Raw genomic sequence first — 56,705 nt, 5'->3', positions numbered from 1 at the left:
ACGCTGCTGCCGACGATAATCATCGGATTGCCGCTCGGGCTGGCGATTGCGCGCCGTCCGCGCTGGCAGAATGCCGCATTTAGCGTGCTTAACCTGATTCAAACGGTGCCGTCGGTGGCGCTGTTCGGTTTACTGATTGCGCCGCTGGCGGGATTGGTGGCGCATTTTCCGCTGCTGGCCCGTTGGGGCATCAGCGGCATCGGTATTGCACCGGCCTTGATTGCGCTGGTGCTCTACGCGCTGCTGCCGCTGGTGCGCAGCGTGGTGGCCGGTTTGCAGCAGGTGCCGCAGGAAGTGCGTGAAACCGCGCGCGGCATGGGCATGAGCGCGTGGCAACAGTTCTGGCACGCCGAACTGCCGCTGGCGCTGCCGGTGTGGCTCTCCGGGTTGCGCGTGGTAGTGGTGCAAACCGTGGGCCTGGCGGTTGTCGCGGCGCTGATTGGGGCGGGCGGATTCGGCGCCATTGTTTTTCAGGGATTGCTGAGCAGCGCGCTGGATCTGGTGCTGCTCGGCGTGATTCCGGTGGTGGCGCTGGCGGTGATTTTTGATGCGCTGCTGCGTTTACTGTCGGCACTGCTGGAGAGACGTCATGATTGAATTTCACCAGGTGAGCAAAGTGTTCGCTGGCAAAGAGGCGATACGTAACCTGTCGCTGAAGATTGAGAAGGGCAGTTTTACCGTGCTGATTGGCACCTCCGGTTCGGGCAAATCGACCACGCTGAAGATGATCAACCGGCTGGTGGAGCACGACAGCGGCGAAATCCGTTTTGCTGGCGAAGCCATCGAAAACATGGATGCGCGCGCGTTGCGCCGCCGCATCGGTTATGCCATTCAGTCGATTGGCCTGTTTCCGCACTGGAACGTGGCGAAGAACATCGGCACCGTGCCCTCGCTGCTCGGCTGGCCGCAGGCGAAGATCACTCAACGCGTCGATGAGCTGCTGGCGCTGCTCAATCTCGACAGCCATCTGGCGACGCGCATGCCGCATCAGCTGTCGGGCGGACAGCAGCAGCGCGTCGGCGTGGCGCGTGCGCTGGCGGCCGATCCCGAGTTGCTGCTGATGGATGAACCTTTCGGCGCGCTCGATCCGGTCAACCGTCTGGCGCTGCAACACGAGATGCTGCGCATTCAGAAAATGTCCGGTCGCACCGTGGTGCTGGTGACGCACGACATCGACGAAGCGCTGACGCTGGCCGATCAGCTGGTGCTGATGGACGGCGGCGAAATCGTGCAGCAGGGCAGGCCAATCGATCTGCTGACGCAGCCGGTGAACGACTTTGCCCGCGAGTTCTTTGGTCGCAGCGAGCTCGGCGTGCGTTTGCTGGCGCTGGGACGTGCGGGCAGCGCGGCGCGACGCGGTGAATGGCTGGACGCCGAACCGATTGCCGAATCGCTGACGCTGCGTGAAGCGCTGTCGCAATTTATTGCGCGCCGCACCGATAAATTGCCGGTGATCGATCAGCAGCAACAGCCGCTGGGCGTGCTGCACTTCAGCGATCTGCTGCGCCAGCGGGAGGCGAGCTGATGCGGCTGTTACGCGATCCGCTCTACTGGCTGCTGGCGGCCTTTCTGCTGCTGCTGTGGGGCTTGCCGCACAGCGGTCCGCTGTTTGCTCACTGGTTTCCACAGCTCGAGCGTCCGCTGTATCAGCAGGAGAGTTTCTGGCGGCTGGCGCTGGCGCATCTGGCGTTGGTGGTCAGCGGCAGCCTGCTGGCGTTGCTGGTCGGCGTTGCCTGTGCGGTGTTTGCTACGCGTCACGCCGGGCGCGCCTTTCGTCCGCTGCTGGAAACCGTGGCGGCGGCCGGGCAAACCTTTCCGCCGGTTGCGGTGTTAGCGATTGCGGTGCCAGTGATGGGGTTTGGTGCCACGCCCGCGGTAATGGCGCTGTTTCTCTACGGCTTGCTACCGATTTTGCAGGGCACGCTGGCAGGTTTAGATAGCGTACCGGCCAGCAATCGTGAAATCGCGGTCGGCCTCGGCATGGGGCCGTGGCGACGCTTGTGGCAGATTGAGCTGGCGCTGGCGGCACCGGTGATCATGGCGGGCGTGCGAACCTCGGTGATGATCAACATCGGCACGGCAACTATCGCCTCCACGGTGGGCGCGGAGAGTCTGGGATCGCCGGTGATTATCGGTCTTAGCGGCTTTAACACCGCCTATGTGATTCAGGGCGCGCTGCTGGTGGCGCTGCTGGCGTTGATTTGCGATCGCCTGCTAGAGCGCGTGCAGCGCAAACTTAGTGGGTATGCACAATGAGGCTGTAGCCGACCAGCATCATGCCACCCATGCCGCCAAGCGCCATGATGGCAAACAGGGAACCGATAAGGAGTTTATTCCAGTTCATGAGGAGACCTGAGAAAAGAAATTTAGGGCGGCATGATAACGCGCACACCACGCCAGGCAAAGGCCGTGTGTGCGATTTTACTTATGCGGGATCGTGCAGGTGAATGGCAAAACCCTGCGCCTGCCAGTGTTCAAACTGCTCGACCTGACGACGCGTCGGCTTTTTGCCGGTCCAGATAAACAGGTTTTGTCCGGGGAATAACTCAGGGCGCGGCATGTCCAGAGGCTCCGCCAGCACATCCATGCGCCAGCCTTGCTGCGACAAACGCCAGGCTTCCAGCCAGATGCGGGTACGATCTTCCACCGCCCAACCCAGCATCAAGGCATCTTTACCGGCTTTTTTACGTCCACAGGCCAGACAAAACGCCACATAATCAATTAGCGCGCCATCAAGCAGACTGCACATGGTGCGCGCGGTGTTCTGATCTAAACCAAGACGCTGGCGAACCGGCACGAACACGTGATCGATTAACGCATCCACCGGATGTTCCCGGCCAATATTGGCAATTTTAACGCGCAATTTCGCCGGGCGAACGTGGCGCAGTACGCTCATCAATTCTTCCTGCAGCGCCGACCAACCGTCATCCACATTGACCGTGGCGCCTTCCAGCAACGCTTTCACTTTGCCAACAGGCACGCCGCTCTCTATCCAGCGCTTTATCTCTTCGATACGCTGAACATCTTCATCATCAAACTGCCTATGACCACCTTCGGTACGCTGGGGTTTTAACAGACCGTAACGTCGCTGCCAGGCGCGAAGCGTTACCGGGTTGATTCCACAGCGTTCGGCCACATCCCCGATACTGTATAAGGCCATAAAGTCCTCAAAAATTCTGACCTGCATAACAACACCTTAACCCCCACGACTGGGTTGTACAATGATTTTTTAATTGTACAACTTGACCGCTTTATTTATTTAAGGTCATATCTCATATGTGAGATTTATTTCCCGTATATGAGAGGTGAAGATGTCTGCTTCGGATACCGACGATCGACTGGCGGCGCGACTGGCTGAATTACGCGTACAACGCGGTTGGTCATTAGATGAATTGGCGATGGCGACCGGCATCAGTCGGGCGTCGTTGTCGCGCATTGAACGCGCCGAAACGAGCCCCACAGCCGCTTTGCTTAACCGCCTTTGCGTGGCCTACGGCTTGACCATGTCGCGCCTGCTGAGCGATGTGGAAGAGGAGGCCGCGCTGCTGCTGAAAGCGGCGCAACAGCCGGTATGGCGCGATGACGCCAGCGGCTTCCAGCGCCGCAACGTATCACCGCCCGCCAGCCACTTTAAAGCGGAAGTGGTGGAAGGTGTGCTGCGTCCTGGCGCGCGCATTGATTACGATGCGCCGCCGATTCAGGGACTGGAGCAGCACATCTGGCTGCAATCGGGCGAGCTGACCATCAGCATGGACGATCAGCACTGGACGCTGCAGGCAGGCGACTGTCTGCGCTTTCATCTCACTGGCAAATCCGCGTTTGCCGCCCATGCCGAAGGCGGCGCGCGCTACATTTTGGTGGTATGCAAACCATGATTGATATCGAACCTCTTAGCGCCACCCAGGCGCAGCCGCTGCTGGCGGCATTGTGTGATGTGCTACAGGGCTGCGTCGCCGATGGCGCCAGCGTAGGCTTTATTGATGCGGACGATCGCGCGGCCATTGAGCGCTTCTGGCAGGACAAAATTTACAGCCTGGCGAGCGGCGACAATCAGTTGCTGGTGGCGTATCAGCAGGGCGTGATTGTGGCGACGGTGATGGTGGGATTCAGCGCAATGCCGAACGGTCGCCATCGGGCGGAGATCAGTAAGCTGCTGGTGCATCCCCGCGCCAGACGTCAGGGCATCGCGCGCCGCCTGATGCAGCAGGCGGAACAGCTGGCGGCACAGCAGGGAAAAACCCTGCTGGTGCTGGACACGCGCAGCGGCGACGTGGCAACGGATCTCTATTTGTCGATGGATTGGCAGATTGCTGGTTCAATTCCGCTGTATGCCGAGTCAACCGAAGGTGTGCTGGATGCGACTACGGTGATGTATAAGGTGTTGGGGTGATTGTGATTGTGATTGTGATTGTGCTCGCTGTCCCCCTCCTCGGTCCTCCCCCATAAATGGGGGAGGAAGATGCTGCCATATGTCAGTGATGAAGCTGCATGTGGCAGCGTCTCCTTCCCCCGCTTGCGGGGGAAGGCCGGGATGGGGGACAGCGAGCACGGACCGGGGAAAGCGAGCACAAACCTGGACGGACAGCGAGCACAGACCGGGGATAGCGAGCACAATCCCAAAATGCACCAACTCAGTGCGGTCCTTCCGCCTCGCCAATCCCGAGTGCCTGCATAAACAGCCGGATAATCGGGTTTATTTTGCGGCCCTTCTTCATCATCAAACAAAACGGGTTTTCACGGCGAGTCGAATCATCACCCAACTCACACAGCTGCCCACGCGCAATAAACGCGGCGGCATAATGTTCCGGTAAATAACCAATAAAATGGCCGGTTAAAATCAGCATGGCGACAGATTCAACCTGAACCGCCTGCACGCCGCTGTCCTGTAAGGGAATGATGCGACGATCGTCGCGCGGCGTCACATATAAATGATTAATAATTTTCTGCTCACGTAATATGTCCAGCGATATATTTTTATCGCACGATCCCGAATATAAAGGATGTGACATAGAGCAATATAATTTTGAATATTCCTTATAAAGCGGGAAGTAATCAAAATCACTTTTCATTTCATAAACCGGTGCAATACCACAATGAAAACGGCCTTCACTGATGCCGCGCTCAATATCATCTAATTGCGCAGTTTGCAGTCGAATTTGTACCTTTGGCGCTTTCTGGTGCAGCTGTTGCACCGCCGCGGTGACCGGTGATTGCGGGTCGGAGATGGTGTTATCCACCACGCAAATGGCAATGTCACCCAGCAGTTCATTGCGACTGTTGTGCAGCCGCTCGCGAAACAGATTCAGCGAGACGAACAGTTCCAGCGTGGCTTGGTAGACGTTGATGCCGTACTGCGTTAACTCAAAACCTTCGCGTCCGCGGCTGCATAACGTCATGCCGAGACGAATTTCCAGATCGGAAACCTGTTTACTGATCGCCGCCAGACCAATATTCAATTCGTGGCTGGCAGCGGTTAATCCGCCCGCTTCTACCACGCATTTAAATACCCGCAGTAATTTTAAATCGATATTACTCAGTGCCAGAACCGCATTATCGCTGCGATTATTTGCATTGTTTCCGGACTGGGAAACTTTACTTTCCATTTTTGCTATTCAACTCCGGAATAATTGCGGTGAAAGTACAGTGAACCTGAAATAGGCCCTATTTACCAGTGTAGCCATAAAATAAGTTTTTATTATTTCAACTGGCTCATCCATATCTTTTTCATATCGCTGATGATTATCTGTAAGGGGAAATAGCATGTCTGATAATGCCGAACTGTTATGGGGCGCGCGTTTTAAAGCGGCACCGGCGGCGAGTTTAACCGCGCTGTCTCGTAGCCCGGATTATTACTTTGCATTGGCACCTTACGATCTGGCGGGCTGCCGGGCGCATGCCCGTGAACTGGCGCGCGGCGAGTTGCTGAGCGCCGAAGAGCTCAGCACCATGCTGGCGGCCATTGACGCGTTAGACGCCGATTATCGCGCCGGTCAGCTGCATCCGATTGCCGCCGACGAAGATGTGCACACCTTTATCGAACGCGCGCTGACCGAGCGTTTAGGTCCGCTGGGCGGCAAGCTGCGCGCCGGGCGTTCGCGTAACGATCAAACCGTTAACGACCTGCGTCTTTACCTGCGCGACAACGGTCGCAAGGTGGTGAGCGCGCTGCTGGCCTTGCAGCAGGCGCTGGTCGAGCAGGCGGCACAGCACACCGAAAGCGTCGCGCCCGGTTTCACGCATCTGCAGCAGGCGCAGCCGATTGTTTTTGGTCATCAACTGTTGGCTCACGCGCAATCCTTTGCCCGCGATATTGAACGTATGCAGGATTGGGATCGCCGCAGCGCACGCTGTCCGCTCGGTGCCGCTGCGATGGCCGGTTCCGCTATTGCGCGCCAGCCGGAGCAGGCCGCCGCCGATCTTTCCTATCTCGCGCCGTGCGAAAACTCCATTGATGCCGTTGCCAGCCGCGACTATGCCGCTGAATTCCTGTTTGTCACCAGCATGATCGGCATCAACCTGTCACGCCTGTGCGAAGAAGTGTGCATGTGGGCATCGCGCCAGTTCCGCTGGGTGGAGCTGCATGACAGCTACGCCACCGGCAGCTCCATCATGCCGCAGAAGAAAAACCCGGACATCGCCGAACTGACGCGCGGCCGCGCTGGCCGACTGGTCGGCAATCTGATGGCGCTGCTCACCACCATGAAAGCGATGCCGCTCTCCTACAACCGCGATCTCAGCGACGACAAACGCAACGTGATTGATGCGGTGGATACGCTGCTGCTGGTGCTACCGGCGATGGCAGGCATGATGGCGACGCTGAAATTCAACACCGACGTGATGCGCGAGCAGGCACCGGACGGCTTCACGCTGGCGACCGAAGTGGCCGACTGGCTGGCGATGCGCGGTGTGCCGTTCCGCGAAGCGCATGAGATCACCGGCCAGCTGGTGCAATTGTGCGAGCGCGAAAACTGCGGTCTGTCGGATCTCAGCGATGCGCAACTGCAGGCGGTGGATGTCCGCTTAACGCCGGAGGTGCGCAGTGCGCTGACGCTGGAAGCCGCGCTGGCGGCTCGTAGCGGCTACGGCGGTACCGCACCGGCACGCGTACGTGAGCAGCTGGCACGTCTGCAAACCCTGATGCAGGACCAGCAGCGCTGGACCGACGATTACGCTGGCCCACGCGCCTGAGGAGAACTTATGTCGCAATCAACGCCGATTGAGCCGGGTTTGAACAACAGCCGCGAGCAGACGCATTACGATCTCGATCGTTACCAAGTGGTGCCGCGCCGTTACTACGGCCGTATCACCGCGTCGGCGGTGATTCTGCTGCTGCTGGCGCTGCTGGTAAACGCCTTTGCGCACGGCAATATCGAATGGTCGTTTGTCGGCCAGTTCTTTACCGCCCAGGCGATTCTTAACGGCGTGGTTAACACGCTGATCATGTCGGTGCTGGCGATGGGGCTCGGCGTACTGTTTGGCGTCATCACCGCCATCATGTACATGTCGCCGAATCCGGTGCTGCACTACATCGCCGTGGGCTACGCGTGGATTTTTCGCGGCACGCCGCTGATTCTGCAGCTGCTGCTGTGGTTTAACCTCGCGCTGGTGTTTCCCACCATCAGCATTCCCGGCGTGTTCAGCGTGCAAACCGTCACCATCATGACGCCGTTCCTCGCCGCGCTGCTCGGTTTGAGCATCAATCAGGGCGCGTACACCTCGGAAGTGGTGCGCGCGGGCCTGCTGTCGGTGGATACCGGGCAATACGAAGCGGCGAAAGCCATCGGCATGCCGCGTCTGCAGGCGCTGCAGCGCATCATTCTGCCGCAGGCGATGCGCGTGATTCTGCCGCCGGTCGGCAACGAATTTATCAGCATGATCAAAACCACCAGCCTCGCCAGCATGATTCAGTACTCCGAACTGCTCTACAACACGCAAACCATCTACTTCGCCAACGCGCGCGTCATGGAACTACTGTTCGTGGCAGGCATTTGGTACCTGATTGTGGTCACGGTGTTGTCGTTTGGACAGAGCCGACTGGAACGTTATTTCTCACGCGGCCATCGTCAGCGTCAGTAATCAGGAGCCCAACATGAGAAACATCGTGCGCGCCGTTAAGGTGAACAAATATTTCGACCAGTTCCACGCCCTGAAGGATGTCAGCCTCGAAGTGAACTACGGCGAGGTGATGTGCATCCTCGGCCCATCCGGTTCCGGCAAAAGCACCTTTTTGCGCTGCATTAACCAGCTGGAAAAGGTCGATAAAGGCGGGATTTGGGTTGACAACGAGCTGGCGGGCTATCGCATCGCCGGTAACAAACTGCATGCGCTAAGCGACAAACAGATTGCGCGCCAGCGCCTGCAAACCGGCATGGTATTCCAGCGTTTTAACCTGTTCCCACACAAAACCGCGCTGGAGAACATCATCGAAGGGCCGTGTCGCGTGCTGCTGCGCCCAAGGCGCGAAGCCAGCGAAGAGGCGATGGCGCTGCTCGATCGCGTTGGTCTGGCGCACAAAGCGCACGACTATCCGCAGTCGCTCTCCGGCGGCCAGCAGCAGCGCGTGGCGATTGCTCGTGCGCTGGCGATGAAACCCAAACTGATGCTGTTTGACGAACCCACCTCGGCGCTGGATCCGGAGATGGTGGGCGAAGTGCTGGCGGTGATGCGTCAGCTGGCAAAAGAGGGCACCACCATGCTGGTGGTCACCCACGAAATGGGCTTTGCCCGTGAGGTGGCCAATCAGGTGGTGTTTATGGACGAGGGACGGATTATCGAGCAGGGCGCACCGGAAGACATTCTGCTGAACCCGCAAAATCCACGGATGAAAAACTTTATTAACGCGATTCTTCTTTAAACATTACCGGGGTGAATATGAAAAAGCTGTTATTGAGTGCCATCAGTGCCGCCGTATTGCTGCAATCCTCTGCCTGGGCAGACATCGCCGTACCCGCGGCGATCAAAGAGAAAGGGCTGACGGTAGCGATCATGCCGAACTATCCGCCAATGGATTTTAAAGATCCGGCGACCAACCAGCTGACCGGCGTGGATTACGACCTCGGCCAGGCGATTGGTGAAAAACTCGGCGTGAAGATCAACTGGCAGGAGATCGCCTTCGAACAGATGGTGAACGCGGTGGTGACCAGGCGCGTCGATCTGGTGATGTCCGGCATGACGGACACCAAAGAGCGTCAGCAGGTGGTGAACTTTATCGACTACTTCAAAACCGGCCCGCAGTTCTACACCCAATCCGCGCGCAGCGACATCAACAGCGCGATGGATCTGTGCGGTAAGAAAGTCGGTACCAGCCGTCGCACCACCTTCCCGCAGGAGATTGCCAACTGGTCAAAAGCGCACTGTGAAGCGGCCGGTAAGCCGGCGATCATTGTGGTAGGTGCTGAAGGCACCGCCGATGCGCGCACCCAGCTGCGTCAGAACCGTCTGGATGGCGTGGTGCAGGGCAGTGAAACGCTGCCGTACATCATGGATCTGGAAAAGGGCAAATATAAGGCGCTGGATAAAGCCTTCTCCTTCCAGTACACCGGCATGGCGATTGGTAAAGATGCGGGCGAGCTGACCACCGCGATTCAGGCGGCTATCGACGCGATGATTGCCGATGGCACTTACCAGAAAATCCTCGGCAAATGGGGTCTGGCAGACAACGGCGTGGCGAAGGCGACCGTCAACCAGGGCTAAGGAGCGCGCAGATGCAACAACCGGGCGCAGTGCGCTGGCCGCAGGGTAAACGCGGCTGTATGGCGCTGGCGTTTGACCTCGACGGTCCCACCGGCGATGCCATGTTGAATGGCAGCCTGTGGTCAACGCCAGAGTATTTTACCTTTGGGGCTTACGGGCCGTACCGCGCGCTCGGGCGTCTGCTTGACCTGCTGCGCGCCTTCCACCTTCCCGCCACCTTTTTTGTGCCGGCTTGGGTGGTGGAGCAGTGGCCGCAGCAGTGTCAGGCAATTATCGAACAGGGCCACGAAGTGGCCTATCACGGCTATCGCCACGAATCCTTTTGGGCGATTTCACCGGATGAACAGCGCGCAGTCATGGCGAAATCCGCTGAAGTCTTTCACCAACATCTGGGCATCACCGCCTGCGGTTTTCGTACGCCGTCGGGCGACTGGCATGCGGAAACGCCACAAATCCTGCGCGATGCGGGCGTGATCTACTCCAGCAGCATGCGCGGCGACGATCGCCCCTACAGCATTCCGGTGGCGGGCCATACGCCGCTGGTGGAGATCCCCGGTAAGTGGGAGATGGATGATTACGCCTCGCTGGCCTACACGCGCCAGCCCGACTTCCCTAAAGGTGGCGACCGCATCGCCAGCTATGCGCACACGCGTGATAACTGGCAGCGCGAGTTCGATGGCGCGATGGATGAAGGCTTGTGCCTCACCACGCTGTTTCACCCGAAAATCTCCGGCCAGCCGGGACGCTTGCTGCTGCTGGAACAGCTGTTTGCACATATGACGGCGCGCGATGACGTTTGGTTTGCGCGCTGCGACGCGGTGGCGCAGTGGTATTTGCAGGAGCAACAGCATGACTGAACCTTCACGCTGGCCGCTGGGTTTCCAGTCGGCGGCGATCCTCACCATCGATTTCAACGATATTCACGGCATTCTCACTCAGGCTCCGGCAGTAGCGGGGCGCGATAAAACGCTGTCGGTGTGGCGCTACGGCACACTGCGCGGCGTCGATCGCCTGCTGGCGCTGCTGGCAGAAAAGCAGCTCAAAGCCAGCTGGTGTATGCCCTCAATTGTCGCCGAACAGCAGCCGGAACTGGTGCAGCGCATCGTGACCGGCGGCCATGAAATCGCCTGCAGTGGCGATATCCACGAAGATTTCTCGCTGCTGACGCTGGAGCAGCAGATCGCCAGCGTGACGCGCGGCTGCGACAAACTGGCGCAGATAACCGGACGCAAAATCACGGGGTTCCGCACGCCCGCCGGGCAGTGGAAACCGGGACTGGCGCAGGCGTTGATCGCACGCGGTATTCAATGGTCCTCCAGCTGGCGCGGCGACGATTTGCCGTACTTCCATCCCGGTACGCGCCTGGTGGAATTACCGATGCACTACACGCTGGAAGATGAGCCGTACTTCGCCTTCAACCTCAGCCCGGCTATTCCGCCGGGACAATCGCGCATCGCGCCGTATGGCGAAACTCTGGCGAATATGACGCAGGATTTCCACGGCTTTCACCGCTTTGGCCTGTGCTACTTGCTGCGACTGCATCCGGAAATCATCGGCACCGCCGGACGCATTGGTTTGCTGCGGGCGCTGCTCGACATGCTGCAACAGCACAATGTGTGGATCGCCACCGCTGAGCAGGCGGCGGCACACTGGCAGACGCAGCCGGATAACGATGTCTGCCATCCGGCGGAGGTGTTTACCCGCATCACTGGAGGTGCGCATGGCGAACTCGCTTGATCAACTGGCGGCCTTTATCGCCGGGACGCGTTTTGCACAACTGCCTGAACCGCTGGTGGAGCAGGCGAAACGCCATCTGCTCGATACGCTCGGTGCTTCGCTGGCGGGCTGCGACAGCCCGATCTGGCGCGAGTGTCTGGCGCTGGTGCAGGCCGAAGGTGGACGCGAACAGGCGCAGATTTGGGGCTGCGCGCAGCAGGCCAGTCCGCGTCAGGCGGCGTGGCTGAACGGCGTGGCGGGGCACATGTATGAACTCGACGATACCGGCGGCTGCGATCACTCCGGTGCGGTGGTGATCCCGGCGCTGCTGGCGGCTTTGCCGCTGGCGACACAGCCGGTGGACGGGCAAGCGCTGCTGGTGGCGATGGTGATCGGCTATGACGTTGGCCGCCGCGTGTTAGAAGCCTGCGGCGGTTACTCGGCGCACAACGGCGCAGGCTGGCACTCTACCGCCAGCTGCGGCGTGTTTGGTGCGGCGGCGGCGGTCTGTTCGCTGCTGCAGCTGGATCGCGCGCAGTGTGCGTCTGCGCTGGGCATTGCCGCCAGCTTCAGCGGCGGTTTGTGGGGCTTTATTCACGACGGATCGCACACCAAAAAACTGCATGCCGCGCGCGCAGCAGAAGGCGGCGTGCAGGCCGCGCTGCTGGCACAACGCGGTATCAGCGGCCCTTCAGCGGTGTTTGAACCACGCTGGGGCGGCTTCCTGCAAACCTTAGCGGCGGAAACCCAGCAGCCGCAGGCCTTGACGGCCGATCTCGGCGAGGTGTGGAAACTGGCGCGCTGCTCAATCAAACCCTACGCTTCGTGCCGTGGCACCCACGCGGCGATTGATGCGCTGGGAATCCTGCTGCAACAGCATGATGTGCGGGTAGAGCAGATCGCGCGCATCGTGGTGGGCGTTAATCCGTTCCTGCTGGAGATGTGCGGCGGACGCGAGTTACACAGCCTGGCGGCGGCGCAGATGAGCCTGCCGTATGCGCTGGCGGCGCGCGCACTGTACGGCTCGGCGGAGCTGGCCAGTTATGACGACGCCAAACGCCTGCATCCCGATGTGGAAGCGTTGCTGGCACGTATTGAGCTGGTGATCGATGAGCAGCAGAGCCGCGACGACGAGCCGTGGGTGCGGCTGGAAACCGGGCAGGGCGCGCAGTGGCAGCAGCATGTGCCGGTGCCGTCAGGCGCGCCAACCAATCCGCTCACGCTGGAGGCCTTGCTGGCGAAATACCGCAGTTTGGCCGCGCGCGTATTGCCGCTGGAGCAGGTCGAACAGCTCGAGGCGGTGTGTCTGGAGCTGGATGAAGTGGCGGATGTGCGGGAAGTGGTGGGGTTGTTGGGGATTGGGTGATTTTTTCCTTTTGGTGTGTGCTCGCTGTCCCCCATCCCGGCCTTCCCCCATTAATGGGGGAAGGAGACGCTGCCACATGCAGCTTCAGAACGAATATGTGGCAGCATCTTCCTCCCCCATTTATGGGGGAGGACCGAGGAGGGGGACAGCGAGCACATTCAAACCACAGCGAGCACATTCAAACCACAGCGAGCACATCCAAACCACAGCGAGCACATTCAAACCACAGCGAGCACAAACTAAACCCTGCCTGCTAACCCCTCAATCCGCGCTATCGCTGCCAGCAAGCGCGCTTCGGTCACTGCTTCGGCCATGTTCTCCATATCCGGCGCATGCACTGATTCGCGCACAATCAGCGCCAGCTCACTCTCATCCAGCTCGGCAATCTCGCTCAGCGTCAGCGGCACGCCGCAATCGCGCGCCAGGCGCATCTCATCCAGCACTTCCTCATCGGTGCGGTTCTCCAGCGCCAGCAAACAGAGATTGCCAAAGCCGACCAGCAAGCCGTGCCCAAACTCGCGGGTTTTATCGCAGAAGGTAAAGCCTTCATAAATCGCATGCGAAGCCGCCGCGTGTGCGCCGTAGCTCATCAGCGAGGTTAATCCTGCCCAGGTGAAGATCGCATCCAGCACCTGATCGAGCGACGCGCTGCTCTCACCACGCAGCACTGCGGCATAGGCTGCTGGTCCATGTTCACCAATCACGTCATAACAGATCTGGCTGTGCGCCAGTGACGAGAGCGCATTGCCCTCGCGTGCCGGATGACGTGCGCTGACCGCGCGGAACTCGTACCACTTCGCCAGCGTATCGCCCAGCCCGGCGGCCAGCCAGCGGGCGGGCGCTTTAGCCAGCAGCTCGCTGTCAATGATCACCGCCGCCGGTGCCTGCGGCAGCGGGAAAATGTCGAAGAAATTGCCGTTATCGTCATAGCGAATACTCAGCGGCGTCACCGCGGAACAGGTGGCGGCGATGGTTGGCAGCGTGATCACCGGCACGCCAATCTGTGCGCCTACCGCTTTCACCGTATCCAGCGATTTACCGCCGCCCACGCCAATCAGCACCTCGGCGTGCAGTTCGCTGGCCATCGCCGCCAGACGATTGATCTGATTGATCGAGGTTTCGCCGCCAAACCACTCCTGCGCCAGCAGCGTGACGTTGGCCGCCAGCAGCTGCGCGCGAACCTGCGCTTCTACTGCCTGCAACGCCTGATGGCCGCCAATCAGCAGCGCACGCTGTCCCAGTCCGGCGCAGATCGCGCCTAATTGGTTGATCACGCCCGCACCGCGCAGCACGCGCGCCGGGAAAACCAGATTCTGTTGTGTCATCACTTGTTCTCTGTGTAACGGACGCCGGGCAACACGCACAGCATCTCATAAAGGATATTGGCCGCCAGCTGCGAGGTCATACCGCTGATGTCGTACGGCGGCGAGACTTCCACCAGATCGCCGCCCACCAGATTGAGTCCACGACAGCCGCGCACGATCTCCAGCCCTTGCATCGAGGTCAAACCGCCCACTTCCGGCGTGCCGGTGCCGGGTGCCCACGCGGGATCGAAACTGTCGATGTCGTAAGAGAGATACACCGGGCCGTCGCCGATACGCGCGCGCACCTCGGCCATCAGCGGCGTCATGGAGCGATACCAGCACTGTTCGGCGGGCACCAGATGGAAGCCCTGATCGACGCCCCACTGAAAATCATCGGCGGCGTAACCTTGCGCACGTTGCCCGATTTGCACCACGCGCTGGCAGTCGAGCAGGCCCTCTTCCACCGCGCGGCGGAACGTGGTGCCATGCGCGATCTTCTCGCCAAACATCTCGTCGTTGGTGTCGGTGTGGGCATCAATGTGAATCAGCCCCATCGGCCCATGCTTCTTCACCAGCGCGCGCAAAATCGGCAGCGTCAGCGTGTGATCGCCGCCCAGCGTTAACGGGATAATCGGCCAGTTATTCAGCTCGGTATAATAGTTTTCAATGATATCGACTGATTTCAGCAGGCTGTAAGTGTTGATCGGCACATCACCGAGATCGCCGACGCGCAGCGAATCAAAGGGCGCGGCGCCGGTGGCCATGTTGTAGGGTCGGATCATGACTGAATCGGCGCGGATGGCGCGTGGGCCATAGCGCGTACCGCTGCGCTGCGAGGTGCCGATATCCAGCGGAATGCCGACGAACGCCACATCCAAATCGGCTGGTGATTCAGCGGCGGGTAAACGCATCATGGTGCCGCGTCCGGCGAAACGGGGCATTTCGTTACCGCCTTGCGGCTGGGGGAAATCGGTCATCACGCACTCCTTTAGTCAGGTGAAACCCATCATTACCCAGCCCGCGCGCCGGAAAAATCCTTGACAGCCGATAATCACTTCAGAGATTACTTAACTTTAGTCAGCAATCTCTGAAGGAAAATCGGTGCAGACGCTTCCCAATCTTAAACTGCTGCAGGTGTTCGCCAGCGTGGTGGAAAATCAGGGCTATTCTCGCGCGCAGCAGGCGCTGAACATGACCACGCCGGCCATCAGCGCCTACATGAGCGAGCTCGAGAGCCAGCTCGGTTTTATCCTCTGTCAGCGCGGGCGCGGCGGCTTTACCCTGACCAGCAAAGGCGAGCAGTTTTATCGCTACTGTCAGGAGATGCTGGCGACGCTGGCGGGTTGGCAGGAGCAGGTTGAGACGCTGAAAAGCGCGCAGGGCGGCACTTTCTCGCTTGGCGTGGTGGACGCCACCGTCACCGATAGCACGCTGGATCTGCCTGCCGCTATCGCCCGCTTTAACCAGCGCTTTCCGGCGGTGTTCTTTAATCTGAGCGTGCGCGATCCCAATGAGTTGCAGCAGCAGTTGCTGGAGGATCGGCTCGATTTGGCGATTGGGCACTTTCCGCTGCGCGCCAGCAATCTGGTGACCATTCCGCTTTACGAAGAACAGCATTGGCTCTATTGCAGCCCGCAACATCCGCTCGCTGAGGGCCATCCGGATGTGCGCACCGTGCAGCAAACCGGCATGGTGACGCGGCGTTACTGGAATCAGCAGGAGCTGAACAAGCGCGGCTTCCGCCAGAGCAACGCTTCAGTGGAGAGCATCGAAGCGCAGCTGACGCTGATTCTCTCTGGCCGCTTCATTGGCTATTTGCCCGAACACTACGCGCGCAGCGGGGAACTGCAGGGCACGTTGCGTCGCCTGCTGCCGCACCATTTCCACTTCCGCGCGCCTTTCTCTTTTGCGTTCCGCCGTGGGCGCGCGCGTGAAACCTTAATCCGCGCGATGCGTGAAATTCTGAATCCAGCGCGAAAAAATAGCAGCGAAAGCTGACGCTGCGCCAATACTGTGTAAAAATACAGGCCAATTCAGCAAACAGTAACGAAAATGGCCCTGACAGCAGCGATAAAAAGCCAGATTGCGCAATGGTATAAGGCGCTGCAGCAGCAGGTTCCTGACTTTATCCCGCGCGCGCCGCAGCGCCAGATGATTGCCGAAGTGGCGAAAAGTCTGGCCGGTGACGAAGGTCGTCATCTGGCGATTGAAGCGCCCACCGGCGTCGGCAAAACCCTTTCTTATTTGATTCCCGGCATTGCGGTGAGCCGCGCCGAGGAGAAGCGGCTGGTGATCAGCACCGCCAACGTGGCGTTGCAGGACCAGATCTTCAGCAAGGATCTGCCGCTGCTGAAGAAAATCATCCCCGATCTCACTTTTACTGCCGCCTTTGGCCGTGGACGCTATGTTTGTCCGCGCAACCTTGCGGCGCTGGCGGCGACCGAAGATCAGCAGGGCGATTTGCTGCTCTATCTGGATGAAGAGGCGGTCACCGGCTCGAAAGAGGAGCAGAAATTCTGCGCCAAGCTAGAGAAGCAGCTCAGTAGCTACCGCTGGGATGGCTTGCGCGATCACACCGATGTCAACATCGAGGACAGCTTGTGGCAACGCCTCTCCACCGACAAAGCCAACTGCCTCGGGCATCACTGTCGCTGGTATCGCGAATGCCCGTTCTTTGTCGCGCGTCGCGAAATTGAGCAGGCGGATGTGGTGGTCGCCAACCATGCGTTGGTGATGGCGGCGATGGAGAATGAATCGGTGCTGCCACCGGCGAAAAACCTGATGCTGGTGCTGGACGAAGGCCATCATCTGCCGGAAGTGGCGCGCGATGCGCTGGAGATGAGCGCGGAGATCACGCCCGGCTGGAGCAGTTTGCAGCTCGATCTGTTTGTGCGGCTGGTGGAAACCATCATGGCGCAGTTCCGCCCAAAATCGCCGCCGCCGCTCTCCAATCCGGAGCGCCTGAAAGGTCACTGCGATGAAATGCGCGAGCTGCTGCAGATCCTGTGCGATGCGCTCAATCCGCTGCTGCCGGGCCATAATCAGCCGGGCGAGTTCCGCTTTGTACTGGGTGAATTGCCGGAAGAGCTGCTGAGCCTGTGCGCGCGGCTGTTCAAGCTGAGTGACGCGCTGCGCGGCTTAAGCGAAGGCCTGCTCAACGAGTTGGGCGAGCAAACCGGGAAAGCCGATATCATGCGGCTGCATAAAGCTATCATTCAGCTCAATCGCCACTTCGGCTGGTTCGAGTCGATCAGCAAACTGTGGCGGCTGGCGGCGATGGAGAAAGCTTCCAATGCGCCGGTGTCGAAGTGGATTACGCGTGAGATCCGAGAAGGCCAGGCGCATCTGCTGTTCCACTGCGCGGGCATTCGCGTGAGCGATCAGCTGGAAAAAATCCTGTGGCGCAAAATCCCGCATGTGGTGGTGACGTCAGCCACGTTGCGCTCGCTCAACAGCTTCAACCGTTTGCAGGAAATGTCCGGCCTGAGTGAGAAAGCCGGCGACCGCTTTGTGGCACTGGATTCACCGTTTAACCATATCGACCAGGGCAAGCTGGTGATTCCGCAGATGCAGTTTGAGCCGCAGATGGCGCAGGAAGCGGAGCACATTGCAGAGATGGCGCGCTTTTTCCGCCAGCAGATCGCCGAAGAGAAGCACAAAGGGGTGCTGGTGCTGTTCGCCAGCGGCCGCGCGATGCAGCAGTTTGTCGCACATATTCCTGATCTGCGCCTGTCGATGCTGGTGCAGGGCGATCAGCCGCGTTCGCGCCTGGTGGCGCTGCATCGTGAACGCGTCGAAGCCGGTAAAATCAGTATTCTGGTCGGGCTGCAATCGTTCGCCGAAGGGTTGGATTTGAAAGGCGATCTGCTGTCGCAGGTGCATATCCATAAAATCGCTTTTCCACCGGTAGACAGTCCGGTAATTTTGACCGAGGGCGAATGGCTGAAGAGCCTGAAACGCTATCCGTTCGAAGTGCAGAGCTTGCCGAGCGCCTCCTTTACCTTGATTCAGCAGGTAGGACGTTTGATTCGCAGCCACAGCTGCTTTGGCGAAATCGTGATTTACGATCGCCGCCTGCTCAACAAAGCCTATGGCAGCCGACTGCTGGCCGCGCTACCGGTGTTCCCGATTGAGCAACCGCCGATGCCGGAAGCCAGCAGTGACAAGACGAAAAAACGTCGCAGTAAGAAAATCTAACGATCAATTTTGGCAGCCGCACGGCGGCGCGCCCTGGAAGCGGGAATGCCTGATGGAACTGAATAAAATTATTAAAGAGATTGGGCGCGGTAAAAATCACGCGCGCGATATCGATTTCGCCACCGCGCAGGCGCTCTACAGCGCGATGCTGGCCGGTGACGTGCCGGAGCTGGAGCTGGGTGGCGTGCTGATTGCGCTGCGCATCAAGGGCGAAGGCGAAGAGGAGATGCGCGGTTTTTATCACGCGATGCAGCAGCAGATGATGCAGTTGCAGGCACCCGCTCATCGTCCCATGCCGATTGTCATTCCCAGCTACAACGGCGCGCGTCGTCAGGGCAATCTGACGCCGCTGCTGGCGCTGCTGCTGGTGAAGCTGGGCTTCCCGGTGCTGCTGCACGGCGTCAGTGACGATCCCACGCGCATCACCACCGAAGCCGTGCTGGCGGCGCTGGACATCGCGCCTGTCACCTCCGCCGCACAGGCGCAGGCGAAGCTGGATAACGGCGAACTGGCGTTTATCACCATCGACCATCTGTGTGCGCCAATGGCGCAGCAGCTGTCGCTGCGCTGGCGCATGGGCGTGCGTAACAGCGCACATACGCTGGCGAAACTGGCGACGCCGTTTGCCGAACGTGCTGCGCTGCGCCTGGCCAGCGTCTCGCATCCGGAATATGTGCCGCGCGTGGGGAAATTCTTCCAGGATATCGATGCACCGGCGATTCTGCTCAACGGGACCGAAGGCGAGGTGTATGCCAATCCGCAGCGCTGCCCGGCGATTAACTACATTCATGGCGCGGGTGCAGAAGCGGAAGTGTGGGTTGAGCGCCAGCCGGAAGTCAGTGTGGAACTGCCGGAAAGCAAAAGCGCACAGGACACCGCCGCGTGGATCAATCAGGTATTAGCCGGGGAACGCGCGGTGCCGCAGGCGCTGCGTTTGCAGCTGGCGTGTTGTTTGATGGCGACCGGTGAATCGGCTAGCCTGGCGGATGCAGAAGTGAAGTTACAGTTGGCGGGGATGTGAAGAGTAAAGCCTTTGAATTAAGCGCCTCATTTACAGCGCACACAAGCTGTAGCGGCGCGATTAATCGCGCTGTTCAATGGCGGCAATGTCGCCATCCCGCTATTGCGTAATAAATTGCGCCGCGACGGCACGAGCAAGCATCCGCCATTCCTGGCGACCGCCCTCACGCTTTCGCCAGCACGCGCTCTACCAACTGCTGCCAGAAGGTAATACCAATCGGCAGCAGCTCATCATTAAAATCGTAATTGGCGTTATGCAGCGGTGCGGATGGCGTCGCGCCATCGGCACCCAGCCAGAAATAGGCGCCGGGGCAGGCTTGCAGCATGCAGGCAAAATCTTCCGAAGCCATTGAAGGGTTCACCTGCCAGTGAACCTGCGCCTCGCCAAGCACCTCAACCGCCACCGCACGCACCTGTTCGGCTTGATCTGCATGGTTGGCGGTGACCGGATAACCGGGATACCAGTGAATCTCCCCGCTGACGCCAAACGGGCGCGGCAACGTCGTGACAAAATCCTCAATCAGACCGCGCACGCGATTACGCACGTCGGTCTGCAAACATCGCACCGTGCCGCGCAACACAATCTGCTCAGGAATGACGTTAATCGCTTCGCCGCCGTGAATCTGCGTCACGCTCACCACCGCCGAAGCCAGTGGCGACAGACGACGCGACGGAATGGTTTGCAGCGCCAGAATCAGCTCGGCGGCGACCACCATGGGATCGGCCCCGCTTTCCGGCATCGCCGCATGGCAGCTTTTACCGTGCAGCGTAATTTCGAACGAGTCGAGTGACGCCATCATCGCATCCGGATTCACCGCCAGCGTGCCCACCGGCATGCCCGGCCAGTTGTGCATGGCGTAAACCGCATCCATCGGGAAGCGCTGGAACAGGCCTTCTTCCACCATCTTGCGCGCGCCACCGAGATTCTCTTCGGCGGGCTGGAAGATGAAATGAATAGTACCGCTGAAGTTGCGCGTAACCGCCAACTGACAAGCCGCCGCCAGCAGAATCGAAGTGTGACCATCGTGACCGCAGGCATGCATAACGCCGGCTGTTTGCGACTTCCACTGCGGCGCGCCTTTTTCGGTGATCGGCAGCGCATCCATATCGGCGCGCAGACCAATAACCGGTCCGGGACCGTTCTCTAAGGTGCCGATTACGCCGGTGCCCGCTAAGCCACGAAACACCTGTAATCCGGCCTCAGTGAGGACCTGTGCGACGAGCTCGCTGGTCTGCTGCTCCTGGTAACCCAGCTCAGGATGTTGGTGTAACTGACGACGCCAGTTGAGGGCATTTTCCAGCAGTGCAGCAGGCAGGCTCATAAGGTAAGACTCTCCATTAGCAGCGTGAGCTGCAAAATAATGTATTTACTGTAGTGGCAAGCGCATGGCGGCGTCTATCGCGGAACGGAATAATTTGGCTATAGGGTATAGCGGAATGGAATATAGAGAATGGGCTGGTAAGCGCCTTCTCCCGCTTGCGGAAGAAGGCTGGGATCAGGGGAATGCTGCACGATGTTGAAAGGTGCGCGCTATCCCTCACCCTAACCCTCTCCCGCAGGCGGGAGAGGGGACTGATTGGAGAACGCTAATTGAAACGTTATTTCTGCATCGGCAGGTTGAGACCGTGCTCCTGCGCGCAGCTTTGCGCTAATTCGTAACCGGCATCCGCGTGACGCATTACGCCGGTGGCCGGATCGTTCCACAGCACGCGGCCCAGACGCGCATCGGCTTCTTTGCTGCCGTCACACACAATCACCACGCCGGAGTGCTGCGAGAAGCCCATGCCGACGCCGCCGCCATGATGCAGACTCACCCAGGTCGCGCCGCCTGCGGTGTTCAGCAGGGCATTGAGCAGCGGCCAATCGGATACCGCATCCGAGCCGTCTTTCATCGCTTCGGTTTCACGGTTCGGTGACGCCACGGAACCGCAATCCAGATGGTCGCGACCGATGACGATCGGCGCTTTCAGCTCGCCGTTACGCACCATTTCGTTGAACGCCAGCGCCGCTTTGTGGCGCTCGCCGAGACCCAGCCAGCAGATACGCGCCGGTAAGCCCTGGAAGGCGATACGCTCCTGCGCCATGTCGAGCCAGCGGTGCAGATTCTGGTGATCCGGGAACAGCTCTTTCAGCTTGGCATCGGTTTTGTAGATATCTTCCGCATCACCTGACAGCGCCACCCAGCGGAACGGGCCTTTGCCTTCGCAGAACAGCGGACGAATATAGGCCGGCACAAAACCCGGGAAATCGAAGGCATTTTTCACGCCCTCATCCAGCGCCACCTGACGGATGTTATTGCCGTAATCCACGGTCGGGACGCCCATGTGATGGAAATCCAGCATCGCCTGCACATGTACCGCCATTGAGGCGCGCGCGGCTTTCTCCACCGCTTTCGGGTTGCTGACACGCTCGGCTTCCCAGCGCGCCAGATCCCAGCCGACCGGCAGATAACCGTTAATCGGATCGTGTGCTGAGGTCTGATCGGTGACGATGTCCGGCTTCATGCCGCCCGCTTTGGCACGTTTCACCAGCTCCGGCACGATTTCAGCAGCGTTGCCCAGCAGACCAACAGAAATGGCACGCTTCTCTTTATTGGCCTGATCAATCAGCGCCAGTGCTTCGTCCAGCGTATAGGCTTTGTGGTCGACGTAGCGGGTGCGGATACGGAAATCGATACGTGATTCCTGGCACTCAATCGCCAGCACGCTGGCACCGGCCAACACACCCGCCAGCGGTTGTGCGCCGCCCATGCCGCCCAAACCGGCGGTGAGGATCCAGCGGCCGCTGAGATCGCTGTCGTAATGCTGACGACCCGCTTCAGCGAAGGTTTCGAAGGTACCTTGCACGATGCCCTGCGCACCGATGTAGATCCACGAACCGGCGGTCATCTGGCCGTACATCATCAGGCCTTTTTGATCCAGCTCGTGGAAGTGATCCCAGTTGGCCCAATGCGGCACCAGATTCGAGTTAGCCAGCAGCACGCGCGGCGCATCGGCATGCGTACGGAACACGCCCACCGGTTTACCGGACTGGATGAGCAGCGTCTCTTCCGGCTGCAGGGCGCGCAGCGAACGCAGGATCTGCTCAAAGCACTCCCAGTTACGCGCGGCTTTACCGATGCCGCCGTACACCACCAGATCTTTCGGGCGCTCTGCCACGTCAGGATCGAGGTTGTTCTGGATCATGCGGTAAGCCGCTTCAATCAACCAGTTGGCGCAGTGCAATTCATTACCGCGCGGCGCACGGATTTCACGGGCTACAGCCTGAGTCAAAGTTTCGCTCATCATCGATTCCTTAATTAACAGTCTTACGCTGGCTTGGCAGCAGCGCGGTAAGGGATTCAGGCCATGCAGGTGCGCTGGCCCACAGACGCATGGATTCGATATCCGGCGCCAGTAAACGGTCGTGATCGAGGAAGGCCACCTTCTCGCGAATGCGGCTCATCTCTTGCTCCAGCGTCGGCGAACTCTGTAGCGGACGATGGAAATCAATGCCTTGTGCCGCAGCCATCGCCTCAATGCCGACCACAGCGGCGGTGTTGAAGCACATGCTGCCGAGGCGGCGGGCCGCGTAGGTCGCCATCGAGACGTGATCTTCCTGGTTAGCGGAGGTTGGCAGGCTGTCAACGCTGCCCGGATGCGCCAGCGATTTGTTCTCAGACGCCAGCGCTGCAGCAGTGACCTGCGCAATCATAAAGCCGGAGTTAACGCCGCCATCATTGACGAGGAACGGAGGTAAACCGGAAAGGCCGGTATCCAGCAGCAGCGCCAGACGACGCTCGGAGATCGCGCCGATTTCGGCAATCGCCAGCGCCAGAATATCAGCGGCGAAGGCCACCGGCTCGGCGTGGAAGTTACCGCCGGAAATCACATCGCCACTGTCGCTGAACACCAGCGGATTATCGGAGGCGGCGTTGGCTTCAATCTGCAACACGCGCGCGGCGTGCGACAGGTTATCCAGGCAGGCGCCCATCACCTGTGGCACGCAGCGAATCGAGTAGGGATCCTGCACGCGGCCGCAGTGGGTGTGTGAGCCGAGGATTTCACTGCCGGCTAATAAAGAGGAGACGGCGGCGGCAACGTTGATCTGTCCCACCTGGCCGCGCGCTTCGTGAATCCGCGCATCGTAAGGTTTCACCGAGCCTTTAATCGCTTCCAGCGACAGTGCGCCGGCCATCAGGCCCGCCGCGAACAGGTTTTCCGCTTCGAACAGCCCGCGCAGCGCCAGCGCATTCGAAACCTGCGTGCCGTTGAGCAGCGCCAGACCTTCTTTGGGGCCCAGCACAATCGGCTGCAGGCCAACGCGCGCTAAGCCTTCGGTCGCGGGGATTAACTCGCCATCGACGCGTACCTGACCTTCGCCCAGCAGCATCAGGGAAAGATGTGCCAGCGGGGCCAGATCGCCTGACGCGCCCACCGAACCTTTCTCCGGGATGCACGGCATCACACCGGCGTTGAACAGCGCCAGCAGCGCTTCAATCAGTTCGATACGCACGCCAGAGTGACCGCGCGCCAGGCTGATAATTTTGGTCGCGACCACCAGACGTGCCACGTTGTCCGGCAGCAAATCGCCGAGGCCAACGCTGTGCGACAGCACCAGATTGCGCTGCAGCTCGGCCAGCCGCGCCGAAGGGATCTGCGTCTGCGCCAGCTTGCCGAAACCGGTGTTGATGCCGTACACCACGTTGCCGGATGCGACGATGGCATCGACGGTTTCATGGGCACGCGCAATCGCTGCGCGCGCATCATCGGCCAACGTGAGCGTTACCTTGCTTTGATAGATGGTGCGCAAGGTAACGAGGTCCACTTCACCGGGAACGAGGCGAATTTCCTGAACCGAACCTGACATAGTCTACTCCTGTCTATACAAGTGATCTGGCATGAATGGGACGCCGATATTTTGCGATGTGGCTGTCCGATTTGCCGTGGATTGCGATGAGTGAAGCATAAGTGTCTAATCTTGTCTATACAAGTAGCAAGCGCTATGCCAGATTGTTCACGTTCTGTGAAATACGACGCAATGCGCGTTATGCGGTGTAAACGCAGCGGGATTGCACCGGAGCAGGGCGAAAGCTGCACCAATGCTGGGCACTTTGCACAATTAGATGTATATACATTTACGGGCTGAGACAGTAAACTTTGGGCATTATTCTTTATAGGAACAGGAAATGGCGGAGCAAACAGCAGTAGCACAGCTGGCTGCGGCGATGGGCGATGAGCCTGCGCCGATTTACCAGCGGGTGAAGCAGGCGATCGTCAGCCAAATCCGCGAAGGTCACTGGAAAGCCAACCAGCGCGTGCCGTCTGAAAGTGAACTGGTGAACGAGCTGGGCGTCAGTCGTATGACCATTAACCGCGCGCTGCGTGAACTCACCAGCGAGGGTTTTCTGGTGCGCATGCAGGGCGTGGGCACCTTTGTCGCGGAGATGAAGGGCTACACCGCGATGCTGGAAGTGCACAACATCGCCGATGAGATCGCGCAGCGTGGCCATCGTCACAGCTGCAAGATTTTGTCGATTGGGCAGATGAAGGCCGATCCGGAACAGGCGGCGGTGCTGGGATTATCCACCGGGCAAACGCTGTTCCATTCGCTGATTGTGCATTACGAAAACGATCTGCCGGTACAGCTGGAAGATCGCTTGGTCAATCCGCTGGTGGCACCGGATTATCTCAGCCAGGATTATCATCAGCTGACGCCGTACACCTATTTGATGCGCGTTGCGCCGCTGACCGCCGGTGAGCATATTGTGGAAGCGGTGCTGCCGGATCTGCGCCAGCGTAAGCATCTGGCGCTGGATGAACATGAGCCGTGCCTGCTGATTCGTCGTCAGACGTGGAGCGACAACAAGATTGTGACCTACGCGCGACTGTTGTATCCGGGATCGCGCTATAAGTTGCTGGGGCGCTTTAGAGGTCACGGCTAAGTGTGACAAATAACAGTCTGGCATCCGACGTTTGCGGTGCCAGATGTAGCTTTTCATCCAGCCACCAGATCCCCTGATCCACTTCCAGCATCTCCCCAGCCGATGTTTGCCATTCTCCCGCCAACACCCACGCCACGCCGTTTTCACTGCTGGCCGTTTTTTGCTCAACGGTAACCTGAGAACGCCAGCTGTCGCGGCGCGTCATGATATTAAAATCCTCACAGCTGCCGCGAATGCGGGCGTCAATCGCCCATTCACCGGGAAACGGCCAAGGTCGATGCGGCTGTAAAACGTGTTCCCCGTGATCGCCGCGCAACAGCACGCTATCGCCGTGCAGCAGGGTAATCACGCGATCGATGCCGGGAAAAGGTGAAAACGGCCCGTCGGCGGAGATGGTAGCGATGCTGGCGCGCCAGGCAAACTGCGCGTCGCCCGGCGGATAGCTGACGATTTCTCGTGTTTCACCGCCGCCGTTGCGCCAGCGGCTGACCGGAAGCTGGTCGTAGGCAAAACGGGTGCTCATTGTAACGCCCTCATCGCCCCGGCAAAGTTCGCTGCTGCACGCTCTTCTGCCGCATGATGGCCTTCGCTGATTACCTGCTTGCCCGCCACAAACACGTCGCGGATCTGTTCGCGCTGGCCGCCAAACAGCCAGCGGTTCAACAGCGCTGTGCTGCTAACGCTGCTGAGGAACGCGTCTTCTGCCAGCACCAGCCAGTCGCCACGTTTGCCTATCGCCAGTTCACCCGCCGGCAAACCACACGCCTGCGCGCCGCCCTGTGCGGCTTGCTGCCACAGCAGATCGCCTACGGAAGGTTGATTGGGCAAGGTGATGCGGTTGCGACGACGATCGCGCAGTCGCTGGCCGTACTCCAGCCAGCGCAGCTCTTCCAATGCGCTAAGCGACACGTGGCTGTCGGAGCCAATGCCCCAGCGGCCGCCGCGCGCGATGTACTCGACTGCCGGGAAAATGCCGTCGCCGAGGTTGGCTTCCGTGGTCGGACACAATCCCGCTACCGCGCCGCTTGCCGCCATGCGCTGAATTTCGTCGTCATCAAGATGAGTGGCGTGAATCAAGCACCAGCGCTGATCGACCGCGAAGCGATTGAGCAGCCACGCCACCGGACGCTCACCGCTCCACGCCAGGCTGTCGTTAACCTCTTTCTCCTGCTCGGCAACGTGAATGTGCACTGGCACATCCTGCGGGCAGGCGGCTAATACTTCGTGCATCTGCGCTTCATTTACCGCGCGCAGCGAATGGAAGCAGATGCCATGATTAAGCAGCGGCTTATCCGCGCTCCAGCTCGCCACGCGCTGCTGCTGTTGCAGATAGGCGTCGGATTGCTGAATGAAACGGCGCTGGCCGTCGCTGGCCGGTTGCGAACCAAAACCGCTGTAGCTGTAGAGCACCGGCAGCAAGGTTTGACCGATGCCGGCGGTCTCCGCCGCCGCCATCAGTGCCAGCTGCATGGCATCATCGGCGTAGGGTTTGCCGTGCGCGTCGTGGTGCAAATAGTGGAATTCCGCCACCTGGCTGTAGCCGCCTTTCAGCATGTCGATGTAAAGATGCGTGGCGATAGCGCCAACCTGCTCGGGCGACAGGCGCTGCACCATGCGATACATCAGATCGCGCCATGTCCAGAAGCTGTCCTGCGGATCGCCCGCCACTTCAGCCAATCCCGCCATCGCGCGCTGGAAGGCGTGTGAATGCAGATTCGCTATCGCCGGAATCACCGGTCCGGCAAGACGCGTAGCATCGCCGGGCTCGCTGTTGGGCGCGAGTTGGGTGATCTGTCCGGCTGCGTTGGTGGTAATCAGCACGCGCTCATGCCAGCCGTCGGCCAGCAGTGCGCGTGGGGCAAAATAGGTTGTCATGGTTGATCCTGCATGGCGGAAAGTTGTATATACATATACATACTTTGAAGCGCAGTGTAAATCGCCCAACGCGAAGGGGAGTGGGATGGCAGAAACAGAGCAGATCGACAGCCTGTGGCTGGGGGCCGACATCGTTACGATGCGTGACGGGCACTACAATCTGATTGCCGACGGCGTGCTGGCGGTCAATCAGGGAAAACTGATTTGGGTGGGGCCACGCAGTGAATGCCCGGCTTTTTCCGCGCGCGAACAGCACCAATTTTCCGGCGGCATCATCACGCCCGGTCTGGTGGATTGCCATACGCATCTGGTGTTTGGCGGCGATCGCAGCCAGGAGTTTGAGCAGCGTCTTAATGGTGTGAGCTATGCAGAAATCGCTGCGCAGGGCGGCGGCATTCTTTCCACGGTGCGCGCCACCCGCGCGGCCTCGCAGCAAGAGCTGGTGGCAAGTGCGCGCTGGCGGGTGGATCGCCTGCTGGCGGAAGGCGTCACCACGGTAGAGATCAAATCCGGTTACGGCCTCGATGAGGCCAGCGAACTGACCATGCTGCGCGCCATTCGTGAGTTGGCGGAAACGGTGCCTGCCGATGTGCAGGCCACTTGCTTAGCCGCGCACGGTTTCCCGCCGGAGTTTAAAGACAATCCGCAAGGCTGGATCGATATCATCTGCCAGCGCCTGTTACCGCAGGTGAAAGCAGAAGGGTTGGCGGATGCGGTGGATGCGTTTTGCGAGCATTTGGCCTTTTCTCCTGAGCAAGTTCGCACGGTCTTTGATGCCGCCAAAGCATTGGGCATGCCGGTGAAACTGCACGCCGAGCAGCTTTCGGCGCTGGGCGGCGCGGCGCTGGCGGCCAGTTACGGTGCGCTCTCCGCCGATCATCTGGAGTACGCCACCGCAGCGGATGCGCAAGCGATGGCGCAGCACGGCACCGTGGCGGTGTTGCTGCCGGGCGCGTTTTATCTGTTGCGTGAAACCCAGCGTCCGCCGGTAGCACTGTTCCGTGAACACGGCGTAGCGATGGCGCTGGCCAGCGATGCCAATCCGGGCACCTCACCGGCGCTTTCGCTGCGACTGATGTTGAACATGGGCTGCACGCTGTTTGGTTTGACGCCGGAAGAGGCGTTAGCGGGCGTGACCTTGTGGGGCGCCAAAGCGCTGGGATTACAGCACTCGCACGGTTCGCTGGAAGCGGGCAAGGTCGCGAATTTTGTTCACTGGCCGCTGGCGCGTCCGGCTGAGCTGGTTTACTGGCTGGGCGGCGAGTTGCCGTGCCAGGTTATTTATCGTGGAGAAGCGCAATGACACCTTTTCATTTCACCGCCGGTAAGATTCCGCTGCTGGTCAGCATTCCTCACGCCGGCACGCAGTTAACGCCGGAAGTGGACGCCGGCCTGAGCGACGCAGCGCGCGGCCTGCCGGATACCGATTGGCACTTGCCGCTGCTGTACGATTTTGTGCGCGATCTCGGCGCCAGCGTGTTAATTGGTCACTATTCACGTTTTGTTATTGACCTTAATCGCCCGGCGGATAATCAGCCGCTCTACACCACGGCGACCACCGGCTTGTATCCGGAAACCCTGTTCGACGGCAGCCCCACCTTTGCACCGGGTAAAACGCCGAGCGCCGAGGTACGCCAGGGTTATCTGGACACGATTTGGCAGCCTTATCATCAACAGCTGCAGCAGGAGCTGGCACGCCTGAAAGCTGAACATGGTTACGCGCTGCTGTTTGATGCGCACTCGATCGCCTCGGTGATCCCGCGGCTGTTTGAGGGGCGTTTACCGGATCTCAACATCGGTACCAATGATGGCGCCAGCTGTTCAACGGCGGTGATCAACGCGATCAAACAGGTGTGTAATGCGCAAAACGATTACAGTTGGATCGCGAACGGACGCTTTAAAGGCGGCTATATTACCCGCGCCTACGGCCAGCCGGATCAAGGCGTGCAGGCGGTGCAGCTGGAGCTGGCGCAGCTCAATTATATGGATGAAACCTCGCCGTTTGCCTGGCAGCAGGATCGCGCAGCGCAGCTGCAGAAGGTACTGAAACCGCTGATGCAGGCGTTTCTAGACGCCGGTAAATCGAACTAAATCCCCGCACCTATTCGTAGCGGCGCAATTTATTGCACGTTATTCAGATTGGCAAGGTGGTCGCCATTCATACGCGCGATTAATCGCGCCGCTACGATTCGTGATCCTGCACCACCACAATGCACACCTTGCCTCCTCGCGGTGCAATATTACGTCCATCGCGTGACCATCTCCCTTAATTTGCGGCTTTGCCGATTTGGCATAGTGCTTGCTAGGTTGTATGTACAAGTAAAGACCGCGCAGCGATTATGAATTTTTATACTGGCTGGCTCACAAAAAGCTTATGCCGACAATGATCTGCCGCACGCTAACTTGTATATACATGAAAGGTCATCTGTAAATATTGCATAAGCAGAGACTGCCAAATTCGATTAATAGCCAGGAGATGCCGCATGACGCACCGCGCCCCGATTCGCCGTTTTTGCCTCACGACCCTGTTTGCCAGCCTGATGATCAGCGGCATTGCCGTCCAGGCGAAAGAGTGGAAATCGATCACCATCGCTACCGAAGGCAGCTACGAACCCTGGAACCTGACGCTGCCGGGCGGCAAGTTGGGCGGCTTTGAACCGGAACTGATGGAAGACCTGTGCAAGCGCATGGGCATTCAGTGCAAGCTGGTGGTGCAGAACTGGGACGGCATGATCGCCGGCCTCAACGCCGGAAAATATGACGTGATCATGGATGCGATTGTCATCACGCCAGAGCGCAAAAAAGTGGTTAACTTCACCACGCCATACGCTTCAACGCCCGCCACCTTTATTACCACTAAAGACAATCCGCTGCTGCCGGCCGATCACAACATCATCAAGCTGCATGACGACGAGAAAGCGATCAACGCGGCAATTGCCCCACTGAAAGCGGCGCTGAAGGGCAAAACTATTGGTATCGCCTCCGGCACGGTTTACACGCCCTTTATCGACAAGTACTTCAAAGGCGATACCGAGGTACGCGAATACACCTCTTCGGCGGATGCGATGCTCGATCTGCAATCCGGTCGTATCGATGCGGTGTTCGATGACGTGACCTTTGCGCAATCGATGCTGGCGCGCAAAGAGAACAACAATCTGGTCTTCAGCGGCCCACAGCTCGGCGGTCCAATTTGGGGCGAGGGCGAAGCAATGGGCGTACGCATGGCGGATAACGATCTGAAAGCCAGGCTGGATGAGGCGATCCATGCCGCGCTGGCTGACGGCACGGTGAAAAAGCTCAGTGAGAAGTGGTTTAAAACTGACGTAACTCCGTAAGTGAGGTGAAAGATGATGAGCCTGCTGAGTTTTGGTGCTGATGGTTGGGGCCGCCTGATCCTGAGCGCCGCCTGTACCACGCTGCTGCTGTCGCTGGTGGCGCTGATGATTGGTGCGGTGGTCGGTTCCGGTGTGGCGGCCGCCAAATTATCGCCTCAGCGCTGGCTGCGCTGGTTGGGTGAAGGCTATTCGGTGGTGTTTCGCGGCATCCCGGAACTGCTGGTGATCTACCTGTTCTATTTTGGTGGATCCGGCCTGATTACGCTGGTTGGGCAGATGTTCGGCGCAGATGGCTTTATCGAAGCGCCGCCGTTCCTGATTGGGGCGCTGGCCATCGGGCTCATCTCGGGTTCGTATCAGGGTGAAGTGTATCGCGCGGCGCGTCTGGCGCTGGCCAAAGGCGAAGTGGAAGCGGCGGTGGCGATTGGCATGCCGCGCTGGCGCATCGCGCAACGCATTCTGCTGCCGCAGGTGGTGCGTTACGCGCTGCCGGGCATGTCGAACGTGTGGCAGATGAGCCTGAAAGACTCGGCGCTGGTGTCGGTCACCGGCATCGTCGAGCTGATGCGCGCCAGCCAGGTTGCGGCGGGATCCACGCGCGATTACTTCACGTTTTATCTGGTTGGCGCTGCCTGTTATCTGGTGCTGACGCTGGTGTCTAATCATGCGTTTCGTCGGGCAGAGTCGCGCCTCGGACGCGCGTGGCAAAGTCGCACTGCGGCGCAGCATTAAGGAGCAGCAGCATGATCGACTTCGCTTTTCTCTCGGATACCTTCCTCAAGCTGAGCGCCGCGCTGCCGGTGACGCTTGGCCTGTTTATCAGCGCCTTTCTCTGCGGCGGCATATTGGCGATTGGCATTTTGTCACTGCGCATGAGCCGCTGGCGGGTGCTGAGCGGCTTCGCAAGCGGCTACATTCTGGTGTTTCGCGGCTCGCCGCTGATGATTCAGCTGTTTCTCATCTATTACGGTCTTGGCCAGTTTGGCGTGATCCGCCACAGCTTCGTCTGGCCGTTCCTGCGCGAGCCCTTTATTTGCGCGGTACTGGCGCTGTCACTCTGTACGGCAGCCTACACCGCTGAGATTTTGCGTGGAGCGCTGCTCGCCGTGCCGGCCGGACAAGTGGAAGCCGGTCTCGCCTGCGGCATGTCACGCTGGCTGCTGCTGCGCCGCATTATCGCGCCGATCATGCTGCGCTATGCGCTGCCGGCGTACTCCACCGAAGCGATTTTGCTGGTGAAGTCCACCGCGCTCGCCAGCCTCGTCACCGTGTGGGACGTGACTGGCGTGGCGCAGCAGATCATTCAGCGTACCTATCGCACCATGGAGGTGTTTGTCTGTGCGGCGGCGATCTACCTGATTCTCAACTTTATTATCGTCCAGCTGTACGCGCTGTTAGAGCGCCGTCTGACCCCGGCGCATCGTGTCGCAAAAAAGCCGATGCCCGCCGTTAAACCGCTTGCCGGAGAGTAATATGCATTCCACATCACCCGTTACCTTATCCGCCACTGATATCCATAAATCCTTTGGCGCGATGGAAGTTCTGAAAGGCATTTCGCTACAGGCGCATCAAGGCGATGTCATCTCGATTCTTGGTGCCAGCGGCTCGGGCAAAAGTACCTTGCTGCGCTGCATCAACCTGCTGGAAACGCCGGATGCTGGCGTGGTGAGCGTCGGCGGCGAAACCATTGAGATGAAACGCCATGCGCGCGGCCATCAGCTGGCGGCCAATCCGAAACAGATTGAGCGCTTGCGTTCACGCCTTGGCATGGTGTTCCAGAGCTTTAATCTTTGGTCGCACATGACGGTGCTGCAAAACGTCATTGAAGGGCCGCACTATGTGCTGAAGCGCGACAAGAAAAGCTGCATCGCCCAGGCGGAGCAACTGCTGGATCGCGTTGGCTTACTCAATCGCAAGGATTTCTACCCGGCGCAACTGTCGGGCGGCCAGCAGCAGCGCGTGGCGATTGCCCGCGCGCTGGCGATGGATCCGGAAGTGATGCTGTTTGATGAACCGACTTCGGCGCTCGATCCGGAACTGGTGGGCGAAGTGCTGAAAGTGATGCGCAGCCTGGCGGAAGAGGGGCGCACCATGCTGGTGGTGACGCACGAAATGGGCTTTGCGCGCAACGTCTCCAACCGCGTGGTGTTTATGCATCAGGGCACCATTGATTGTCAGGGCGCGCCGGAAGAGATGTTTGGCGAGCAGGGATCGCAGCGCTTTAAGCAGTTTATCTCCAGCCATCACGGCGTGGAGCAGCCAGCATGACCATCGTATGGGGCGACAGCCCCTTAACCTGGCAAGAGCTGGTGCAGGTGGCGCGGCACAACGCGGAACTGAGTTTGAGCGTCAGCGCCTGGCAGCGCATTGCGCAGGGGCGCGCGATTGTCGATGAGATTGTCGCCAGCGGCCAGATCGCTTACGGCATCAATACCGGCCTCGGCGCGCTGTGCAACATCACCCTGCCGGAAGATCAGCTCAGCCAGCTGTCGCGCAATACGCTGCTGAGTCACGCCTGTGGCGTGGGTCCGCTGCTGACGCGTGAGCAGGCGCGCGCCATTCTGTGCGCGGCGATTGCCAATTACAGCCACGGCAAATCGGGCGTGTCGGTGGCGCTGGTGCAGCATCTGCTGGCGCTGCTCAATCAGCAGATAACGCCGCAGGTGCCGTCGCAGGGTTCGGTCGGCTACCTCAGCCATATGGCGCATATCGGTCTGGCGCTGATTGGTGTCGGCGACGTGGAGTATCAAAACCAGATCATGCCCGCGGCGCAGGCGTTAACGCTGGCGGGATTACAGCCTTATCGTCCGGGGGCCAAAGAGGGTTTGAGCCTGGTCAACGGCACGCCGTGCATGACCGGCTTGTCCTGCCTGGCGCTGGATGATGCGGCGCGTTTGCTGGATTGGGCCGATGTCACCGGTGCGATGAGTTTTGAGGCGCTGCGTGGACAGCGGGTGGCCTTTGATGCCGAAGTGATCGCGCTGAAAGCCAGTCCGGGCATGCAGATAAGCGGTCAGCGCTTACGTGCATTGCTGAGTGATAGCCCGCTGCTGGCGACCAGCGTTGGCATTCGCACTCAGGATGCGCTCAGCCTGCGATCCATGCCGCAGGTACATGGCGCCAGCCGCGATCAGTTCGATCACGCGGCGCGCCAGATTGAAACCGAACTCAATGCCTGCACCGATAATCCGCTGGTGCTCGGCACGGCGGATAACTGGCGCGTAGTGTCGCAGGCTAACCCGCACGGCGAATCGGTGGCGATGGCGGCGGATCTGCTGGCGATTGCCATGGCGGAAATCGGCAGCATCGCCGAGCGGCGGCTTGATCGTTTGGTCAATCCGCTGGTGAGCGGCTTGCCGGCGTTTCTGGTGGCGCAGCCGGGCGTTAACTCCGGCATGATGATTGCGCAGTATGTGGCGGCGTCACTCTGTGCGGAGAATCGCCAGCTGGCGCAGCCGGCGGTGCTGGATAACTATGTGACCTCGGGTTTGCAGGAGGATCATCTCAGCCTCGGCACCGGCGCGGCGCTGAAGCTGCTGAAGCTGGTGGGCAACGTGTGGCAGATTCTGGCGATCGAGTATCTGCTGGCGGCGCAGGCGCTGGATTTCCACGGCGAAGAGCAGCTGGCGCAGGGAACGGCGCAGGCATTGCGACGCTTGCGCGCGGTGGTTGCCAACTGGCAGGAAGACCGCTGGCTGGCACCGGAGATCGCGCGGGCGGTAGAGGTGTTGAAGAGCGGTTTGTAACATGGTCGCCATTTACGGCGACCTGACCAAGGATCAGCGGCGAGCGTCCGGGCGCACCAAATCGAAACGCAGTTCTTCGCTGATGCCGTAATAGGCCGACGGGCCTCCGGCACGCAGGATTGGCTGTGCTTTGGCCGTTTGATAAATACCCTCTTCCAGCAGGGCTTCATCAATATGAATGGCGACCGCTTCGCCCAGCACCAGCCAGCTATCAATCGGCTGGCCCTGGGCATCCTGCAACTGAATCAACTGCGTCAACTTACACTCAAAATTCACCGGGCTTTCCGCCACCATGCTGACATTGACGTGTGACGCTGCAAGCGGCGTTAATCCCGCCAGCGCAAACTCATCCTGTTCTGACGGCACCGATGCGGAGCTCTCATTCATCGCCTCGGCTAGCGGACGCGTGGCCAGATTCCAGACAAACTCTTTGGTCTCTGAGATATTTTGTACGCTGTCTTTCCAGCCGCTGCTGGCAAAACCAATAATCGGCGGATGATAGTTAAAGCAGTTAAAGAAGCTGTAGGGCGCTAAATTGCGAACCCCGCTGGCGCTTTGCGAGCTGACCCAGCCGATTGGGCGAGGGCCGACGATGGCGTTCAACGGATCGTGCGGCAAACCGTGTCCCGCGCGGGGCTGATAAGAGTAACGCTGACGAGTCATAACCATCCTTATAAGAGAACCTGAGTGTGGTGCACTAATCTCATCTAATACGGTGAATTCGATTAAGCGCATTGTGCGATGCCGCTAGCCAGAGTATCTTACGCCCGCGCTATTTTCCGGAGAAACTATGAACAAGCCAGCCGCCACGTCACCTTTCCATCCGCGTAACCGCCACCAGGGCCGTTATGATTTTGCTGCTCTGACCGCAGCCCATCCGCCGCTGGCGGTGAAAGTGCGTCCCAACGGCTACGGCGAGTTGTCGGTGGATTTCGCCGATCCTGAAGCGGTGATGCTGCTGAATCAGGCGCTGCTGAAGCTGTTCTACAACCTCAACTGGCAGCTACCTACAGGTTATCTGACGCCGCCGGTGCCGGGCCGTGCCGATTACGTGCATGCGCTGGCCGATCTGCTGGCGAGCGACAACGGCGGCGTGGTTCCACGCGATCTGGATGTAATGGACATCGGCTGCGGCGCGAACTGCATCTATCCGCTGATTGGCAACGCCGAATATGGCTGGCGCTTCACCGGCACCGATATCACCGCCGAAGCGATTACCGTGGCCGGGCAGATTGTGGCGAGTAATCCGGGCTTGCAGCGCGGCGTGCGTCTGCGTCGGCAAAAAGAGGCCTCGGCGATTTTCGCCGGCGTGGTGCATAAAAATGAACGCTATCATGCGGTGCTGTGCAATCCGCCTTTCCATTCATCTGCGGAAGAGGCGGCCAGCGTGGGTCAGCGCAAAACGCGCAACCTTGGCTTAGGCAAAAATGCGCCGCTTAATTTTGGTGGCCATCACAACGAATTGTGGTGTGACGGCGGTGAGCGCAAGTTTGTTGGTCAAATGATCGCTGAAAGCGTGACGCACTCAGACGCCATTATTTGGTTCACCTCGCTGGTCTCACGCAAAGAGAATTTACCGGCGCTGCGCGACCAGCTGTGCGATCTCGATGCTTATGAAGTGCGCATCATTGAAATGGCGCAAGGTCAGAAGCAGAGCCGCTTCATCGCCTGGACGTTCCAGCCGCCGGCGACGCGCGCCAAACGGCTGAAACGCTAACCTCATTGCGCCGGCGGCAACGCCGGTAAGCTGGCAGCGGAGGGAATATCGCTGCCGGTTTGCATCACTGCTACCGTTTGATGCGGCGCTTTAATGGCGGCCGCATCAAAATGCTTCTTCACCTTATCATCCAGCGCAAAACGTACCGTCCACTGCTTCAGCGGCTGGGTGGTGAATGACACGCGCACGGTAAAGGATTGGTTGGTTAATCCCACTAATCCGGCAAAACTCGGCTCGCCAATCACCATGCCGCGAATCTCCGGGTTCTCCAGCAGCTCTTTCACCGCGCCCTGCAGCGTTTGGTTAACGCGTTCGGTATCTTCACTGCGATCCACATCGTAGTTCGCCACGAACGAGCCGATGCCGCGCACAAAGTTGGCGAAGGTGGTGATCGATGACCACGGAATAATGTGATACGCACCGGTATCCTGACGCACGCCCACCGAGCGAATTGACATGCGCTCTACGGTGCCGGTGATCGGGCCAATCGTGACTAAATCACCGGTGTTCATGCCGTTCTCAAACTGGATAAAGATGCCGGTGATGATGTCCTTCACCAGTGTTTGCGAACCGAATGATACCGCCAGACCGAGCGCACCGGCACCGGCTAGCAGCGGCGCAATATTCACGCCCACTTCCGACAGTAAAATCATAATGGTGATGGTGCTTATTACGACCGCCAGCGCGTTACGAAACAGCGTCAGCAGCGTGCGGGTGCGTGCGCTTGGCATGGGGCGGCCATGCGAATCCGAGGCGAGACGACTTTCGATCAGGCTTGCCAGCAGCGTCCAGCCGACTGCCGACAGCAGCACAATGATCACGATACGAATCAGCACATCCACCATTTTTTGGCCGGCGCCAAGCGTGAGCCAGTGCCAGAGATCAAACAGATTCCATGCGTTGAGTAGCAGCAACAGCGTGGCAAACACCGTGACCACGCGCGCCAGTTTCAGCAGCGCTTTCACCCAATCGTTAACGCGCTTTTGCAGCTCAGGATAGTTGCGGCGCATGTCGGGCGACAGCGTGACGGTTTTGCCAATCCAGCGCGTCAGCATGCCGGAAATCAGCGCAGCGATAACCACGATCGCCAGGCTGCGCACCGTGGCGGACATCATAAACTTCAGGCTGTCGCCGGGATTGAAGATCGAGAACAGGAACAGCGCGATAAAGTAGGCGCTGGCCAGCCAGTGCCACACCATGCCAAAGGCGCGGATGAACAGCGCAAAGAAGCTCAAGCTGCGATCGGCAAGACGCGACAGTTCATGATGGATGTTGCTTTTGTTGCGGAAAATCAGCCACAGCGCCCAGCCGGTCATGATCCCCATAATCAGCATGTTGACCAGCGCCGCCACCTGAATATTCACCTGATTGGAGACAATCGGCACCACCACCAGTAAACCGTAACCGATGATGCCGCTTAGCCAGCTCAAACGTGTGTTCCAGTAGCTGGCGCGCGCATCGGTTAAGTGGAAGAAGCGCAGCGAAGGGAAACGCGGGCAGAATATCAGCCGCAGCACCGCTTTAAAGAACTCAATCAGCGCGAAAGCGTTAAGGAAAAGGCCTTGCTGATAGGCGATGGTGCGGTTGTTGTTGTGATAGTTGTCGCTGATGATCTGACCGACAAACAGCGTCAGCGCTAGCAGCACAATATCGAGCACAAAGGCCATCAAGATAGTGGCGGGCAAGTGCAGCCACTTGGTGCGCTCAAGGTTTTGATCGCGTCCCCAGCGGCCCATGCGGCGCCACACCGGCCACATCAGGCGGCGTGTCAGCCAGTAAAATGCAAACACCGCGGCGGAGAGCGCAGCGAAGTATTTCAGCGCGTTGAAGAAGGTTTGCTGGTTAAAGGATTTGTGTGGCGCATTGGTGATGTTGTCATGCAGTTGCACAAACTGCGCGGCCACCGCGCCGCCATATTCACGCGTTACGCTGGTGACGCTCTCCAGTACCGTGAGATCGTCCTGATTGGCCTGCGGCGGCGCCAGCACCGGTTGGTCGCTGGTGGATTGGCTGTTGGCAGCCTGACGTAACTGATCGATCAGCTCCTGACGCGAGGCATTGTTATCCAGAATATTCGCCAGCGCGGCATAGGCGGCTTTTTTCTCGTCTAAGCTGGGTTCGCCTTCGGCTTTATCATCCGCTGCCGGGGTTTGCGACTGCTGTGCTGCGACGGCCGCCTGCGGCAGATTAACGGCCTGCGCCGGGGGAATGAGAAATAGAGTGAACAAACTGAAGAGTAACCACACGGCTGAACGCCATGGTGGGCTGGCAGACGACATCGCTTTTCTCCTTTAGCTTCGCGCAGCGGCACAAGAGAGAAGTATAGTCAGTGATGGAAGGTGAAGATTTTGAAAAGGAAAATTGAATCGTGGTACCTGCCGTAGTGGCGCGATAAATCGCGCCGCTACAAATGGTGCATGTAAAAAACCGCCGCCGAAAATGGGCGACGGTTTAATGGCAGAGCTTAGGATACGTGCTGCAGGAACTCGCGCAGACGGTCGCTCGGCGGGTTGGTGATCAGATCGTCCGGGTTGCCATCTTCTGCGATGGTGCCTTTGTCGATAAAGATCAGACGCGAAGCCACTTTTTGGGCGAAACCGACTTCGTGCGTCACGATGACCATCGTCATGCCTTCTTCCGCCAGATCCTGCATCACTTTCAGTACTTCGTGACGCAGCTCGGGATCCAGCGCTGAGGTTGGCTCATCAAACAGCATCATCTTCGGTTTCACCGCCAGCGCACGCGCAATCGCCACGCGCTGCTGCTGACCACCGGAAAGCTCAGACGGGAAGTGGTGTGCACGCTCGGCGAGGCCCACTTTACCCAGCAGCTCACGCGCCAGCTTATGCGCTTCCTCTTTCTTCGTACCACGCACGCGAATCGGACCAAAGGCGACGTTATCCAGCGCGCTCATTTGTGGGAACAGATGGAACTGCTGGAACACCATGCCCGCTTCCTGACGAATCAGTCGCTCATCCACTTTTGGATCATTCACCTTCATGCCATCGACAACCAGCTCACCGGTGGTGATCTCTTCCAGCTTGTTGATGCAGCGCAGCAGTGTGGATTTACCGGAACCGGACGGTCCGATAATCACCACTACTTCGCCTTGATTAATCTTCAGGTTGATGTTGTGCAGAACCTGAGTCTGGCCGAAATTCTTCGAGACGTTTTTAAATTCAATCACAGAATTTTCATCCTTTTCTCAATACGGCGCAGCACAAAGCTCAACACCAACGTAATAACCAAATAGATAATGGCAACGGCGCTCCAGATCTCCAGCGCGCGGAAGTTACCGGCAATGATCTCCTGACCCTGACGCGTCAGTTCGGCCACGCCAATCACGATAAACAGCGACGTATCTTTGATGCTGACAATCCACTGATTACCCAGCGGTGGCAGCATACGGCGCAGGGCCAGCGGCATGATCACATAACGCAGGGTCTCGCGGCGCGACAGACCCAGCGCCAGACCCGCTTCACGGAAGCCTTTATTAATCGACAGTACCGCACCGCGCGTGATTTCCGCGATATAAGCGCCGGAGTTGATCATGATGGTGACCACCGCCGCGCTGAACGGATCGATACGCAGATCCGGGAAAGCCATCGGCAGGGCGAAGTAGATAAACATCACCTGAACCACGATTGGCGTACCGCGAATCAGTTCGATGAAGACTAAGGCGATGTTGTTGGTGATCCAGCCGCCGTAGGCGCGGGCAAAACCGGCAACTAAACCGATAATTAAACCGCCGACCAGGCCGAGGACCGAGATCAGCAGGGTCATTTTGGCGCCTTCGATTAAAATCGGCAGGGCAGGCCAAATGACGCTCCAGTCAAACTCCATGGTGTGACTCCAAAATCTGTTGCGTGGAAATGTAAAAAGCAGGGAGTGTCAGGCTCCCTGCTGGAAAAATCGGCGCAAGCCGCAATTATTTTGGTTCAGTACCGAACCATTTTTTATAGATGGTGTTGTAAGTGCCGTTGTCGCGCAGAGTTTTCAGGGCGCCGTTCACTTTTTCACGCAGGTCGTCGCTGCCTTTCGGGAACGCGATGCCATACTGCTGCGCTTCAATTGACTCGCCTACCGCTTTGAAGCGGCCTTTACCGGCGGTGTTGATAAAGTACAGGATGTTCGGCGTATCGTGCAGTACGGCGTCAGCACGGTTAGTGCCTAACTCCATGTACGCGTTGTCGATGTTAGGGAACTGGCGCAGGTCTTTCGATTTGATGTGCGCTTTGGCGTAATCCACCGAACCGGTGCCGCTCTTCACCGCCACCACTTTGCCGTTCAGATCGTCAATGCTCTTAACGTCTTTTTCATTCTCGCGCACCATCACCAGCAGGCCGCTTTTGTAGTAGCCGTCAGAGAACTCGATGGCTTTTTTACGTTCTTCGGTGATGGTGATACCCGCCAGCGCCAGGTCAATGTTTTTGGTTTGCAGCGCAGGAATGATGCCGCTGAAGTCCATTGGCTTGAAGGCGTAATCCAGTTTCAGTTCTTTCGCTATGGCATCCCACAGATCGATATCAAAACCGACGTATTTATCGCCTTGTTTGAACTCAAAGGGAACAAATGCGGTGTCGGTTGCGACGATCAGTTTTTTGTCTGCTGCGGTGGAGGAAAGCGAGAAGGCCAGCGCCAGCGCGGCCACGGAGACTTTAATCAATGACTTCATCATTTTTTTCCTTATTACCCCTCAGGCCTGGTGGCCCGATGTACGGCCTATCATATGAAAAAATTATGCCAACTTTTCATTTTGCTCGAAATCAGTAGTTTTAAGCACTTGCTGACACGATTTTGCGCAGAAGAAAAGTTTTGCACCTTATTGGTGCTTCATTTTGGTGCGTGGTGCTGTTGTGGTGCAGGCACAGTGTGCACCAAGGGCGGGGAGAGCGAAAGAAGGGATTAAGGAAATGTTAACAACGTCAAAAAAAGCACCACAATGTTACAGACGTAAAAAAAGGCGGGATAACCCGCCTTCGTTATAACACTGAAATTTATTCAATATTCGATTCGATAAACCACAGGAATTTATCCAGATCGCGCGATGCCGCAGTGAAGATGTCAGCGGTATCTTCATCGCTGACTTCAGTGATAGCTTTACGCGTGTCATTCGCCACAATCGCATAGCGATCGGCCAGCGCTTTCAGGTGATCCTGCACGCTATGAATGTTCAACGGATAGCTTTTCAGTGGTGTTTTATCGTTGACGATCTGAGTGGTACCCAGCGCCACGCCGCCTAACTGAACTACACGTTCAGCGATAGTGTCCTGATGATCGGTAATGGCGGTACGGAAACCATCCAGCATCTCATGTACGCCAATAAAGTTGGCGCCACGCATGTTCCAGTGCGCCTGCTTGGTGATCAGCGACAGGTCAATAAACTCCACTACCAGACGGTTGAGCACCTCGATGGTCGCTTTTTTATCGCTGTCAGCGACGTCATTACGGGTGTAAATCAGATCAGACGATTTAGTTTTAACCAGTTTTGCGGTACTCATCATTAATGTCCTCTTATTGATGGTTGTCCTAATCAAGCACGGAGATAAGTATAGCAGCAGTTTTTTAACTTGCAGGGTTGATTAAATCAATGACAGGAATAGATAAACCTTAATATTGCTCAGGGATTGTGCATCTTGATGATTATTTCAGTTAAAACAGATGCTTGTGAGGCATGTTAATTATTTATTAAACGTGTTGCAAAATAATAACGGAAAAATCTTAATACCGCGTTAAAAATGATAATGAGAATGCTTCTATATTTAGCCTGCCGCGCAGCAGGCTGAATTATTGAATATTTATTGCGGATGCGTAATGTCGACTTCGCTTATTTTTGCGCTTTTTTGTTTCATGGTGAGCGTTGAACCAGCCGAGGCGATGATGATCGCTAGCAGCGCAATCCACTGCTTCAGCGTCAATAGCTCGCCCAGGAATAACATGCCTGATAACGCCGCCATCGCCGGTTCCAGACTCATTAAGGTACCAAAAATGCGTGCTGGCAGTCGTGTCAGCGCCATCATCTCTAAAGAATAGGGAATGGCGCTGGAGAGCAGGGCGATAAGCAGTGCCAGCGGCAATACTTCCCAATGCCAGATGCCCGGCGCGGCAAAGGTCAGGCCGAGCGGCACAAAAATCACCGAGGCAATCAGCGAACCCATCGCCACCGTCGCCGGACCATGCTCCGCGCCGGCACGCTGTCCTGCAAGGATATACACCGCCCAGCAGGCACCCGCACCTACCGCCAGCAACGCACCGAGCGGATCGATATGACTCATCCCTTCCCCGATGGGCAACAGGAACCACAAACCCGCCACCGCCAGCAGCACCCAAAGAAAATCAAGCGGACGACGCGCGCCGATCAACGCCAAAGTTAGCGGACCCAAAAACTCCAATCCGACGGCAACGCCCAGCGGCACGGTGCGAATCGCTAAATAGAAGAGATAGTTCATGCAGCCCAGCGCTAAGCCGTACATCAGCAGCGGTTTGCGCTGCTCGCGCGTGAAGCGCAAACGCCAGGGTTTAAAGATAATGCAGAGAATCAGGGTGCCAAGACCAAGACGCAGCGCGGTAATGCCGGTGGCGCCAACGGTGGAAAACATCGATTTTGCCAGTGAAGCGCCGCCCTGTAGTGAGAGCATGGCAATCAGCAGCACAGCAATAGGGAACAACACCGGGGCCATATTTTTGGTCGTCAGAGGGGCAGACATCCTGTTATCCATTCCTTTTATTTATTAACAGCAGAGCAACAAGCGCTCAGTGTAATGGAATCTCAGGCAAATAAGGAGACGCGAATCGGGGAAATAAGACGCGCTGACAGGTCAGAATTTGGCCATTTTTAGTGCCATTTCCGTAAAGAAACGTCAGGTTAGTTTAGGAATTTACTTAAAGGCATTTTTTGTGATCGTTATTTATGTTGCAGGGATATGATGCTTTTTATAAGTAAAATGAATGACATAGGAAACTTCATTAACTTTCTGTTACACCAAACAATCTGTTAGACAACAAAATGCGGGCAGAGTTTCTTGCTGTTTTTTGTTATATTTAAAGCGTTGTCAGGAGAGAAGTATATTCACATTTGAGGTGGTTATGAAAAAAATTGCATGTCTTTCAGCATTGGCTTGTGTACTTGCAGTTTCTGCAGGTTCTGCCATGGCACAAAGCACCGTTACCGGTGGTTACGCTCAGAGCGATTATCAAGGCGTTGCTAACAAAGCAAACGGCTTCAACCTGAAATATCGTTACGAAGACGGTACTAACCCACTGGGTTGGATCGGTTCTTTCACCTATACCGAAAAAGATCGTACTGATGCTGGCGCTTATAACAAAGCTCAGTACTACGGCATCACCGGTGGTCCTGCTTACCGTCTGAACGACTGGGCGAGCATCTACGGTGTTGTTGGTGTGGGTTACGGTAAATACCAGCAGAACGACAATTCAGTACGTTCTAAGTCTGATTCAAGCGACTACGGTTTCTCTTACGGTGCGGGCATGCAGTTTAACCCAATCGAAAACATCGCTGTTGACGTGGGTTACGAGCAGAGCCGTATCCGCAACGTTGACGTTGGCACCTGGATTGCTGGCGTAGGTTACAGCTTCTAAGTTCTTGCTTAGACCAGTTGCACAATAAACGGTCCTTCGGGACCGTTTTTTTATGGGCGCGATTAACGATTTACCTGCCGCCAGAAACACAAAGCCCGCTACATGAGCGGGCTTTATTGGAATTTGTATGCGTCGGGAACGTTAGCCGCGCCAGATCAGTTTTGGGCACGGACGTTCAACCAACTGTTTGCCGGTGAGCTTTTCAATCAGCATCAAGCGCAGCGCAAACGGCGAGCGAGTCAACAGGCACAGCAGCGATTTCAGCTCAAAAGCCGGTTTGCTCTGTTCAGCCTGGAAACATTTGCCACAGTCGAGGCAGTTTTTCATGGTAGTCATGTTCACCTCCCGAGTGAATGACGACATTTCTTTGTAGCCTTTATAAGCTATTCGCTTACATTATCAACAAAGATAGCACTGGCTATACTCTTTAGCCAACACTATTTAGGAAAAATTTGTGCTTATTTGTGCCTGGTTTACAATGGGCGCAGCCAGCCCGCACCGCAGGTAAAGTGCGGCAGATAATAAAGAGGAAGTTAGATGAGTCGTCGTGCAAAAATCGCCACCAACATGCCCCAGGGCCCGCTAAAAGAGATAGAGGAGCATGTCGAAGGATTTCGTCAGGTGCGCGAGGCGCATCGTCGTGAGCTGATCGATGACTACGTTGAATTAATCTCTGATTTGATTCGTGAATTTGGCGAAGCGCGTCAGGTGGATATGGCTGCACGTTTGGGCGTTTCCCAGCCGACCGTGGCGAAAATGTTAAAGCGTCTTGGCACCACCGGTTTGGTTGAGCAAGTGCCGTATCGCGGTGTATTCCTCACCGCCGAAGGCGAGAAGCTGGCTGAAGCGAGCCGCGTCCGCCATCATATTGTTGAAACTTTCCTGTTGGCGCTGGGCGTTAGCCCGGAAACCGCGCGCCGTGATTCAGAAGGCCTGGAGCATCACGTCAGTGATGAAACTCTGGCCGTGTTCCAGAAATTCTACGAGAATCGCTAACTACAAGGCCTTCCGCCATCATGCCCAATCTGCTTCGTTCTTTTATGCGCGACCGTATTTTGCATTTGTTGTTGCTGTTGGGTGTGATCATGTTGCCGCTGGCGAATTTCCGCTGGTCGCAACTGCCTTCCGCTGTGGACTGGCATACCATCATGACGCTCACCGGCTTACTGATGCTGACCAAAGGGCTGGAAAACAGCGGCTATTTTGATGTGCTCGGCGCACGTCTGATTCAGCGTTTCCAGCATGAACGCGCATTGGCGTTATTCATGGTGTGCGCCGCCGCGTTGCTCTCAACTTTTCTCACCAACGATGTTGCGCTGTTTATTCTGGTGCCGCTCACGCTGACGCTGCGTAAATTCTCGCGGCTGCCCATTTCGCGCCTGATCATTTTCGAAGCGTTGGCAGTGAACGCGGGTTCCTTACTGACGCCGGTTGGTAACCCGCAAAACATTCTGCTGTGGAGTCACGGCACGCTTAGCGTGCCCGGTTTCATTGCGCAGATGGCGCCGCTGGCGGCATTTTTACTGCTTTCGCTGATGGCGTTAACCTGGTGGAGTTTCCCGGCGCGCGCGATTCAAAAGCATGAGCAGAGTGAAACTCAGGCGTGGCGCAAACCGTTGTTCACGATTAGCGTGCTGCTGTATATCGTATTTATCGTCGCGCTCGAGCTGAAAATGACCGGCTGGGCGCTGCTGCTGGTGGCGGCCTGTTTCCTGATCATGGCGCGCAGCGTGTTGATCAGCATCGACTGGAGTTTGCTGCTGGTGTTCGTGGCGATGTTTATCGATGTCTTCCTGTTGATGCATTTGTCCTGGCTGCAGCCGCACTTTGCCGCTATCGGTCAGCTAGGCGAGGGCGGAATCTATTTGCTGGCGATTGGCTTGTCGCAATTCATTAGTAACGTTCCCGCCACCATACTGCTTTTGCAGAAAGTGCCACCGTCGGAGGTGCTGGCATGGGCGGTGAATATCGGCGGATTTGGCTTATTGCCGGGTTCGCTCGCCAACCTGATTGCCTTGCGGATGGCGCAGGACGCGCGCGTTTGGTGGCGTTTCCACTTGTTTTCCATCCCGATGCTGGCCTGGTCGATGTTAGGCGGATGGCTGCTGTTACACCTCATGCGTTAGCACCGTGCCAATGTCGGCTTGTGTAAAGTTGCATTGGCATTTGTCAATTTCCCATCTAAGGTTATGTTGACCGTTTTTGCCCGGGAATCGGGACAACTGCCTACGATGAAAAATTATGGAAAACCAGAATCAACCGTCTGAACGCGATCAGCAGGATCCGCAAAAAACCGCCAATACCCATCAAGATAACAACGAACCAGAACGTAAACGTCCCGGAAAGAAACCTCTGATTTTTCTCGCCATTGTGGTGGTGATTATGATCGTGGTGGGATTATGGTTTTGGCTCACCACGCGCAATATCGAAAGCACAGATGATGCCTTTACCGAAGGCAATGCGGTGACCATCGCGCCGAAAGCGGCCGGATATGTGGTCAAGCTGCTGGTGCGCGATAACCAGCGCGTGAAGCAGGGCGATTTGCTGGTGGAGATCGATGCGCGCGACAGTGAAGCGCAGCGCGATCAGGCTAAAGCCCAGCTTGGTCTGGCCCAGGCGCAGCTGCATCAGGCGCAGGCGCAGTTAGCCTTGTCCCGCGTGCAGTATCCGGCACAGCGCGATCAAGCTCTCGCCGATCAGGCCAAAGCGCAGGCCAATTTGCTTAACGCCCAGGCCGATTATCGTCGCCAGCGCGGTGTTGATCCGCGTGCCACTTCACAGCGCAATATTGATACTGCCGCCGCGCAATTGCGTTCGGCTGAAGCGCAACTGCAAAGCGCTAAGGCGCAGGTTGAAGTGGCTTCTCAGGTGAAGCTGCAAATCCGCCAGCAGGAAACCAATGTGGAAGCGCGTGAGCAGCAGGTTGAGCAGGCGCAGGCGCAGCTCAACACCGCCGAATTGAATCTCTCTTATACCCAGGTTCGCGCACCTTACGATGGCTTTGTCACCAAGCGTAACGTGCAACTCGGCACGCTGGTTCAGGCTGGCAGCGCGCTGTTCTCGCTGGTTTCGCCTGAAATCTGGATTAACGCCAATTTCAAAGAGTCGCAGCTGGCGCGCATGAAGCCGGGTAATAAAGTGGAAATCAGTGTCGATGCCTGGCCGGATATGAAGCTGGAAGGGCATGTTGATAGCGTGCAGATGGGATCAGGTTCCCGTTTCTCCACCTTCCCGGCGGAAAACGCCACCGGCAACTACGTGAAAATCGTGCAGCGCGTGCCGGTGAAAATCGTTATCGATAAAGGATTGGATCCCAATCATCCGCTGCCGCTGGGCTTGTCGGTTGAGCCGAAGGTCACAGTGGAATGAGTGCGAGCGAAAGCTGGCGTCCGGCCAGCAATCCGTGGCTGGTCGCCATTACGGTGACGCTGGCGGTGTTTATGGAGATCCTCGACACCACCATCGTCAACGTCGCGCTGCCACACATTGCCGGTTCGCTCTCCTCCAGCTACGACGAATCGACCTGGGTTTTAACCTCTTATCTGGTGGCGAACGGCATCGTGTTGCCCATTTCGGCGTTCTTCAGCCGCCTGTTTGGCCGCAAGCAGTTCTTCCTGATTTGCATCGTGATGTTCACCATCTGCTCCTTCCTGTGCGGCATCGCGACGGAGCTGTGGCAGATCATTCTGTTCCGCATCCTGCAGGGCTTTTTTGGCGGCGGATTGCAGCCGGTACAGCAATCGGTGCTGCTCGATTACTTCAAAGCGGAAGATCGCGGCAAAGCCTTTGGTCTATCGTCGATTGCGATTATCGTCGCGCCGGTGATTGGTCCGACGCTGGGCGGCTGGATCACCGACAACTACAGCTGGCGCTGGGTGTTCTTCATTAATATTCCAGTCGGTATTTTGACGGTAATGGCAATTTACCAGCTGCTGGAAGATCCGCCGTGGGAGCGCAAGTGGGATAAAGGCCGCCTGAAGATCGACTACATTGGCATCAGCCTGATCACGCTGGGACTTGGCTGTTTGCAGGTGTTCCTCGATCGTGGCGAAGATGAAGATTGGTTTGCCTCGCACTTCATTCGCCTGTTCGCCATGCTGGCGGTGATCGGCATTATCGGCGCCATTTATTGGCTGCTGTATGCACGCAAACCGGTGGTCGATCTTAGCGTAATGAAGGATCGTAACTTCTGGGTGGCGGGCTTGCTGATGGCGGGCATGGCGATGATTTTGTACGGCAGTTCGGTGGTACTTCCCCAACTGGCGCAGCAGGATCTCGGTTACACCGCAACCTGGTCGGGGCTGGTGCTGTCGCCCGGCGCAATATTGATTGTGCTGACGATACCCATCGTGCTGAAGCTGATGCCGATTGTGCAAACGCGCTACATTATCGCATTCGGCTTCACCTGCCTTGCCAGCGCCTTCTTCTATTCCACCCGGCTTACGCCCAACGTTGATTTCACCACGCTGGTGTTAATGCGCAGCGCGCAGTCGATTGGCCTTGGCTTCCTGTTTGTGCCGCTGACCACCATTGCGTTCATCACCGTGCCGCAGCGATTAAACGCCGATGCGTCGGCGCTGTTCACCATGTTCCGTAACGTCGCGGGTTCGATCGGAATTTCGCTGTCGACGGCGGGCATTACCGAACGCATGCAGACGCGATCGGCCAACATGGTGCACAACATGTCGCCGCTCAATGAGCCTTACAATCTCACGCTGCAGCATTGGGCTGATTCGATCCGTAATTTCACCACCGCAGTGGGCGATCCGCTGGTGCTGGCGAGCGGGCAGCTCTACCAGGAGATGATCGCGCAGGCCCGTATTCTGGCGTACATCGACGTATTTACGGGCCTGAGTATCGTGGCGTTGCTATTGATTCCATTTTGTTGGTTGCTTTCGCCGATCAAGAGCGAAGGCAGTGCAGGAGCACATTAAAATGAGTAAGTTTTCGCGCTCTACGCCGTCACTGACGTTGCTGGCGCTGTCACTGTTGCTGGCCGGATGCGCCGTAGGACCTGATTATCAGCCGCCGCAGGCGCACACGCCGGGCGGTTACCATGATTTGCCTTCACAGCAAGCGTCTAAGCCGCTGGCGGCAGCGACCAATCCGCTGTGGTGGAAAAGCTTTAACGATCCGCAGCTTGATAGCCTGATTGAGCGCGCTATTGCCGGCAACTTAACGCTGCAACAATCGGTGCTGCGTATTGCCGGGGCGCGTGAGCAGCTGGCGCAGGCGCGCGGTGGGTTATTCCCTTCGCTTAACGGCTCGGCAAAAGTGACCCGTCAGCAGCTCGGTTTAAAAGGCTTGCTGAAATCCAACGGCGTTTATGACCAGGTTGATAGCGATGTCGCCAGCCAGCTCAACGGTTTAGACCATTCTGTCACCCTGTATCAGGGCAGCTTTGACGCCAGCTGGGAGCTGGATCTATGGGGCAAAGTACGCCGCCAGATGGAAGCCGCGGATGCGCAGCAGCAGGCGGCCATTGAGCAACGCAACGATGCGCTGGTCTCGCTGGAAGCCGAAGTGGCGCGCGCCTATCTGCAATTGCGCGGTTCGCAGGCGGTGCTGGCGACCTTGCAGCAGCAAATTGAGGTCGCGCAGCAAACCTGGGAACTGACAAAGAGCCAGCAGCAAAACGGCTTAGCGCCGACCACGGATGTGGAAAATGCCCGCGCGCAATTAGCCTCGCTGAATGCGCAGCTGCCGCAATATCAGGCGCAGCAGTTGCAGGCAATGAACGGTTTGGCGGTGCTACTGGGTAAAACACCGGGCGCGCTGGATAACGAACTGATGAGCAAAAAACCGCTGCCTGATTTGCCGAAATTGGTGCCGGTGGGCATTCCGTCGACGCTGGCGCGGCGACGTCCGGATATTCGCCAGGCTGAAGCCACACTGCATGCGCAGACCGCGAATATTGGCGTATCCGTTGCCGAGCTGTTCCCCAGCTTGTCGCTCACCGGGCAACTGGGTGTGCGAAATACCGATGCCAGCTATCTGGATGACTGGAGCAGCCACTTCTTTAGCGTTGGTCCGTCGCTGTCGATTCCAATTTTTCAGGGCGGCCGTTTAGTGTCCAGCGTAAAACTGGCGCGCGCGCAGCAAGCCAGCGCGGCGCTCGATTATCGGCAAACGGTATTAACTGCGCTGCAGGATGTGGAGAACGCGTTGGTCAGTTATCGCGCCGATCAGCAGCAGGTTATAGCGCTGGATGAAACCACCGGCGCACTGCAACGTGCATTTGATTTGGCCAGCGACAGTTATCGTCAGGGTATTTCCACCTTCCTCGATGTATTAGATGCGCAGCGACAACTGGCGCAAGCTAAAGCGCAATCGACGCAGGCGCGGATGCAAAGTGCACTTGATTTAGTGGCGTTATATAAAGCGCTGGGCGGTGGCTGGGAACCTTATCAAAACGTCAATTTGCCAGACTATTCTGTGTTTGGTCCCGCAACGGAAGTGCATTAATTTCCCTTAGCAGCCGGTTAAACACCGGCTTTTTTTATCGGCACGATATGAAAAAATGAGATTCTTCTCTCATCCCGGGCAATATAATAATCCGTGATGAAAACGGGTTTTACGTTACACCATTAATCCTTGCTTACCATTATGCTCACTAATGCTGCAGCGCGTAATAGCCGCTAAATGATTGTTTATTACCTGGGAATATTGCTTTGAAATCGATTCCAGTTGCTACATATGGAACACATTACGGTTGTTAATTCAGGGTTAATTAAAGCGGTTATCCGCGTTTTAAACCCTAACGTAAGAAATATGTAAGCAACTTCAGATTAATCCGGGCAATAAAATTAATTTATTTTTTTATTTGAATTAGGTAATCTTGCCACTACAGTTTATTTAACCCCCTTAAGCAAGGACATTGTGATGAGTGACGCATTTAAAGTTCTGAACAACATTCGCACATTACGTGCGCAGGCTCGTGAACTGCCATTGAGCGATCTGGAAGAAATTCTGGAAAAATTAACGGTTGTCGTGACTGAACGTCGTGACGAAGTAAACGCTGAAGAAGCGCAGAACCGCGAAAAAGAAGAGAAGCTGTCTAAATATCGCGAAATGCTGCTGGCTGATGGTATTGACCCGAACGAATTACTGGGCGCTCTGGAAGTTGGTAAAAAACGCGCTAAGCGTGCACCACGCCCGGCAAAATATTCCTACACCGACGAAAACGGTGAAGTAAAATCTTGGACCGGTCAGGGCCGTACACCAGCAGCGATTAAAAAAGCGCTGGATTCAGGTAAAAGCCTCGACACTTTCCTGATCAAATAATCCGCACAATCCTTGTAAGTGGGAGCCGGGGGCAAATGCCCCCGGCTTTTTTGTTGTTTTTATTTCTTTATGAGCAACAACACCTTTAGCCCAACGTAACGTCTGCCTCTGGCGCAGAGGTGGCGTCCGGGTGCCCGCTTCTGGCATAATGCCCGCTGTTTTTTCCTCCACTGCGTAACAAAGGTCAATGCCGTGTTAGTTTCCAGCAATATCACCATGCAGTTCGGCAGTAAGCCGCTGTTCGAAAATATCTCCGTTAAATTTGGCGGCGGTAATCGTTACGGTTTAATCGGTGCGAACGGCAGCGGTAAATCTACCTTTATGAAAATACTGGGCGGCGATTTGGCGCCAACGGGTGGAAATGTTTCCCTCGACCCAAATGAGCGTATCGGTAAGTTACGTCAGGACCAATTTGCCTTCGAGCAATATAGTGTGCTGGACACCGTGATCATGGGCCACAATGAATTGTGGGCAGTGAAGCAAGAGCGTGACAGTATATATGCATTGCCAGAAATGAGCGAAGAGGAAGGCTATAAAGTGGCCGACCTTGAAGTCGAATACGGCGAGATGGACGGTTACAGTTCAGAATCACGTGCCGGTGAATTATTACTGGGCGTTGGCATTCCTGTGGAGCAGCATTACGGTCCGATGAGCGAAATTGCGCCGGGCTGGAAATTGCGTGTCCTTTTAGCGCAGGCATTATTTGCCAATCCTGATATTTTGTTGCTCGATGAACCGACTAACAACCTGGATATCGATACCATTCGTTGGTTGGAGCAAGTGCTCAACGAACGTAACAGCACCATGATCATCATTTCGCATGACCGTCACTTCCTGAATATGGTGTGCACGCACATGGCGGATCTGGATTACGGTGAACTGCGCGTTTATCCGGGTAATTATGACGAATATATGACCGCGGCTACCCAGTCACGCGAACGTTTATTATCGGATAACGCCAAGAAGAAAGCGCAAATTGCCGATCTGCAATCGTTTGTTAGCCGTTTTAGCGCCAACGCCTCTAAATCGCGTCAGGCGACTTCGCGTGCCAAACAGATTGATAAAATTAAGCTGGAAGAAGTTAAAGCCTCCAGCCGTCAAAACCCGTTTATCCGTTTTGATCAGGATAAGAAGCTGTTCCGTAATGCGCTGGAAGTTGAAGCGCTGACCAAAGGTTTTGATAACGGTCCGCTGTTTAATAAACTCAACCTGATGTTAGAAGTCGGCGAGAAATTGGCGATTCTCGGTGCCAACGGTATCGGTAAAACTACGTTGCTGAAAACGCTGGTCGGTGAACATACGCCGGATAGCGGCACAGTGAAATGGTCTGAGAATGCGCGCATTGGTTATTACGGCCAGGATCACGCGGAAGACTTCGCTGACGATCTGACGGTATTCGACTGGATGAGCCAGTGGAAGCAGGAAGGCGATGACGAACAGGCGGTGCGCAGTATTCTTGGTCGTCTGCTGTTTGGTCACGACGAGATCAACAAGCCCGCTAAGGTGCTGTCCGGTGGTGAGAAGGGTCGCATGCTATTTGGCAAGCTGATGATGCAAAAGCCAAACATCCTGATCATGGATGAACCGACTAACCACCTGGATATGGAATCGATCGAGTCGCTCAACATGGCGCTGGAGATGTACGAAGGCACCCTGATTTTCGTCTCGCACGACCGTGAGTTTGTTAGCTCGCTGGCTACCCGCGTGATGGAGATGAAAGCCGATCGTATTATCGACTTCACCGGTAACTATGAAGATTACCTGCGCAGCCAGGGTATTGTTTAATTGTGAAAAACCAGGTGCGCATGAATGCGCACCCTACGAAAACCCGCGACTTACATCTGTAAGGTCGTCATTCATGGCGACCTTGTTCACCACACACTTCACAATGCGCATCCTGCGCCACCTTCATGCTGCGGAACTCCGCGCTCATCGCGTCGTACATCAATAAGCGTGCGCTAGCAGGTTGACCGAACGCCGTCAGCACTTTTAAGGTTTCCATCGCCTGCATTGCACCAACTACGCCAACCAGCGGCGCCATCACGCCGGCTTCTACGCAACTTAATACCTGATCGCCAAACAAACGGCTGATGCAACGATAACACGGCTCGCCGGGCTGCCAGGTAAATACGCTGAGCTGGCCTTCCATGCGAATCGCTGCGCCGGAAATCAGCGGCACCTTGTGCTGAAAACATAGGCGGTTGATCTGTTCGCGGGTATCGACGTTATCGGTGCAATCCACCACCGCATCATGGCGCGCAATTAACGTGCTGAGCTGCGCGTCATCCAGCTGCGCATCAATCGGCTCCAACTGGCAATGCGGATTAATCTCTGCCAACTGCTGCTGCGCCGAGGCGACTTTCGCTACGCCAATTTTCGCATCACTGTGCAGGATCTGGCGCTGGAGATTACTGAGGCTAACGCTATCGAAATCGAGCAACGTGAGATGTCCCACACCCGCCGAGGCCAGATAGGGCGCCGCCGCACAGCCGAGTCCGCCGAGGCCGATCACCAACACCTGTGCCGCCTTTAGCTTCTCCTGGCCATCAAAATCAAAACCGCGCAGGACAATCTGACGGTTATAGCGCAGCATCTCTTCATCGCTCAACTCAACGCTCATTAGCCCTCCAGCAGGCTATTAAAGGCTTCGATCTCCACCCATTCGCCCGGTTCCACATCGCCGCGCTCGCGCTCCAGCACCACAAAGCAGTTGGCCAGCGCGAACGAGCTGAACACATGCGAACCTTGCGCACCAGTGCTGCGCACTTCCAGCACGCCATCGTCACCGCGGCTGAAAATCGCACGCTGGAAGTCGAGACGACCCGGCGATTTCTTCAAACGTTGCGTAGCACGCGCGCGTTGGCGTAGCGGCATGATGCGCGTGGTTTGGCCGGTTAAGGTGGCCAGCAGCGGCTGGACCAATTGATAGAAGGTTACCGCCGCAGAAACCGGATTGCCCGGTAAACCGCAGAACCAGCTGTTGGCCAGGCGACCAAAAGCAAAGGGTTTGCCCGGTTTGATCGCCAGTTTCCAGAAGGTGATAGCGCCGAGCTCTTCCAGTATCGCACGGGTGAAATCGGCTTCGCCAACCGACACGCCGCCGGTGCTGATCACCACATCGGCCTGGCGATCGGCTTCGGTAAAGGCGGTACGCAGCGCCGCCTGATCGTCGGCAATCACGCCGAGATCGATCACTTCGCAGCCCAGCTTGTTAAGCATTAACGCCACGGTAAAGCGGTTGGTATCGTAAATCTGACCTTCCGCCAGCGGCTGGCCGACCGCCTGCAGTTCATCGCCGGTGGAGAAGATTGCCACGCGCAGTTTGCGCAGCACGCTGACTTCAGCAATCCCCAGCGACGCCAGCAGCGGCAGTTCGGCCGCACCAAGGCGCACTCCGGCGTCCAGCACCTGTTTGCCCGCCTGAATGTCTTCACCGATGCGACGAATATTTTGCGCAGTCTGCACCGGCGCGGTAATGACAATGCCGCCGTCGCGCTGCTCCGTTTGCTCCTGCATCACCACGGCGTCACAACCGGCGGGAATCGGCGCGCCGGTCATGATGCGGATCACGCTGCCCGCGGGCCACGCACCGTTAAACGGCGCACCGGCGAAGGCTTTACCGGCCACCGGGAACACGCGATCGGGTGCGATGTCGGCCAGACGCAGCGCGTAACCATCCATCGCCGAGTTATCAAACGAGGGGACATCGAGCGGCGAGTTAATCGGCCTGGCGGTGATGCGTCCGGCGGCCTCAAACAGCGAGACGTTGATCGAATCGCTAATCGGCGTCAGTTGTTGCAGCATCTTTTGCTGCGCGTCTTCGAGGGAGATTAATCCTGCGGTAAAAGGTTCCATGTCCATCTCTGTCTGGTTAATTTCAGATGCGGTCTATTATGGGTAATGCGTGGCCGTTAAGCGAGAGTGCACTTTACTCAATCACTGCACATTCCGTAGCGGCGCAATTTATTGCGCGATAAATCGCGCCGCTACGGAATGTGCGAATGGTAAAAATGGTTTTCCTGTTTTACAGGTGCGCATCCGCTAAGCACATCACAACCAAAAAAGCATAATCCACAATAAAAGGTTATGACCGCGCAGGCAGTTTCTGCTTTACAAGATGAGGGTGCCTTTCTATAGTCGAAAATTGCCAAAAAAAGATGAAAACCATTCTAAATCAGTGTTTTTGGTTCTGATTCCTTAACAGGGTACCGGTTATGGCTAAAGCAGTTATCGCAATTCACGGCGGTGCAGGCGCGATTACGCGTGCGGCAATGAGCGCCGAAAAAGAGCAGCACTATCGTCAGCAACTCACCGCAATCGTTACCGCAGGCCAGCAAATTCTTGCGGCGGGCGGCAGCGCGTTAGATGCCGTTACCGAAGCCGTACGCCTGCTGGAAGAGTGTCCGCTGTTTAACGCGGGCAAGGGCGCGGTGTTCACCCATCAGGGCACGCATGAACTCGATGCCAGCATTATGGATGGTCGCACGCTGGACGTCGGCGCGGTCGCGGGCGTCAGCCACATCCGCAATCCGATTCTGGCGGCGCGTAAGGTGCTGGAGAACAGCCCGCACGTGCTGTTTATCGGTGCGGGCGCAGAAGCTTTCGCCGCTGAGCAAGGTTTAGCGCCGGTCGACGCCGATTTCTTCTCCACGCCGGAGCGCTGGGAGCAGCTGCAGCGCGCGCTGCACAGCCAGCAGATGGTGCTGGATCACGACGGCGAAGCAAACAGTCACAGCGACGATCCGCTGGACCCGGATCGCAAATTCGGCACCGTCGGTGCGGTCGCGCTCGATCTTCAGGGTAATCTGGCGGCCGCCACCTCAACCGGCGGCATGACCAACAAACAGGCCGGTCGTGTGGGCGATTCGCCTTTAGTCGGCGCAGGCTGCTACGCCAGCAACGACACCGTAGCGGTCTCCTGTACCGGTACCGGCGAAGTGTTTATCCGCACGCTCGCCGCTTACGACGTGGCGGCGCAGATGCATTACGCCGGACGCTCGCTGCAACAGGCCACCGCCAACGTCATTCATGACAAAGTGCAGGAGCTGGAAGGCAGCGGCGGGCTGATTGCCATTGACGCCGCAGGCAATGTGGCGCTGCCGTTTAACAGCGAAGGCATGTATCGCGGATTCGCCTATGTGAATGGCGATGTTGAGGTAGCGATTTACCGCGACAGCTAAGGAGCAGGCATGACGGACCAACAGCTGCAGTTTGCGCCGGAGCAGGTTCTGGCGGTGCGCGATCTTAACGTGCGCTTTGAGCATGAAGGGCGCATTACCGAAGCGGTACGCAACCTGTCGCTTGACCTGCATCGCGGTGAAACCCTGGCGCTGGTGGGCGAATCGGGCTCGGGTAAATCCGTCACCTCGCTGGCGCTGATGCGCTTGATTCAGCAGGCCGGCGGCGAAGTGAGCGGAGATATCCAGCTGCGGCGTCGCAATGGCGAGGTGCTGGATGTGATGCGCGCATCGAACGGTCAGATGCGCAAAGTGCGCGGCGCCGATATGGCGATGATCTTTCAGGAACCGATGACCTCGCTCAACCCGGTGTTCACCGTCGGCGAGCAGATTGCGGAATCCATCCGTCTGCATCAGGGCAAAAGTCACCAACAGGCGCTGGCGGAAGCGCGGCGCATGCTCGATCTGGTGCGCATTCCCGAAGCGCAAAATGTGTTATCACGCTATCCGCATCAACTCTCAGGCGGCATGCGCCAGCGCGTGATGATTGCCATGGCGCTGTCGTGTAAACCGGCGCTGCTGATTGCCGACGAACCCACCACCGCACTCGACGTCACTATTCAGGCGCAAATTCTGCAGTTGATCCGCGTGCTGCAAAAAGAGATGCAGATGGGGGTGATTTTCATCACCCATGATATGGGCGTGGTGGCGGAGATGGCCGATCGCGTGCAGGTGATGTATCGCGGCGATGT

The 56,705-nt window shown here is 57.5% G+C and carries 54 protein-coding genes (2 of these 54 cut by a window edge); 34 read left to right on the top strand and 20 right to left on the bottom strand.

All coding sequences use genetic code 11. The annotated features are described in order from the left end of the window. The 3 genes in view from MWH02_RS05135 to MWH02_RS05125 are tightly spaced (each overlapping or abutting the next) and all read left to right on the top strand, a layout consistent with a single transcriptional unit that may run on beyond the window. Positions 1-597: the 3' portion of an ABC transporter permease gene (locus MWH02_RS05135; protein ID WP_271460016.1), read on the top strand. 570 nt of this gene lie to the left of the window's left edge; only the last 597 of its 1,167 coding nucleotides appear in the window; its start codon lies off the left edge, out of view; its stop codon occupies positions 595-597. Continuing rightward, positions 590-1,525: an ABC transporter ATP-binding protein gene (locus MWH02_RS05130; RefSeq protein ID WP_217547183.1), complete on the top strand. Its 936-nt coding sequence runs from the start codon at positions 590-592 to the stop codon at positions 1,523-1,525. Before MWH02_RS05135 ends, MWH02_RS05130 begins: the two co-directional genes overlap by 8 nt. Continuing rightward, positions 1,525-2,256 (top strand): ABC transporter permease, encoded by a 732-nt coding sequence (locus MWH02_RS05125; RefSeq protein ID WP_110865787.1) that lies wholly within the window; start codon positions 1,525-1,527, stop codon positions 2,254-2,256. The genes MWH02_RS05130 and MWH02_RS05125 overlap by 1 nt, the downstream gene beginning before the upstream one ends. Here MWH02_RS05125 and MWH02_RS23135 read toward each other — a convergent pair. Both MWH02_RS23135 and MWH02_RS05120 read right to left on the bottom strand, forming a co-directional pair. After that, positions 2,237-2,344: a YohO family small membrane protein gene (locus tag MWH02_RS23135; RefSeq protein ID WP_494338314.1), complete on the bottom strand. Its 108-nt coding sequence runs from the start codon at positions 2,342-2,344 to the stop codon at positions 2,237-2,239. The genes MWH02_RS05125 and MWH02_RS23135 overlap by 20 nt on opposite strands. Before the next feature lie 81 nt (positions 2,345-2,425). Further along, positions 2,426-3,160, bottom strand: coding sequence for a MerR family transcriptional regulator (locus MWH02_RS05120; protein WP_101763312.1), 735 nt, complete (start codon positions 3,158-3,160; stop codon positions 2,426-2,428). Positions 3,161-3,311: 151 nt separating this feature from the next. On the opposite strand from MWH02_RS05120, the gene MWH02_RS05115 reads away from it, so the two are divergent. Both MWH02_RS05115 and MWH02_RS05110 read left to right on the top strand, forming a co-directional pair. Beyond that, positions 3,312-3,875, top strand: a complete 564-nt coding sequence (locus MWH02_RS05115; RefSeq protein ID WP_271460015.1) for a helix-turn-helix domain-containing protein — start codon at positions 3,312-3,314, stop codon at positions 3,873-3,875. Beyond that, positions 3,872-4,390, top strand: a complete 519-nt coding sequence (locus tag MWH02_RS05110) for a GNAT family N-acetyltransferase (RefSeq protein WP_192236583.1) — start codon at positions 3,872-3,874, stop codon at positions 4,388-4,390. The genes MWH02_RS05115 and MWH02_RS05110 overlap by 4 nt, the downstream gene beginning before the upstream one ends. A gap of 241 nt (positions 4,391-4,631) precedes the next feature. Here MWH02_RS05110 and MWH02_RS05105 read toward each other — a convergent pair whose 3' ends face one another. Further along, on the bottom strand, positions 4,632-5,603 hold the full coding sequence (locus MWH02_RS05105; RefSeq protein WP_192236582.1) for a LysR family transcriptional regulator: 972 nt from the start codon (positions 5,601-5,603) through the stop codon (positions 4,632-4,634). 157 nt (positions 5,604-5,760) lie between these two features. Between MWH02_RS05105 and argH the strand changes: the two genes are divergently transcribed. Genes argH through MWH02_RS05070 form a run of 7 tightly spaced genes read left to right on the top strand, consistent with a single transcriptional unit; the run spans position 5,761 to position 12,775 of the window. Further along, the gene (argH, locus tag MWH02_RS05100) at positions 5,761-7,188 is read left to right on the top strand and encodes an argininosuccinate lyase (RefSeq protein ID WP_101763142.1); all 1,428 of its coding nucleotides are present in this window, start codon (positions 5,761-5,763) and stop codon (positions 7,186-7,188) included. A 9-nt stretch (positions 7,189-7,197) separates the two neighbouring features. Next, a complete protein-coding gene (locus tag MWH02_RS05095) occupies positions 7,198-8,076 on the top strand; it encodes an amino acid ABC transporter permease (protein WP_101763141.1) in 879 nt (292 codons plus the stop codon). Positions 8,077-8,089: 13 nt separating this feature from the next. Beyond that, on the top strand, positions 8,090-8,854 hold the full coding sequence (locus MWH02_RS05090; protein WP_008102604.1) for an amino acid ABC transporter ATP-binding protein: 765 nt from the start codon (positions 8,090-8,092) through the stop codon (positions 8,852-8,854). 17 nt (positions 8,855-8,871) lie between these two features. Continuing rightward, complete coding sequence (locus MWH02_RS05085) at positions 8,872-9,693, top strand: ABC transporter substrate-binding protein (protein WP_110865791.1); 822 nt, start codon at positions 8,872-8,874, stop codon at positions 9,691-9,693. An 11-nt stretch (positions 9,694-9,704) separates the two neighbouring features. Beyond that, a complete protein-coding gene (locus MWH02_RS05080) occupies positions 9,705-10,550 on the top strand; it encodes a polysaccharide deacetylase family protein (RefSeq protein ID WP_101763139.1) in 846 nt (281 codons plus the stop codon). Next, positions 10,543-11,430: a polysaccharide deacetylase family protein gene (locus tag MWH02_RS05075; RefSeq protein ID WP_271460014.1), complete on the top strand. Its 888-nt coding sequence runs from the start codon at positions 10,543-10,545 to the stop codon at positions 11,428-11,430. The genes MWH02_RS05080 and MWH02_RS05075 overlap by 8 nt, the downstream gene beginning before the upstream one ends. Next, positions 11,414-12,775 (top strand): MmgE/PrpD family protein, encoded by a 1,362-nt coding sequence (locus MWH02_RS05070; RefSeq protein WP_271460013.1) that lies wholly within the window; start codon positions 11,414-11,416, stop codon positions 12,773-12,775. Before MWH02_RS05075 ends, MWH02_RS05070 begins: the two co-directional genes overlap by 17 nt. Positions 12,776-13,014: 239 nt before the next feature. On the opposite strand, the gene MWH02_RS05065 is transcribed toward MWH02_RS05070, so the two are convergent. Together MWH02_RS05065 and speB are read right to left on the bottom strand one after the other, a co-directional pair. Beyond that, positions 13,015-14,100, bottom strand: a complete 1,086-nt coding sequence (locus MWH02_RS05065; protein WP_271460012.1) for an iron-containing alcohol dehydrogenase family protein — start codon at positions 14,098-14,100, stop codon at positions 13,015-13,017. Next, positions 14,100-15,056: an agmatinase gene (gene speB / locus MWH02_RS05060; RefSeq protein WP_304623308.1), complete on the bottom strand. Its 957-nt coding sequence runs from the start codon at positions 15,054-15,056 to the stop codon at positions 14,100-14,102. The genes MWH02_RS05065 and speB overlap by 1 nt, the downstream gene beginning before the upstream one ends. 124 nt (positions 15,057-15,180) lie before the next feature. Between speB and MWH02_RS05055 the strand changes: the two genes are divergently transcribed. Genes MWH02_RS05055 through ybiB form a run of 3 tightly spaced genes read left to right on the top strand, consistent with a single transcriptional unit; the run spans position 15,181 to position 19,297 of the window. Continuing rightward, the gene (locus MWH02_RS05055) at positions 15,181-16,077 is read left to right on the top strand and encodes a LysR family transcriptional regulator (RefSeq protein ID WP_192236574.1); all 897 of its coding nucleotides are present in this window, start codon (positions 15,181-15,183) and stop codon (positions 16,075-16,077) included. Positions 16,078-16,131: 54 nt separating this feature from the next. Then, complete coding sequence (gene dinG / locus MWH02_RS05050) at positions 16,132-18,276, top strand: ATP-dependent DNA helicase DinG (protein WP_271460010.1); 2,145 nt, start codon at positions 16,132-16,134, stop codon at positions 18,274-18,276. Positions 18,277-18,328: 52 nt separating this feature from the next. Continuing rightward, entirely contained in the window at positions 18,329-19,297 is a 969-nt protein-coding gene (gene ybiB, locus MWH02_RS05045; protein WP_271460009.1) for a DNA-binding protein YbiB, read from the top strand. A gap of 163 nt (positions 19,298-19,460) precedes the next feature. Here the strand turns inward: ybiB and MWH02_RS05040 are convergent, their stop codons facing one another. The 3 genes from MWH02_RS05040 to hutH all read right to left on the bottom strand — a co-directional run bounded on the left by MWH02_RS05040 (position 19,461) and on the right by hutH (position 24,145). Further along, on the bottom strand, positions 19,461-20,618 hold the full coding sequence (locus MWH02_RS05040) for a M20 aminoacylase family protein (RefSeq protein ID WP_271460008.1): 1,158 nt from the start codon (positions 20,616-20,618) through the stop codon (positions 19,461-19,463). Positions 20,619-20,895: 277 nt separating this feature from the next. Next, positions 20,896-22,581 (bottom strand): urocanate hydratase, encoded by a 1,686-nt coding sequence (hutU, locus tag MWH02_RS05035; RefSeq protein ID WP_271460007.1) that lies wholly within the window; start codon positions 22,579-22,581, stop codon positions 20,896-20,898. Positions 22,582-22,591: 10 nt separating this feature from the next. Next, positions 22,592-24,145, bottom strand: a complete 1,554-nt coding sequence (hutH, locus tag MWH02_RS05030; protein ID WP_101763129.1) for a histidine ammonia-lyase — start codon at positions 24,143-24,145, stop codon at positions 22,592-22,594. Between the two features lie 319 nt (positions 24,146-24,464). On the opposite strand from hutH, the gene hutC reads away from it, so the two are divergent. After that, positions 24,465-25,220 carry a histidine utilization transcriptional repressor HutC gene (gene hutC, locus MWH02_RS05025; protein WP_008102577.1) on the top strand — a complete coding sequence of 252 codons (756 nt, stop codon included), beginning with the start codon at positions 24,465-24,467 and terminating at the stop codon, positions 25,218-25,220. On the opposite strand, the gene MWH02_RS05020 is transcribed toward hutC, so the two are convergent. Together MWH02_RS05020 and MWH02_RS05015 are read right to left on the bottom strand one after the other, a co-directional pair. Next, on the bottom strand, positions 25,204-25,743 hold the full coding sequence (locus tag MWH02_RS05020; protein ID WP_271460006.1) for a HutD/Ves family protein: 540 nt from the start codon (positions 25,741-25,743) through the stop codon (positions 25,204-25,206). The two genes, hutC and MWH02_RS05020, sit on opposite strands and share 17 nt — an antisense overlap. Next, positions 25,740-27,095, bottom strand: a complete 1,356-nt coding sequence (locus tag MWH02_RS05015; protein ID WP_271460005.1) for a formimidoylglutamate deiminase — start codon at positions 27,093-27,095, stop codon at positions 25,740-25,742. The genes MWH02_RS05020 and MWH02_RS05015 overlap by 4 nt, the downstream gene beginning before the upstream one ends. A gap of 85 nt (positions 27,096-27,180) precedes the next feature. On the opposite strand from MWH02_RS05015, the gene hutI reads away from it, so the two are divergent. The 7 genes from hutI to MWH02_RS04980 all read left to right on the top strand — a co-directional run bounded on the left by hutI (position 27,181) and on the right by MWH02_RS04980 (position 34,176). Further along, positions 27,181-28,398 (top strand): imidazolonepropionase, encoded by a 1,218-nt coding sequence (gene hutI / locus MWH02_RS05010; RefSeq protein WP_271460004.1) that lies wholly within the window; start codon positions 27,181-27,183, stop codon positions 28,396-28,398. Next, on the top strand, positions 28,395-29,186 hold the full coding sequence (hutG, locus tag MWH02_RS05005) for an N-formylglutamate deformylase (RefSeq protein WP_271460003.1): 792 nt from the start codon (positions 28,395-28,397) through the stop codon (positions 29,184-29,186). The genes hutI and hutG overlap by 4 nt, the downstream gene beginning before the upstream one ends. Positions 29,187-29,578: 392 nt before the next feature. Next, positions 29,579-30,430: a transporter substrate-binding domain-containing protein gene (locus MWH02_RS05000; protein WP_192236565.1), complete on the top strand. Its 852-nt coding sequence runs from the start codon at positions 29,579-29,581 to the stop codon at positions 30,428-30,430. A gap of 12 nt (positions 30,431-30,442) precedes the next feature. Next, positions 30,443-31,162 carry an ABC transporter permease gene (locus MWH02_RS04995; RefSeq protein ID WP_101761023.1) on the top strand — a complete coding sequence of 240 codons (720 nt, stop codon included), beginning with the start codon at positions 30,443-30,445 and terminating at the stop codon, positions 31,160-31,162. Positions 31,163-31,173: 11 nt separating this feature from the next. Continuing rightward, positions 31,174-31,902: an ABC transporter permease gene (locus MWH02_RS04990; protein WP_210080604.1), complete on the top strand. Its 729-nt coding sequence runs from the start codon at positions 31,174-31,176 to the stop codon at positions 31,900-31,902. 1 nt (position 31,903) lies between these two features. Continuing rightward, a complete protein-coding gene (locus MWH02_RS04985; protein ID WP_271460002.1) occupies positions 31,904-32,698 on the top strand; it encodes an ABC transporter ATP-binding protein in 795 nt (264 codons plus the stop codon). Next, positions 32,695-34,176 (top strand): HAL/PAL/TAL family ammonia-lyase, encoded by a 1,482-nt coding sequence (locus MWH02_RS04980; RefSeq protein ID WP_271460001.1) that lies wholly within the window; start codon positions 32,695-32,697, stop codon positions 34,174-34,176. Before MWH02_RS04985 ends, MWH02_RS04980 begins: the two co-directional genes overlap by 4 nt. Before the next feature lie 33 nt (positions 34,177-34,209). On the opposite strand, the gene MWH02_RS04975 is transcribed toward MWH02_RS04980, so the two are convergent. Next, positions 34,210-34,839, bottom strand: coding sequence for a flavin reductase family protein (locus MWH02_RS04975; RefSeq protein ID WP_137385452.1), 630 nt, complete (start codon positions 34,837-34,839; stop codon positions 34,210-34,212). Between the two features lie 127 nt (positions 34,840-34,966). Between MWH02_RS04975 and rlmF the strand changes: the two genes are divergently transcribed. After that, entirely contained in the window at positions 34,967-35,893 is a 927-nt protein-coding gene (gene rlmF / locus MWH02_RS04970) for a 23S rRNA (adenine(1618)-N(6))-methyltransferase RlmF (RefSeq protein WP_271460000.1), read from the top strand. Positions 35,894-35,895: 2 nt separating this feature from the next. Here rlmF and ybiO read toward each other — a convergent pair whose 3' ends face one another. The 6 genes from ybiO to rhtA all read right to left on the bottom strand — a co-directional run bounded on the left by ybiO (position 35,896) and on the right by rhtA (position 42,600). Next, complete coding sequence (gene ybiO, locus MWH02_RS04965) at positions 35,896-38,172, bottom strand: mechanosensitive channel protein (protein ID WP_271459999.1); 2,277 nt, start codon at positions 38,170-38,172, stop codon at positions 35,896-35,898. A gap of 185 nt (positions 38,173-38,357) precedes the next feature. Then, a complete protein-coding gene (gene glnQ / locus MWH02_RS04960; RefSeq protein ID WP_110865810.1) occupies positions 38,358-39,080 on the bottom strand; it encodes a glutamine ABC transporter ATP-binding protein GlnQ in 723 nt (240 codons plus the stop codon). After that, complete coding sequence (gene glnP, locus MWH02_RS04955) at positions 39,077-39,736, bottom strand: glutamine ABC transporter permease GlnP (RefSeq protein ID WP_007887744.1); 660 nt, start codon at positions 39,734-39,736, stop codon at positions 39,077-39,079. Before glnP ends, glnQ begins: the two co-directional genes overlap by 4 nt. 85 nt (positions 39,737-39,821) lie before the next feature. Beyond that, positions 39,822-40,568: a glutamine ABC transporter substrate-binding protein GlnH gene (gene glnH / locus MWH02_RS04950; protein WP_036647919.1), complete on the bottom strand. Its 747-nt coding sequence runs from the start codon at positions 40,566-40,568 to the stop codon at positions 39,822-39,824. 322 nt (positions 40,569-40,890) lie between these two features. Then, a complete protein-coding gene (gene dps / locus MWH02_RS04945) occupies positions 40,891-41,394 on the bottom strand; it encodes a DNA starvation/stationary phase protection protein Dps (protein WP_036620516.1) in 504 nt (167 codons plus the stop codon). 297 nt (positions 41,395-41,691) lie between these two features. Then, on the bottom strand, positions 41,692-42,600 hold the full coding sequence (gene rhtA / locus MWH02_RS04940) for a threonine/homoserine exporter RhtA (protein ID WP_101761015.1): 909 nt from the start codon (positions 42,598-42,600) through the stop codon (positions 41,692-41,694). A 379-nt stretch (positions 42,601-42,979) separates the two neighbouring features. Between rhtA and ompX the strand changes: the two genes are divergently transcribed. After that, the gene (gene ompX, locus MWH02_RS04935) at positions 42,980-43,492 is read left to right on the top strand and encodes an outer membrane protein OmpX (RefSeq protein ID WP_101761014.1); all 513 of its coding nucleotides are present in this window, start codon (positions 42,980-42,982) and stop codon (positions 43,490-43,492) included. Between the two features lie 141 nt (positions 43,493-43,633). Here the strand turns inward: ompX and MWH02_RS04930 are convergent, their stop codons facing one another. Then, entirely contained in the window at positions 43,634-43,828 is a 195-nt protein-coding gene (locus MWH02_RS04930) for a hypothetical protein (RefSeq protein ID WP_101761013.1), read from the bottom strand. 201 nt (positions 43,829-44,029) lie between these two features. Between MWH02_RS04930 and mntR the strand changes: the two genes are divergently transcribed. From mntR to MWH02_RS04895, 7 genes are all read left to right on the top strand, one after another. Then, positions 44,030-44,488, top strand: coding sequence for a manganese-binding transcriptional regulator MntR (gene mntR, locus MWH02_RS04925; protein ID WP_101761012.1), 459 nt, complete (start codon positions 44,030-44,032; stop codon positions 44,486-44,488). A gap of 20 nt (positions 44,489-44,508) precedes the next feature. Beyond that, positions 44,509-45,618: an SLC13 family permease gene (locus tag MWH02_RS04920; protein WP_137385455.1), complete on the top strand. Its 1,110-nt coding sequence runs from the start codon at positions 44,509-44,511 to the stop codon at positions 45,616-45,618. A gap of 115 nt (positions 45,619-45,733) precedes the next feature. Then, positions 45,734-46,861, top strand: coding sequence for an HlyD family secretion protein (locus tag MWH02_RS04915; protein ID WP_176970930.1), 1,128 nt, complete (start codon positions 45,734-45,736; stop codon positions 46,859-46,861). Next, positions 46,858-48,426 (top strand): DHA2 family efflux MFS transporter permease subunit, encoded by a 1,569-nt coding sequence (locus MWH02_RS04910; RefSeq protein WP_101761009.1) that lies wholly within the window; start codon positions 46,858-46,860, stop codon positions 48,424-48,426. The genes MWH02_RS04915 and MWH02_RS04910 overlap by 4 nt, the downstream gene beginning before the upstream one ends. Position 48,427: 1 nt before the next feature. After that, positions 48,428-49,957 carry an efflux transporter outer membrane subunit gene (locus MWH02_RS04905; protein WP_192236556.1) on the top strand — a complete coding sequence of 510 codons (1,530 nt, stop codon included), beginning with the start codon at positions 48,428-48,430 and terminating at the stop codon, positions 49,955-49,957. Between the two features lie 417 nt (positions 49,958-50,374). Continuing rightward, positions 50,375-50,776 carry an H-NS family histone-like protein gene (locus MWH02_RS04900; protein ID WP_101761007.1) on the top strand — a complete coding sequence of 134 codons (402 nt, stop codon included), beginning with the start codon at positions 50,375-50,377 and terminating at the stop codon, positions 50,774-50,776. A gap of 192 nt (positions 50,777-50,968) precedes the next feature. Then, entirely contained in the window at positions 50,969-52,561 is a 1,593-nt protein-coding gene (locus MWH02_RS04895; RefSeq protein ID WP_271459998.1) for an ABC-F family ATPase, read from the top strand. Positions 52,562-52,628: 67 nt separating this feature from the next. Here MWH02_RS04895 and moeB read toward each other — a convergent pair whose 3' ends face one another. Both moeB and moeA read right to left on the bottom strand, forming a co-directional pair. Next, a complete protein-coding gene (moeB, locus tag MWH02_RS04890) occupies positions 52,629-53,396 on the bottom strand; it encodes a molybdopterin-synthase adenylyltransferase MoeB (RefSeq protein ID WP_271459997.1) in 768 nt (255 codons plus the stop codon). After that, entirely contained in the window at positions 53,396-54,631 is a 1,236-nt protein-coding gene (gene moeA, locus MWH02_RS04885; protein WP_271459996.1) for a molybdopterin molybdotransferase MoeA, read from the bottom strand. The genes moeB and moeA overlap by 1 nt, the downstream gene beginning before the upstream one ends. A 359-nt stretch (positions 54,632-54,990) precedes the next feature. On the opposite strand from moeA, the gene MWH02_RS04880 reads away from it, so the two are divergent. Next, the gene (locus tag MWH02_RS04880) at positions 54,991-55,956 is read left to right on the top strand and encodes an isoaspartyl peptidase/L-asparaginase family protein (protein ID WP_101761004.1); all 966 of its coding nucleotides are present in this window, start codon (positions 54,991-54,993) and stop codon (positions 55,954-55,956) included. A gap of 9 nt (positions 55,957-55,965) precedes the next feature. Next, positions 55,966-56,705, top strand: partial view of a glutathione ABC transporter ATP-binding protein GsiA gene (gene gsiA, locus MWH02_RS04875; RefSeq protein ID WP_271459995.1) — the start only. Its footprint extends 1,117 nt past the window's final position; only the first 740 of its 1,857 coding nucleotides appear in the window; the start codon lies at positions 55,966-55,968; the stop codon falls past the right edge of the window.

Source organism: Pantoea leporis, from assembly GCF_028048155.1.
In the GTDB taxonomy this organism is placed as follows: Bacteria; Pseudomonadota; Gammaproteobacteria; order Enterobacterales; family Enterobacteriaceae; genus Pantoea; species Pantoea leporis.
The sequence above is the reverse complement of the archived record's forward strand: the minus strand, read 5'-3'. Positions and strand labels throughout refer to the sequence as shown.

What these genes read in the sequence shown, in the direction of transcription:
- MWH02_RS05040 (WP_271460008.1), bottom strand. Translation starts at nt 20,618, where the DNA reads ATGAGCCTGCCTGCTGCACTGCTGGAAAATGCCCTCAACTGGCGTCGT.
- MWH02_RS05095 (WP_101763141.1), top strand. Translation starts at nt 7,198, where the DNA reads ATGTCGCAATCAACGCCGATTGAGCCGGGTTTGAACAACAGCCGCGAG.
- MWH02_RS04905 (WP_192236556.1), top strand. Translation starts at nt 48,428, where the DNA reads ATGAGTAAGTTTTCGCGCTCTACGCCGTCACTGACGTTGCTGGCGCTG.
- MWH02_RS05105 (WP_192236582.1), bottom strand. Translation starts at nt 5,603, where the DNA reads ATGGAAAGTAAAGTTTCCCAGTCCGGAAACAATGCAAATAATCGCAGC.
- mntR (WP_101761012.1), top strand. Translation starts at nt 44,030, where the DNA reads ATGAGTCGTCGTGCAAAAATCGCCACCAACATGCCCCAGGGCCCGCTA.
- hutG (WP_271460003.1), top strand. Translation starts at nt 28,395, where the DNA reads ATGACACCTTTTCATTTCACCGCCGGTAAGATTCCGCTGCTGGTCAGC.
- dps (WP_036620516.1), bottom strand. Translation starts at nt 41,394, where the DNA reads ATGAGTACCGCAAAACTGGTTAAAACTAAATCGTCTGATCTGATTTAC.
- MWH02_RS04910 (WP_101761009.1), top strand. Translation starts at nt 46,858, where the DNA reads ATGAGTGCGAGCGAAAGCTGGCGTCCGGCCAGCAATCCGTGGCTGGTC.
- MWH02_RS05120 (WP_101763312.1), bottom strand. Translation starts at nt 3,160, where the DNA reads ATGGCCTTATACAGTATCGGGGATGTGGCCGAACGCTGTGGAATCAAC.
- MWH02_RS05125 (WP_110865787.1), top strand. Translation starts at nt 1,525, where the DNA reads ATGCGGCTGTTACGCGATCCGCTCTACTGGCTGCTGGCGGCCTTTCTG.
- MWH02_RS04920 (WP_137385455.1), top strand. Translation starts at nt 44,509, where the DNA reads ATGCCCAATCTGCTTCGTTCTTTTATGCGCGACCGTATTTTGCATTTG.
- ybiO (WP_271459999.1), bottom strand. Translation starts at nt 38,172, where the DNA reads ATGTCGTCTGCCAGCCCACCATGGCGTTCAGCCGTGTGGTTACTCTTC.
- MWH02_RS05065 (WP_271460012.1), bottom strand. Translation starts at nt 14,100, where the DNA reads ATGACACAACAGAATCTGGTTTTCCCGGCGCGCGTGCTGCGCGGTGCG.
- rlmF (WP_271460000.1), top strand. Translation starts at nt 34,967, where the DNA reads ATGAACAAGCCAGCCGCCACGTCACCTTTCCATCCGCGTAACCGCCAC.
- hutU (WP_271460007.1), bottom strand. Translation starts at nt 22,581, where the DNA reads ATGAGCGAAACTTTGACTCAGGCTGTAGCCCGTGAAATCCGTGCGCCG.
- MWH02_RS05020 (WP_271460006.1), bottom strand. Translation starts at nt 25,743, where the DNA reads ATGAGCACCCGTTTTGCCTACGACCAGCTTCCGGTCAGCCGCTGGCGC.
- ompX (WP_101761014.1), top strand. Translation starts at nt 42,980, where the DNA reads ATGAAAAAAATTGCATGTCTTTCAGCATTGGCTTGTGTACTTGCAGTT.
- MWH02_RS04900 (WP_101761007.1), top strand. Translation starts at nt 50,375, where the DNA reads ATGAGTGACGCATTTAAAGTTCTGAACAACATTCGCACATTACGTGCG.
- speB (WP_304623308.1), bottom strand. Translation starts at nt 15,056, where the DNA reads ATGACCGATTTCCCCCAGCCGCAAGGCGGTAACGAAATGCCCCGTTTC.
- MWH02_RS05080 (WP_101763139.1), top strand. Translation starts at nt 9,705, where the DNA reads ATGCAACAACCGGGCGCAGTGCGCTGGCCGCAGGGTAAACGCGGCTGT.
- hutI (WP_271460004.1), top strand. Translation starts at nt 27,181, where the DNA reads ATGGCAGAAACAGAGCAGATCGACAGCCTGTGGCTGGGGGCCGACATC.
- MWH02_RS04980 (WP_271460001.1), top strand. Translation starts at nt 32,695, where the DNA reads ATGACCATCGTATGGGGCGACAGCCCCTTAACCTGGCAAGAGCTGGTG.
- MWH02_RS05075 (WP_271460014.1), top strand. Translation starts at nt 10,543, where the DNA reads ATGACTGAACCTTCACGCTGGCCGCTGGGTTTCCAGTCGGCGGCGATC.
- MWH02_RS04985 (WP_271460002.1), top strand. Translation starts at nt 31,904, where the DNA reads ATGCATTCCACATCACCCGTTACCTTATCCGCCACTGATATCCATAAA.
- MWH02_RS05115 (WP_271460015.1), top strand. Translation starts at nt 3,312, where the DNA reads ATGTCTGCTTCGGATACCGACGATCGACTGGCGGCGCGACTGGCTGAA.
- MWH02_RS23135 (WP_494338314.1), bottom strand. Translation starts at nt 2,344, where the DNA reads ATGAACTGGAATAAACTCCTTATCGGTTCCCTGTTTGCCATCATGGCG.
- moeA (WP_271459996.1), bottom strand. Translation starts at nt 54,631, where the DNA reads ATGGAACCTTTTACCGCAGGATTAATCTCCCTCGAAGACGCGCAGCAA.
- MWH02_RS04880 (WP_101761004.1), top strand. Translation starts at nt 54,991, where the DNA reads ATGGCTAAAGCAGTTATCGCAATTCACGGCGGTGCAGGCGCGATTACG.
- MWH02_RS05070 (WP_271460013.1), top strand. Translation starts at nt 11,414, where the DNA reads ATGGCGAACTCGCTTGATCAACTGGCGGCCTTTATCGCCGGGACGCGT.
- MWH02_RS05000 (WP_192236565.1), top strand. Translation starts at nt 29,579, where the DNA reads ATGACGCACCGCGCCCCGATTCGCCGTTTTTGCCTCACGACCCTGTTT.
- ybiB (WP_271460009.1), top strand. Translation starts at nt 18,329, where the DNA reads ATGGAACTGAATAAAATTATTAAAGAGATTGGGCGCGGTAAAAATCAC.
- MWH02_RS04990 (WP_210080604.1), top strand. Translation starts at nt 31,174, where the DNA reads ATGATCGACTTCGCTTTTCTCTCGGATACCTTCCTCAAGCTGAGCGCC.
- MWH02_RS05130 (WP_217547183.1), top strand. Translation starts at nt 590, where the DNA reads ATGATTGAATTTCACCAGGTGAGCAAAGTGTTCGCTGGCAAAGAGGCG.
- MWH02_RS04995 (WP_101761023.1), top strand. Translation starts at nt 30,443, where the DNA reads ATGATGAGCCTGCTGAGTTTTGGTGCTGATGGTTGGGGCCGCCTGATC.
- dinG (WP_271460010.1), top strand. Translation starts at nt 16,132, where the DNA reads ATGGCCCTGACAGCAGCGATAAAAAGCCAGATTGCGCAATGGTATAAG.
- MWH02_RS04915 (WP_176970930.1), top strand. Translation starts at nt 45,734, where the DNA reads ATGGAAAACCAGAATCAACCGTCTGAACGCGATCAGCAGGATCCGCAA.
- MWH02_RS04930 (WP_101761013.1), bottom strand. Translation starts at nt 43,828, where the DNA reads ATGACTACCATGAAAAACTGCCTCGACTGTGGCAAATGTTTCCAGGCT.
- MWH02_RS05110 (WP_192236583.1), top strand. Translation starts at nt 3,872, where the DNA reads ATGATTGATATCGAACCTCTTAGCGCCACCCAGGCGCAGCCGCTGCTG.
- glnP (WP_007887744.1), bottom strand. Translation starts at nt 39,736, where the DNA reads ATGGAGTTTGACTGGAGCGTCATTTGGCCTGCCCTGCCGATTTTAATC.
- MWH02_RS05090 (WP_008102604.1), top strand. Translation starts at nt 8,090, where the DNA reads ATGAGAAACATCGTGCGCGCCGTTAAGGTGAACAAATATTTCGACCAG.
- MWH02_RS05085 (WP_110865791.1), top strand. Translation starts at nt 8,872, where the DNA reads ATGAAAAAGCTGTTATTGAGTGCCATCAGTGCCGCCGTATTGCTGCAA.
- MWH02_RS04975 (WP_137385452.1), bottom strand. Translation starts at nt 34,839, where the DNA reads ATGACTCGTCAGCGTTACTCTTATCAGCCCCGCGCGGGACACGGTTTG.
- hutH (WP_101763129.1), bottom strand. Translation starts at nt 24,145, where the DNA reads ATGTCAGGTTCGGTTCAGGAAATTCGCCTCGTTCCCGGTGAAGTGGAC.
- hutC (WP_008102577.1), top strand. Translation starts at nt 24,465, where the DNA reads ATGGCGGAGCAAACAGCAGTAGCACAGCTGGCTGCGGCGATGGGCGAT.
- moeB (WP_271459997.1), bottom strand. Translation starts at nt 53,396, where the DNA reads ATGAGCGTTGAGTTGAGCGATGAAGAGATGCTGCGCTATAACCGTCAG.
- rhtA (WP_101761015.1), bottom strand. Translation starts at nt 42,600, where the DNA reads ATGTCTGCCCCTCTGACGACCAAAAATATGGCCCCGGTGTTGTTCCCT.
- argH (WP_101763142.1), top strand. Translation starts at nt 5,761, where the DNA reads ATGTCTGATAATGCCGAACTGTTATGGGGCGCGCGTTTTAAAGCGGCA.
- glnH (WP_036647919.1), bottom strand. Translation starts at nt 40,568, where the DNA reads ATGAAGTCATTGATTAAAGTCTCCGTGGCCGCGCTGGCGCTGGCCTTC.
- MWH02_RS05015 (WP_271460005.1), bottom strand. Translation starts at nt 27,095, where the DNA reads ATGACAACCTATTTTGCCCCACGCGCACTGCTGGCCGACGGCTGGCAT.